The sequence below is a fragment of the Deltaproteobacteria bacterium HGW-Deltaproteobacteria-4 genome, assembly GCA_002841765.1.
GTDB lineage: Bacteria > Desulfobacterota > Desulfuromonadia > Desulfuromonadales > UBA2197 > UBA2197.
In genome coordinates this window covers 1-57,671 of the sequence record PHAV01000013.1, presented here as the reverse complement: position 1 = coordinate 57,671, position 57,671 = coordinate 1, and the positions used below count along the sequence as shown (strand labels likewise).

Genomic DNA, 57,671 nt, shown 5'->3' with positions numbered 1-57,671 from the left:
TTCAGCTTTGACAACCACTTTACTGTTGACCGTCTCTTCCGCATCAGTAAAGAAGCTGCCAATAAAAAGGATATTCTCCATCTTTTCGCCGGAGATCCGGCCCAGGAGTTGACTGAACTTGGTCAGTTCGGTGTTCAGTTTGTCCCTTCTTCGCGCCGCTTACCTGAAGTGCGAGAATTACTGACTGACGCCGCCTCCTTTGCCCGCCTCCTTGCGGCATCGCAACTTAGTGGTATTGTTATCATCGACACCCGTCCCGACCTTGATCCCTTTACCCTCAATGCCCTCTTTACTTCTGATCGTGTCATTGTGCCGGTCAAGGACCTCCCCTCCCTGGAAAACTGCAAATACCTTTACGATTTTTTTGATCGTGCCAAGCTTTCGCGTCGCGCTGTGCGCCTCCTCCCCTGCCTGATCGATGCCCGCATCCGTTTCGAAGGTCCGTTTCGTGACATGCGCCAGCTTTTACGCGCTTATGCCATCAACCGTGGCTATCGCTGTATGGAGGTTTGCATCACCCGCAGTCCCAAAGTCGACTCGCTGCAGACCAACCCTGACGGCAAGGTCTACCCGATTATCAGCTACGGGCAAAATTCCGATGTACACAACCAGTTTACACAACTGGCCCGACAGGTTTTACAAGACTATCGCAATGAACCGGCGCGGCGTCTCGGCCAGATCGCTGGTGATGCCGACCCTTTGGAGCTTTAGCACGACTAACGGACCAGCGCTGATACGCCGACCATATGTACCCCGGCGGCAGCAATGCTCGGGGCTTCCTGTTTAAGGGCGGCAACAGTCGCGCTATGAGGGTGACAAATGCCGATGGCACTCCCCGTCTCTTTGGCGATTTTGATTAATTTGCGAATTTGCCGGCGGATGGCTTCTTCATTCAAGTCATTATCAAGAAAGAGATCGCGCTCGTTATGGGCAATTTCGATCCTCTTCGCCTCGGCAATCGCAACAGAATCGGCAGTGGTAACACTATCAACAAAAAACATTCCTTGATCTTTGAGGAATTGCAAAACCCCCTGCATCCCTTCATGACTCTCGGTAAAACGGGAACCCATATGATTGTTAGCCCCCACGACCCAAGGTACTGTCTGCAGATAGCCGCGCAAACGATGCTGCACTTCTTCTCTGGATAGATCGACCATGAGGGCTTGCTCCCCGGGATCAACGGCCGGATAATCTCTTGGTTCCATCGGTATATGCAGGAGAACTTCCCGCCCGGCCGCATGCGCTAATTCGGCGACAGCACGGGCATGGGGGACATTCGGCAAAACAGCAACGGTGAGATTGAGCTGCAGGTCCAGAAATTCCTGCATCATTCCCAGATCTCCACCGAGATCATCGACGATAATAGCAACGAGCGCCGTCCCCTGCTCACGAAGCAGCGGATCGTAACTATCACGTTGCGTCAGGGGCAGGTTGTTATACTCTGCAGCCGGCACAGAAACCTTTTTCGATGCTGAACTTTTTTCCTCTTTTTGAACCGGTGTCACCGTCGTTGAAGACTTACTATCTATCGGTGGAGAAAACCACTGCTGAACACGGGCCAGATAAAGGATTCCCAGCACCAGCAAGAGGGTCGTCAAAAAAAACAGAATTATCGTGGCAGGCTTGAAAAAGAAGGATCGCTTTGTTGGCGATCCCTTTTTGGACTTCTTCCCTTTAGCTGAACCTTTTTTTTTATTCTGTGTCTCCTCCATCCGTTCAGCCTGGCCCCTTCTTTACAGACTGTAAAATATGTCTTCCTTTGAGGATATCCAGAGCATATTGCAATTGATTATCTTCTTCACCTGTCTCTACTTTTTTCAGGCCGATGCTCTTTTTTAAAGGTTCTTGATTCCCCGTTGCGGCGATGTGATGCGGGAGATCTTTTTCACTAAAATGGTCGGATCGAACCAACTTCCCTTGTCTGGCAGCAACGACTATATCAGGAGTTATTCCGAGAGCTTGAATGGACGTCCCCAGAGGAGTAAAGTAACGCGCCGTGGTCAGCCTCAGCCCATAATCATCGCGCAGAGGGAGAATCGTTTGCACAGAACCCTTGCCAAAGCTTTTCGTACCGAGAAGTAAAGCGCGGCCGTGATCTTGCAAGGCCCCCGCCACAATTTCAGCCGCACTGGCACTGCCGTTATTAATCAGGATAATCAACGGATAATAAGGTTCGGTTCCGCGTTGTTGAGCACTGTATTGCAATTGACTTCCCGGCTCTCTCCCCTCGGTATAAACAATCAGACCTTTCTCCAGAAAGAAATTAGCCACATTCACGGCTTGATCAAGGAGACCGCCGCTATTATTGCGCAAGTCGAGAATCAGACCATTCAAGCCGGCTGGACTTTCCTGATGGAGTTGGGTCAGTTCCCTGGCGACCTCAGCGGCGGTTGTCGCCTGAAACTGGGCAATTCGCAAATAACCATAACCAGGTTCAAGGGACCTGGAGTGAACACTGATAATTTTGATAATATCTCGCTGCAAAGTAAATTCTTTGGGACTTTCAAACCCCTCACGCATGATTGTCAGCGTTACTGAGCTCCCCTTAACCCCGCGCAACAAACGGAGTGCATCCATGACGTTTTCGATATCCCGGGTATTGCGAGTGTCAATTCTCACCACCCGGTCTCCGGCAATAATACCGGCCTTTTCGGCGGGACTTCCTTCCAGCGGCGCTATCACCACAAGCTCTTCATCCCGGATGGTTACATCCAGACCCAAGCCGATAAACTCTCCGGACATATCGGTCTGCATTTCTTTATAATCTTCGGGAGCAAGGAAAGAGGAATGAGGATCAAGAGATGCCAGCATGCCGCGAATTGCACCGTCGACCAACGTCTTTAAGGGCACTTCGTCAACGTAATTACGGCGGATAATAGCCATAACGTCCGTCAATTGTTGCAATTCCTGATAGGGGTTGACTTCTTCTGCCCAGGAAAGTCGAGCAAAAGGGACAACAACCACGGGACAAAGAACGAACAAAAAGAGGGTAAAGAAGATTTGTTGCAAACGCTTCATCAAAAAATTCCCTGTTGGTATCGCTAAAACACCCAAAGCGGCAATGAATTATTGCAGCCAGTTTTTGGGGTCGAGGGGGGTTCCCCCTTTGCGTATTTCAAAATAAAAACGTCCCGCACTGCCGTCGGTCTGCGCGACAACCTGTCCTTGACTGATTTTGTCCCCTACTTTACAGGTTAGTGAAGCCGTTTGTGCATACAGCGTATAATAACTGTCCCCATGATCGATAATCAAAAGATTGTTGTAGCCCTTGAACGCATTGGCAAAAACAACCTTCCCCGACCAGACTGATTTGACCGGCAAATCACCGGAGACCTCAATTTCAATCCCGTGACTTTGGTAGGGTGTCCCCAAATCCGGATGACGGCTATTACCAAAGGGGATCCGTACGCGTCCATTAACCGGCCAGGACAGTCGTCCTTTCTGCCCGGAGAACAATGTCCCCGGAGTCGATGGCTGACGATTTCTCGTGGCTTCAAAATTACGGATAAGGCCATCAATGCGTTTAGCCCGGCCCTGTAGTTCCGTCAATTGTCGAGACAGTGAATTCTTGTCCTTGCGTACTTTCTGGAGAAGAGCTTCTTTCATTTTCGTGAGCTGCAGCATTTCCTGCTGCTCTTTTTCCATCTCTTTTTTTAATCGCAACTGGTTCTGACGCAGAGAGGCAAGTTGCTGAAGGTTCTGATTCTGGTGATTAAGTCTGAGCTGGTAACCGCCCAGCAATTCTCGATCATGTTGTACAATTTTCTGTAAATATGCAAAATCATTTGAAACTTCTGCAGCCGGACCGGGAGTGAGGATGGACTGAGCCAGCGTACTATCTCCCCCCTTGTACAAGGCTACCAATCGCTGTTTGACCAGACTGCTCAAATCGTCAATCTGCGCACCCGTCTGCCCCAGGTCACTCTCGGCACGACGAATCTTGACGGTTAATTGATTAAGCTCGGAACTGATTGCTGTGACCCGGGCCGTCATCCTCTCCAGTGACTTTTCAACCTTCTTCAGATCAGAGTTAGCAATTTTTTCTGCTCGCTTCTTCTCTTCGAGAGTGCGGCTTGTTTTACCAATCCTTTGACGTATTTCCTCCAGTTCTTTACGGCTTGCATCGAGATCCTCGCCAGCGGCGAAAGCACTCTGTTGCAGACAGAAAAATAATATCAACAGGAGAGTAGTCCCGAAAATAATATGAGAAAAACGGAAGTCTCCCCGTTCTGCCACCATTAAGCTTCTCGATTTCACATGTGTCAAAGCTTTCACCACTGGAAAAACAGCTGGACTTGAATTGCTACCGGAAAAAAGTTACATGCTAAATTTCTTTTTTCAGGGCCGCGTTTCCTTCTTTGATGATTTTGAAGTGACTTTCAGTTTCACTGTAGAACCAAACTGCGCCACAGGTTAAGCACTCACGGGTATCGTTGTCAGTAAATCCATCACCAATTTCTACGTCAATGTGCGTGCGATCGTGACAATTCGGGCACTTCATGAAAAGAATCCTTTCGTCCATAAGTTGTGAAAAGGAGTATGACCACCAAAAAGGGGCAGTACCAATTTACTTATTTTTTATTATACTTTCGACAGGCGCCGCATCGCAACAAAACTTGCGAAAAAACCCAGAGCGGCACCACCGATAATCAAGGAAATCTGCCAAAGGGGCGGGAGAAAGACGATACGTTCGACTCCGAGTAACTGCAGTAAAGAAAGGAGTCCCTGCTGCAACCCGACTTGATAAAAAAGATAAACCAGAGAAAGGGCAATTGTCCCTCCCAAAATACCGAGAACTCCCCCTTCGAGCAAAAAGGGGAGTCCGATATAAAGAGGAGTGGCGCCGAGTAAGCGAAACACCTCTATCTCGCTCTTTCGCGTCAGCAAAATAAGCCGGATGGTCGTGGCAACGATTAAAAAAGCGGATAAAAAAAGGAATACTCCAAGGATTGTACCACTTATGCGCATAAGCCGCCGCGCAGCATCGAAACGCTCTATCCACTCTGAACCATAGTGAATGTCCCGCCACTCGTTTTTTTGCGCGATCCGGGCAACGAGAAGTTTTACTGCATCGCGCTGACGAAACTCCGGTCGCAGTTTTAACGTAAATGATGCCGGCAGGACATCGTTGCCAATGCCACTGAGAAGTGAGGCATCATTGCCAAGACGTGCGCTGAAGCGCTGCAACGCCTCCGCAGATGAGACGTAGGTCACTTCTTCCGTCTCGGCCATGCTGCCCAGGGCCGTCTGCCACTGACGAGCAAGTATTTCATCCGGGGGAGGATCAAGATAGATAATAACCTGAAAATCACGACTCCAGTCCCCAACAGCCCTTTGCATATTAAGGCTGATGAGGGCAAAGAGGGCAATCAGTGTCAGGGCGACGGCCACCGAGGTGACCCCCATCAAGGTGAACCATGGATGTTGACGTAATGGGGTGAGACCCCGTTTGAACAGGTCAATTCCCGACATGTGCCCTCTCTGTTTGCAAAATTGTTTCTAGAGAGATGTCGTTATCAAGTTGTCCATTGACCAGATGCAGGGTGCGCCTCGGAGAGCGTCGAAGAATACTGTAATCGTGTGTTGCCATCAATATGGTCGTACCGCGAGCATTAGCCCCTTTGAAAAGTTCGAGAATTCCGGCCATATGTTCTGGATCGATATTCCCGGTCGGTTCATCTGCCAAAAGAACTACGGGATCGACAATCAAGGCGCGGGCAATTGCCACCCGCTGCTGCTCACCCGCAGACAGTTGTTGCGGCAGGGTACGCATTTTATGTTCAAGGCCTACGTAGTTCAGTGATTGCAATACTCGTTTATTGATTTCTCCTTGTCCCTTTCCCTGAATTTCCAGGGGAAGAGCCACATTTTCAAAGATATTTCGCTCGGGGAGCAATTTGAAATCCTGAAAGACCAGTCCCAGCTTCCGCCGTAACTGTGCAAGCGCAAAGGAATTGCATCGACAGACATTAATGCCGTTAATGGCAATCTTTCCAGTAACGGGGCGTTCAGCACCATAAAGAAGACGGAGAAGTGTCGACTTTCCGGAACCGGAAGTCCCCGTCACATACACAAACTCCCCCTTGACCAAGGTAAAAGAGATATTTGTCAGTACAGAGCGGTCACGGCCATAATTCTTGCCAAGATTGCTGACTTGAATCATCTGCAGGCTACCATTCCTGATACGGTCGCCCGTCAAGGCCAATAAGGTCACTGCCGCTATGAACATCAAAGACGGAGCCGGGAGGAATACGCCCCTCATCATCCGCTTCCGGGCCGACAACTTGCCAGCTGTCCCGCGTGCGGGTAAACGGATCGACAGGAATATCGTAGAGATATTTGTCCTGCACCAGATTCTCCAGGGCATCGGGATAAGTCAGCCGATCGGCATAATAGGCGTCAATTGCCCGTCGCATCTGGTAAAGATTTTCACTTAAGATCGTTTCGCGGGCCTTAATGACACTCTGCTTGTAACTCGGCACCGCAATTGATGCGAGGATCCCCAGAATCAGCATCACTGCCAGAAGCTCAATCAGGGTAAAGCCGCGTTTTGATGTAAATTTTCTAAATGAAATCATTAGGTTATCACCAGATATTATAGGGTGTGCCATCAAGTCCAATCTCTGTGCTTTGTGTAAAGACATCAAAGACATCTTCCCCCCCCCAACTCAGCGATTCAGGATCGTCCGCCATTGATCGCATGCCCCACCCATCATCATTTTCATCAAAGGGGTCGCGGGGAATCCGCCGTAAATATTTCCTTTTAAAAGGGTACAGATCTCCCCATTGTTCGCCGGTGACTAACTCTTCAAGCTCCTTGGGGTAGCCGGTATCACCAAGGGTAGGGATAATCTTCTGCGCTTTAACCGCCCGATCATAGTCGCTTTTGTACTGATCGATCGCAGTACGCATTTCACGAAGTGAGCGCCTTAACTCGATCTCGCGCGTCCGCCTGACCGTTGTAGCGGCAAGAGGGATCACAGCCGAAGCGAGGATAGCCAGGATCGTCATGGCAATGATCACTTCGATCAGAGTCAATCCTGCTTTTCCGCGCCGGTTCCCCACTTTCAGAAGAATATTTATTCCCCCTCGCAAACTACTTAACCTCAACTGTCAAAGGAGTGACAAGAACCTTTAAACGTTGGCCAGATGTATTGCGCAAATTCAGGCGATCAACAGAAAACTGCCCGACCCCGGGAGCCTTGGCTTTAAAGACTACGCTAAGGAGTGTGCCATCGCCAGAGACACCGCTACCGCCGGCTTCCTGTTTATAGCCGACCATCAACTCTCCCTTACCTTGCACCGGGTTGCTGCTAAAGACGGTCGCAATTCCGTCACGATTGAGTAAATCTCCTTCAATTACAGTCACCAACTCAAAAAGATTTTGATCAAAGGTAACAAAGAGCGGGGCGCTGAAGAGGCTGTTCATCTCAAGTCCGGTGATAATAACTTCAATTTCATCCCCTACGCTCATTTGACCAGGGCCGATCAGAAGGAGAGAACCATCTGTAGCGGCGAGAGGGCCGTCATCCGGTTGCACTGCCGCTGGCCCAACTGACGGAATAACGACTGGATCATCATTCTTCGGGGAGGAAAGAACAGGCGCCTCCACCGGTTGACTTTGTGGCGGGGTTATAGCTGCTTCATCCTCATAAGAGGTAAAAGCACCAAAGACCGGCCCGGACTTTAGATCATCCTCTCTCCCCGACCATAAGGTCCCGACTCCGGCGGAGGGAACAACAATATTCTGAACGATATGTGGGGTAATCGAGAGAAGAAGCTCCCGTTTATTCTTGGAATTATTGTGATTCGTAAAGAGTGTGCCAATAAACGGCAGGTCACTGAGTAAAACGATGCCGCTGCGACTTTTGCTGGTGTCATCACGAATCAGACCGCCGATAATTGTCCGCTCACCATCTTTGAGCGTCAAGACCGTGTTGGCATTGGTGCTGGTCAGGGTGAGAACCTGTGTCCCGCGACTCGTGGTTTGACGGCCTGAAACACTGCTCACCTCCAGCTCCACCTTGGTGACAACTGAATTATCCAGCTGTATGGTCGGCTCAATGTTGAGTTTGACCCCGACATCGACGTAGGCAACGCTGTCAGTAAAGACGTCGCCGTTGGCGGTGACCGTAATGACCGGTTCCTTACTGCCGATATGAACCTTGGCCTTCTCCTTGTTCTTCACCCGAATTTTCGGATTCGCCAAAATCTCGGCATCAGTCCGCGTTTTGAGAAAATCAAAGGTCAGTGTCGGTAATGAATAATAAGAGCTAAGTCCACTCAAACCATTGATCCCGCCGCTCACCAGATTTTTTGTTGAGCCGCCGGAAGATAATGACGAACCGACGATAACATCTGCCGAGGTTGTCGTTGTTGTCCCCGATGTTCCGGTGGTCACAATCTCTCCGGGCTTACCGAGACCGAAACTGATCGAGGCCGGACTGAGCAAGGGACCGAGCTTTAGGGCACTACTGTCATTCACTTCGATCATTTCCAGATCAAACATGACCTCAGCATCAGCACGATCAGCGGCTTCAAGCATCTGACCGGCCAACTTGATCACATCGGCAGTATCACGAATAATAATTGCGTTCAATTCTTCGTGAACATAAACCTTGCGTAATTGTAACATGGTCCGCAGCAGATTGACCGCCTTCTTGGCGTCAATATTGGAAAGATAAAAAGTCTGGATCAAATGATCTGTAAATTGTTTGTCACCATCTTTCGAGCGCGAATAGATGATAATTGTACGGGAATTGAGGACTTTTTTCCCAAGTTTGTTCATTTGCATGATCAACTCGAGAGCCTGCGGAAAGGAAACTTCCGCAAGATCAAAGGTGAAACTCTGTCTCTTCAGACTTTCGTCGAGGATAAAATTCACTCCGGAAAGTTTGGAGAGAATATTGAAAGCATCTTTAATGTCGGTATTTTTAAACTTGAGTGAAATCGGTTTGGTGGAGGTGACATCGAGTTCCACACCATCGATGATGGTCTTGGGCGTGTTTTGAACTTTCGCCCGAAGCCCTAATGCCGCTACATTTTCCGGATCGATGAGTAATGCTTGATCGATACTGTTTTTGGCCTGCGGCAAACGCCGATTTTTCAGCAAATCGTCCGCTTGCTGAACTAATCTGTCGACTTTAAGGATCTCTTCTGCTATCGCAAGCTCATTCGTGGCAGCAACAAGGGTTTTGTCATATTCAAGGGCGCGACGAAATTCCGTCGCCGCCTCCGCTGCCTGCCGTTCCTTTAGCAATCGCCGCCCTTCTTCAAGATGTTGCCAAGCGGCCTTGTTAAGGGCTTCGCTCAGTCGCAGGCGATATTCCTGTCGATCCGGAGCAGTCTCTACCGCCTCCATATAGTTGAGGACCGACTTATCATAATTGCCTTGTGCATAAAAATCCTGTCCTCGTGAATAAGCCCGTGACCCGGCACATCCGGATAACTGCAGCGCCAGAAGCATAATTGACAGGAGGAGAAGGAGCGATCTAGTTTTGGGTTTCATTAGTTATCCTCTTCAGGTTGAATCTGATCTTCAGTTGGTAATACATCATCAGGAATAGGGAGTGATTCGGTCTGATCCTGCTGGTAGCTTTCCGGCGCCGCCTCTGGCGGTTCTTGCCAGGAATTAGACGGTGAAATAGACGGTCCGGACTGAAAAGGAATAGCTGAAAACGGCTCTTGATCGATTAATTTGATCGAAAAATCGCCCACACCGTCCTTGCGTAACTCCAAGGTCGTATCAGTGATATTAACAACGTAATATTTGCGATCACGTCCTAAATATTCACCCTTGCGCACCAGGAGAATCTCCCCGTCCACTGATAAAAATATGGTCTTCTTTTCTCCCTTTTTAAAAAAACCGACAAACTTGTAACGGGCAAGCTCTTTCTGTGCAATCTCCTGCGGCGACGGCTGTCGTGGTGGAGGAGGTGGTGGAGCAACAAAGACCGGGGGAACAATCACTGCCGGCGGCTTCTCAATAATTATTTCTATCTCCTCTTCGAGCTGACTTCCAACAATGTCAGCAGAGAAGAGGTTACGCCGCACCCCGGGATAAGGCTGGGATTTCCGCTCAAGCAAATCGGTACGTAAACGCGGAAAATTTTTCTCACCGGGGGGAGTTGTCTTTTTTCCTGGCTGTTGCTTCTTCGCCTGAGGTTGCTGAAAGGATTTTTCATCACTGGTCGTGACCCTTTCCTGTTTCGGCATCTGCAGATAGCCATAGATCAAGGCAGCGATAAAGGCTGCAATCAGGAAGCCGAGAAAGCGTTTTGACTTCATTCTTTCCCCTCCATCCCGAAATAGGTCGTAAGACTCAAACTCAACGAAACCAACGCTGCACCTTCTTCTCCTCTAGCGGCGTTAAGGGTCATCTGCTCAATCACGACCAGACGCTTTGACTCCTCAAGACCATAAATAAATCGTTTCAGTTCGTCATAGGTTCCAGTCAGGGAAAATTTAAGAGCGTAGGCTAGGAGACCGGAGTCAGGGAGTTCTTTTTGAGTATAACCGATCTGGCTGATTTCGAGATTACTTTGCTCAGCCAACACATAAAGATCACCAATCAACTCACTGAAGTCACGAAGAGACGGTAGCAGGGCGCTGAAACTGGCATAATCCTTTACACCTTGTTCATATGCCTGCTGTGGGGCAAGAGCTTCACTTGTACGCAATTGCTGCTGTAAAAGAGCAAGGCTTCTTTCAGTCTTTTCAAGTTTCGGGGCCACCCCAAAATTAAGGAGTGAAAAAAGAAGAATATTCAACCCCAATAAGCCAGCAAGGCCCATAAGCAGAAAACGATGCGCCGACCAGACAGCGACCAGGACCGGTTTACGATTCATCACCGCCCCTTTTCTTCAGTTCAATTGAGAACTCAATCCCGCCGTCAAGATCATCTTTCGTCTTTTCGGTCCGTTGTTGCTTTAAATACACCTGCGTGAAGACCTCGGAGCGGGTCAAATTGTCGATAAAGTGGCGCAGGTCGGTAACAGAGGCAGCGACCCCATTCAACTTCAATATCCCGGTTTTGTAATCCGGTTGCAGACCGCGAATACTGATGCCCTCAGCCAAATGGGCTTCAAGATGGTCAAGGAGAGCCGTCCAGCGATAGTTGTCACGAAGCAACAGTTCATTGGCGACCTCGATCCGTTGCGCCATCTGGGCAAGAGCAGCACCACTGATTTCAAGCTGTTGGCCGGCGCCCTGCTTCTGATCGCGCAAATCGTCCAGACGTAATTCAATTTGCCGCGTTCGGCTGCTATCTCTAATGACGCTCGTGGTATTGACAATCAACAAGCCGAGCAAAAAAAGGCCCAGGAGTAGAAAGACCACTTTGAGTCGACGGTGATTGACATAGGTACCGGTGGCAAGATTCAGTGAGTAATTCATTGGTTCAAGTCCTAAATCATCTGCTCGGCAGCACCGATTGCGGCAGTCAAACCGCGCAGGCGCCAGTTCGGCCAGTCCGATGGTTGTGAAACGATCCGATCGATATGAGGGTCAAGAAGAACAACATCGCGTTGAAAAGCCGCCCGAAAGATATTGAGAACCCCTTCCGTTTCAGCCAGATCGCTTTGGAGGAAAACCTCTGCCCGTTTCAAACCGGGATAATCCTCTTGTGCACCGACCAGGGCACGGGAAACTTCCTGAAAAATTGCCGTTCTATCATCGCCGACCTTGCGAAATCGATGGTAAAGCGGTACCCGTGCCTGGCTATATTCAAAGCTGAGCAGGCCGGATTCAAGGATCAGAAGGACACTCTCATCCGGTTGTTCAAGGCGAGTGCGGTAGTAATTATGCAAAAAGGTGGAATGAAAACCGACTAGGACCGGGAAATATCCGGCGGCAGTTATGACAGATTCATACTCCTCCAGAACATTCCGGGCAATCGCCGCTACGAGAAGGCGTTTACGCCCGTCTTCACGTTGATCAAGGACTTGAAAATCAAGAACCGTTGCCTCCGGATCTGCCGGAAGATGGGACTTAAGCTGCCACTTGATAATCTTTTCCCCTTCGGATTTATTGGCAAATGGGGTTTCAACCTCGACTGTAAATAAACGACCGACGGTCTCTGGAAGAAGTAGGGCCAAACGCTCTTCTCCGCCGGCAATCGGGTCGAGAAGTTCCTTGACTGCTGCTTTCAAGCGGTTTGGATCACTGATATTTTTTGTCCGTGGTGACGGTAGTAAAAGACCGGGCTCAAGTGCCATCAACCGAGCCCCTTCAAGGATCGGATGTTTGCGTTTACCTGTCAGGGAAACAGCCCGTAAATCCTCTTGGCGCAGATCAAGAGCAAGATGACGTCTGGGGAAGATCATGCGATCTCCTCTTCGGCAAAGGTGATACGATTAATTTCACGTAGACTGGAAATGCCTTCTACGACCTTCTCGATTGCGGACTGCCGCAAAAAAATCGTTCCGGCAGCTCGGGCTGCTGCTTTTAACTGGGTTGCCGGTGCGCGCGTGACGATTAATTCACGCAGATCATCATTGAGATCGAGAAGTTCGACAACAGCAGCGCGACCATGGTAACCGGTTCCGTTGCATGATGAGCACCCTCTCCCTTCATAAAAGGAGTGATGACGATGAAGTTCCGGATTCAGACCGTTTTCGCGTAATTCGTCATCCGTGTAAAAGACTTCAGTTTTGCATTTGGTGCAAATCTTCCGCACCAAACGCTGAGCCAGGACACAATTAAGACAAGAAACAAAATTATGCGGTTCGATCCCCATGTGCAAAAAACGACCAAGAACGTCAAAAGTATTATTGGCATGGACGGTTGTAAAGACGAGATGTCCGGTCAAAGCTGATTGTACCGCAATTTGTGCGGTTTCCGGATCACGAATTTCGCCGACCAGAATCTTGTCAGGATCATGTCTTAAGATTGAACGCAAACCTCGGGCAAAGGTCAGCCCTTTCTTTTCATTAACTGGAATTTGCACCACACCTTTCAGTTGATATTCGACAGGATCCTCGATGGTAATAACCTTCTCCTCTTCACTGTTAATCTCGGAAAGGGCCGCATACAGAGTCGTAGTCTTGCCGCTACCGGTCGGTCCCGTCACCAGAATCATGCCGTAAGGCTCACGAATCATCCGCCGCAGTCGATCTTTCTCCCGAACGGAAATTCCCAGAGAATCGAGTGTAAGACCTTTGAGGTCCTCAGCAATACTTTCCTTGTCGAGAATACGGATAACCGCATCCTCACCAAAGACACTTGGCATGATCGAGACACGAAAATCGATAGATTTAGCCCCGAGACGCACTTTGAAGCGACCATCCTGTGGAATGCGTCGTTCAGAAATATCAAGTTCACTCATGACCTTGATACGAGAGATAATCGGACCCTGAAAACGTCCATCAAGAGGCTCAGTGGCACGAAAGAGTACACCGTCTACACGATATTTAATAATAACGCCATCAAGACTTGACTCGATATGGATATCACTGGCCCGCTTGTTGAGGGCGTCGAAGAGAGTTGAATCGATCAGACGAATGATCGGACTGGTATCGGCCGTCATCTTTTCAATCGACAGAACTTCATCACCCTTGTCTGTCTCTTTAATCAGATGCAACTTAAAATCTTCGGAAACCTCTTTAAGAACTCGATTGGAACCCTCTGATCTTTCGATCAATTTCTGTATGCGACTCTGTGTTGCGACCAAGAGGATCAAGGGAGTGCCAAGTTGCAATTCCAATTCATCAAGACGTTTGACATCGACAGGATCGGCAACAGCAACAATTAAACTCCCCATCCGCCGGCGCACTGGAATAAACTGATAGCGGGCGAGCAGGCCTGACGGTAAAGAGGCGACAAGATCGGTGTCTATGACGAAGCCATCCAGACTGAGAAACCCCAGATGAAACTGACGCGCCAGAGCCTGGGCAACCTGATCCTCAACAAGAAAACCTTCACGCAGAGCCACTTCCCCGAAGCGCCCGCCTAAAAGGGCCGCCTGCTCCAGAATGCGCTCAACCTCTGCAGGAGCAAGCGCACCCATCTCAACCAGAACTTCGCCAATCTTGCGTCGTTGCGGAAAGTCCTCTGTCAAGGACAAGAAAGATTCATTGAGGCCCCGTTCGGTAATGGCGCGATGTAAAAGATCCGCATCATAAAAACCCAAAGAATGACCGGCTTCGCCAAAGTACTCACTAGTCTCTGCCATGCGCCGTTGGATTTCCGGAATTTGTTCCGAGGTCAATCCTCCCAGGTCAATGAGGATACGGCCAATATTTTTTTTCTGATTCGCCATGCGAATAATAACCTTTATGACAAAGAAATTCTAACGGACCGTACCGGCCAACTGAAAAATGGGGATATACATGGCAACAACAATGGCACCGATAACAATACCCATGGTCATCATCATCAACGGCTCAACCATAGTTGTCAATCGATCAAGGCGGCGTTCAACTTCAGATTCGTAATAATCGGCCACGTCCCAAAGCATTTCAGCCAAGGCTCCCGTCGATTCACCAACCCCGATCATACGTAATGCCAATCCCGGAAAAAAATCGCCTTCAGAAATCGCTTGCGAAATCGAAGCACCCTCTTCTATGCGCCGGATAGCAACCGTCATTTTGCCTTCGAGGAGACGATTGTTGAGTGTTCCTCGCGCCATGCTCATTGCTTGCACAATCGGAATACCACTTAACAGCGTCGTCCCGAAAGTTCGGCAAAAACCGAGGGTCGCATAGTCGATTACCAACTTGCCAAGAAACGGGATACGAAGAAAGAGCTTATCCTTCCAAAGTATTCCCGAAGCACTGCGCAAATAACTCTTCAACAGCAAGAAGGTGACAACGACCATAGGAAGAAGTATCGGCAAACCGGAAATCAGGGAGTTGGATAAGGTGATCAGGATTCGTGTCGCTAACGGCAGGACGGCATTGGCATCTGCGTAGATCTGGCTAAAGCTGGGGATAACATAAAAGAGTAAAAAAAGGACTACAGTTATGACTGCAATACTTAAAAGGATAGGATAGAAGATGGCGCTTTTGACCTTGGCACGAATCGCCTCGACCCTTTTTTGATAAACGATAAAGCGACCAAGGGTGACCGGCAGATCGCCGGACTTTTCACCGGCCTTGATTGATGCAATGTACAGATGAGGAAAGAGGTGGGAATGCTTACTGAAAGATTCGGAAAGGACAGCACCGCCACGAATTTCTTCCCGGATATCACGTAATGCGTCACGGAACAAGCCAGGTTCCATCCGCTCCGTAACCGCATCGAGAACTTGAAGAATTGGCAGACCGGATCGCAGCAGAACAAGCAATTCCTGGTTAAACGTTAAGAAATCCCTGCCTGAAGGGCGACCGCTATCGATAAGTCTGCTACCAACATTCTGCCACCACAATTTCTTGCGAATGTCAAAAACGTAAAAACCCTGCTCTTCAAGGCTTTCACGCAAAGTTAAAGCACTGACAGCTTCAAATTCTTTTTCCAGCACGCGACCGTCACTACACCCGATTTTACATTTAAATAATGGCATAAAATAAATGTACCACTTAATTGATAGGTTTATATAAACAAGCAGGGAGGATACGACTGCCTGTTTATAAAATGACGGTATCTTCCTGCTATTCTGACTAGTTTTCCTGGGGGGTTGTTTCGTAAGCGCGAATTTCAAGGTGATCTATGATCTCCTTGATTCCTTCGACTGTGCGTAAAATCTTGTGAACCTCTGCCCGCTGTTGACTGCTATGAACATGCCCACCTAATGCGGCGACGCCATCGACAACATCAAGATGGAAATGATAATAGTGTAAACCATGCAACAATCCACTGGATAACAGTTTGACTTCTCCCCGCTTGGCAAGAATTCTATCGCGCAGAATCTTTTTGGCGCCCTCCTTCATCTCAAGAAGATTCTGGTCTCGCACCCCTTCACAGATCAACTTGACTGCTGTCTCTTCCGTGATCCGTGAAGTATTAATAACGAGATCATACTCTAACGGATCAGTCCAATCCCGATTGAAATAATACTTGATGAACCCGGCGCGTTGCTGATCACTTCTGCGCACAAGAATTCTCGCAAGTTCCGGATCGAGCCATTCCCGCTCCGCCCAGCGCTCAACCCTTTCCTCGAAAGGTGCTGTAATCCGCACCCGCAAAATATTGTCGACTCCCTTGAGTAAATCCTGACCGCCCCGGCCGTAAACAATAATATTCCCCTTCAGCGCATACTCAAGGATAATCAGTTCAATTTGTCGCTGAGCAACTTCAAGATTTTTATCGGCCTCATCAAGGAATGCCAAGGGTTTTTCGTCAACCGCTGCAAACGATTCCAAGGTCAGACCGTAATTCATCGCAACGCTGGCAATTGTATCGCCGTCAACCAGGGTATAACCTAATTCTTCGGCCGTGGCTTGGACGATGGGGATGCCGGCGCTCCCCATCTCACGGGAAATGGTAATAATCGCCATAATTCTCCTCGATTAGATGAATGGTAAGTGAAGTTCGCGGATAATAGCACCACGTTCGGGAGTTGGCAAGCCGTCCTTTAATAGAGGGGCTTATAATCAAAATAGTGCAGACTACTGACAAATCGGACCGTACGACTTTTGGAGCGCATAACCACCGAATGGGTCTCGGCCCCGCCGGAAAAATAGCGCACCCCCTTTAAAAGATCGCCGGTGGTGACACCCGTGGCGGCAAAAAAGACATTCCCCCGAGCCATATCCTCGGCATTATAAACCCGATCAAAATCAGTAATCCCCATCGTCACCGCCCGTTCCCGTTCATGATCATCCATAAAAACGAGACGTCCTTGCATGTCGCCACCCATACATTTAAGCGCTGCAGCGGCCAGAACCCCTTCCGGAGCGCCGCCAATCCCCATCAACATATCAACGCCGCTACCGGCAACCGCCGCAGCAATAGCCGGGGCGACATCGCCATCTGAAATCAAATGGATCCTTGCCCCGGCCTTGCGAATCTCCGCAACCATCTTGTCGTGCCGGGGACGATCAATGATAACCACCGTCAGGTCCTCAACATAACACTTCTTGGCATCAGCAACCCGTTGCAAATTTTCCGTAGGGGAAGCATCAAGGTCAATGACACCGCAGGCATCCGGTCCAACGACGATCTTCTCCATATACATATCCGGCGCATTTAAAAAACCGCCTTTCGGAGCCATGGCAATCGTCGTAATCGCCCCACTCGTCCCCTTGGCGCAGATATTTGTTCCTTCCAGCGGATCAACGGCAATATCGACGCAGGGAGAAGAACCGTCTCCGACTTTTTCACCGATATAGAGCATCGGCGCTTCATCCATCTCGCCCTCGCCAATCACTACGGTGCCGTCAATAGCCATCGAATCGAGAGTGCGACGCATGGCGTTGGTCGCGGCTTCGTCGGCGGCGTTCTTATCCCCCTTTCCGACCCAACGGCCGGAAGCCAGGGCTGCGGCCTCGGTGACTCGTATCAATTCAAGTGCGAGATTACGATCCATGTAAAGCTGCTCTCCTTCTCTGGTTACAACCTGAAATTTTGCCGCATCATGTCATAAGACGATGAAGATCTCAAGACACCTCCCCACCCCTTCAATCTGTTATAAAAATTGTAACTGGACAATATTCCGCAAATTGAATATTTTAAAAAGTCATTTTTATCTGCAAGGAGATCATCCCATGCTCCGGTCCCTATTCAAAAGTTTCTTCCTTGCTGTTTTGTCAATGAGTGTACTGACAACAGCTGCCATAGCATCTTTGCAAAACATCAATGCGGCTGAAATGCAGAAAATCACGAAACAGAGTCCGGATATCTATCTTCTGGATGTCCGTACTCTCGGCGAATATCAGCAAAAACGCATCAAGGGCGCGCGCTTGATCCCGATCGATCAGGTACAAAACCGCATCAAAGATATCCCAAAAAATCGCCCGATTATTGTTTACTGTGAAACCGGCGTACGTAGCGCCCTGGTTGGCCGCTACCTCGACAGCCTCGGTTACCAAGGCGTTTACAACCTCAGTCAAGGGATCATGGGATGGCAGGTGCGCGGTTATCCGATCGAAACCGGCATGCCGTAATCTCTCTTCCCAATTCTTGACCGCTCTTCACTTTGCGTGGTAATTTATCCCACTTTTTCATAAAGCAGGGATGACCTTATGACTTTCGCACCTGAACTCAATCGCTTCATAGAACTTTCCGCTCAAGGCAACCTCATTCCCGTCTGGCGTGAAATTCTTGCGGATATGGAGACACCGGTCTCGGCCTTCCGTAAAATAGATCGAGGATCTGCCTCCTTTTTGCTGGAGAGTATCGAGGGGGGCGAAAAATGGGCGCGCTACTCCTTTCTTGGCAGTGGTGAACGGATCTTCCGCTGCCGCGGCGAATTAGTCGAACTGCTCGAAGGCGAGCGCGTCGTCCACAGTTTTACGGCTGCCGATCCTCTCGCTGCCCTCCGCGACTTTATGCTCCCGTTTCAACCGGTTCAACTTGATGAACTCCCCCGCTTCTGTGGCGGCGCCGTCGGATACCTCGGTTACGACATGGTCCGCTTCATCGAGAAACTGCCCGATGGCAACCCGCGTGAAATCGAAAGTTATGACGCCTGCTTCCTGTTGACAGAAAAACTCCTGATTTTCGACAATATGCGCCAGAAGATCAAAGTCGTTTGTAATGTACACATCCAGGCGAATGAAGACCCGAGGGATGCTTATGCCCGCGGTACCCGTGAAATTGATGCTCTGATTGCCATTCTACGCACCCCTCTGCCGGCTCCGCCGGAGCCGGTCGTCGCCAAAGAGACAGACCTGGTCCCCAACTTTACTGGTCCGTCCTTCCACGCGGCTGTCGAGAAGTGTAAAGAATATATTCGCGCCGGCGACATCTTTCAGGTCGTTTTATCGCAACGCTTTTCCGGTGACCTGACCGTCGATCCCTTTGACATCTATCGGGCGCTGCGCACCATCAATCCCTCCCCGTACATGTTTTATCTCCGTTTTGGCGAAACTCTCGTCATCGGTGCCTCACCGGAAGTTCTGGTGCGCAAAGAAGGATCACTCGTCGAAGTCCGGCCGATCGCCGGGACACGACCACGGGGCATGACTCCGGATGAAGATCGCCAATTTGAGACCGATCTCCTGGCTGACCCCAAAGAACGGGCTGAACACATTATGCTTGTCGATCTCGGCCGCAATGATATCGGCCGGGTGGCCCTGCCAGGGACGGTGGAAGTCAGCGAACTCATGGTCGTGGAGCGCTACTCCCACGTCATGCACATCGTCTCGAATGTCCGCGGTGAACTTCGCCCCGAACTCGATGCTTTCGATGTTTTCCGCGCCGCCTTCCCGGCCGGCACCCTCTCCGGTTCACCAAAAATCCGCGCCATGGAGATTATCGACGAACTCGAGCCCTGTCGGCGCGAAATCTACGGTGGTGCGGTCGGTTACTTCTCCTTCTCCGGCAACATGGATATGGCGATTGCCATCAGGACATTAGTCGTGCAGGATGGCCGCGTTCATCTTCAGGCCGGGGCAGGGATCGTTGCCGACTCCGATCCGGAAGCCGAATATCAGGAAACGATCAATAAAGCCCGTGCGGTGGTGCGGGCGATTGAAATGGCACAAAACGGCCTTAATTAATTCACAAGTGCCACCCTCAGCCCCTCCTCAAGCAAGGAGGGGCTGAGGGTGGCAAGGTATCTTATCAAAATAATCGGAATTTAATTATGCGATCGATTTTCTCGGCTTTTTTACTGCTGCTCATTCTCCTTCCCGCCCCGCTCCTGGCCGGCGAGATTAATGTGCCGATCCTTCTATATCATCGCTTTGGCCCCACTGTCGCCGACAGCATGACGATCACCACTCCGGTATTTATTGAGCATTTAGAGTACCTGAAAAAGAACGGTTACACCGTCATCCCTTTACGGCGACTGGTCAACTATCTCAACAAGAGCGATCTCAAACCCTTACCAAAAAAACCGGTGGTGATTGTTGCCGACGATGCCCACAAATCCGCCTATACAGTCATGTATCCACTGGCAAAAAAATATCAGACTCCGGTGACCCTCTTCACCTACCCTTCGGCCATTTCCAATGCCAATTACGCCATGACCTGGGAGGAATTACGCGAGGTCGACAAGAGTGGTCTTTTCGACATTCAATCCCATACCTTCTGGCACCCGAACTTCAAACAGGAAAAGAAGCGCCTGAGCAAGGTTGAATATGAAAAACTCGTCGATGTGCAGTTGATCAAGGCGAAGAAGAAGCTGGAAAAGGAGATCGGCAAGAGCGTCGATACCTTGGCTTGGCCCTTCGGTATTTACGACGAGGAGTTGATTAAAAGAGCTACGACTGCCGGCTATACTGCGCTCTTAACGATTGAGGCCCGCCCGGTGAAGAATGGTGAACGCCTCGCTGCCCTCCCCCGCTTTCTCCTCTCCAACCAGGATCGTGGAAGCCGTTTTGTCAGAATTGTCGAGAAGGCGTCAGGCGGCTGACGGCTTGTTGTTTTATTAGCCACAAAGTTCTAAATCTGGCGCGCTTCGTTACGAGGCCGCCAGATTTTTTCGTTCAGTCTCTGTTAATCCGTCGACATATTCGATCATTCCCCGCAATGAATTCCCGAGGAAGTAGCGTTCGCGAACCAGGATGTCTTCCGGCAACTGGTCGACATTGCGATAATAGTCATCGTGCGTCCGCAACCAGGCAATGATCATTTCTTCGCGATCTTCCGGCACTGCCGTCGCCGTCGCTGCCACCCCGCGTACCCAGAGATTGAGCTGTGCACTGGCGATCCGTAGATATTTCCCAGCCTCGTTGACCAGACCATAGTGGGCAAAGACTAAGCGCTGCGGTTCCAGAGCGATCATCTTTGCCAGAGACTTTTGCGCGACAACAGGGATAAAGCGCGGCGGCGTCGCCGGGCGCATGAAGATTCCCGATTCGAGCGGATAGTGGACACCGGCGACTTCACCGGCAAAGAGAAGATCACCAACCTGAAAGGAGAGATGGTGCGGGGCATGGCCCGGGGTTATCCACACCCGACAGGGACCGACCTCCTTACGAAACGAAATACGTTCAGCGGGAACAGCAACAATCTCACCATACGCTTCAGCCAGTGAGCCGAGAACCTTCAGTGTCCCCTGCCAGAGTTTCTCCGGCGCAATGAGATGACGGATCCCTTCGGGATGGCAGATCACCTGAGCTTTCGGAAAGGCGGCAAGGAGCGCACCTGTCCCTCCGGCATGATCGATATGAATATGAGTAAGAAGGATATAGTCGAGATCTTTGACGCCGTTTTTACGCAGTTCTGCCAGTAGGTGTGGAATCGTCGCAAGCGGACCGGGATCAACGACAAAAGTCAGGCCGTTGTCGCGATAAAGCCATGCACTGATAAATTGACGGAAGCCTCGCTGCGAGGGCAGGTCGAGGTCAATACAGATCGGTTCCTGAACACGCATATATTTCTCCTTACGTGAAAAACATCGAGGTAATGTGGCGGAATTGTCTCCGGAGAGCAACCGTTTGTCAATCCTGCCGCTTTATAGCGAATATTTTCTATCAATTGAAGACCTTGGCACTGTTCAATGGCCATTTTCTCTGTTATAGTTCCGCGGCAAAAATCGTTTTAAGAATCATCACACCATAACGCAACGGGCTTTTTTAGTCCTGGCGATAGAATGATTTTGTGGCGCACTGCACGACTGACGGTGATAAAGCCTTTCCCGACACGGTCGTGATACACGCGCTGACCGGGGTTCTTCCCCGCAACACCTATTCAAGGCCGGCGTCCCCGTCGTCCGAAAGGATTTCCATGAGTAAGAAGATGCTGGTGAACGCCACCCAGCCCGAAGAGAATCGGGTGGCGATTGTCGAGGACGGTATTTTGACCGAACTCGACATCGAAGTTGTTGGCCGGGAACAGACCCGGGGGAATATTTACAAGGCGACTGTTGTCCGTGTTGAAAGCGGATTACAGGCCGCCTTTGTCGATTATGGCGGACTGCGCCTCGGTTTTTTGCAGATGGGAGAGATCCATCCTGATCTTTTCAAGGCTGCCGATCCGAATGAAGAGCGCAAGGGGCGATTGCGCATCACCGATGTCCTCCGTCGCGGCCAGGAGATTCTTGTCCAGGTCGTCAAAGGGGAACGCGGCAACAAGGGGGCAGCCCTCACCACCTACCTTTCTCTTGCCGGTCGCTATATGGTGTTGATGCCGGAGAGCGACAGCACCGGTGTTTCACGCAAGATTGAAGAGGATTCTGTACGCAAAAAGCTTAAAGCGACGATGAACTCCCTTGATCTGCCAAAGAACATGGGCTACATCGTCCGCACTGCCGGCGTCGACCAGACCAAAGAAGAGCTGAAACGCGACTTCGACTATCTGGTGCGCGTTTATGAAAACATCCTCGCCCTGGCAAAAAAAGCCAAAACACCGGCTTTGATCTACAAGGAATCGAATCTGGTGATCCGCTCCATTCGCGACTACTTCACTCCCGATATCGATGAAGTCCTCGTCGATGATCCCAAAGTGGCGCAGGAAGCGAAAGATTTCCTCCAGCAGGTCATGCCGGAATGCGTCAAACTCGTCAAACTTCACCAGGAAAAACGTCCGATCTTCTCCCGCTATCAGATCGAAGAACAAATCGAAATCATCTCCCGCAATAAAGTCCTGCTCCCTTCCGGCGGTTCCATCGTCATCGACCGCACTGAAGCTTTGGTGGCGATCGATGTCAACTCCGGTAAGATGGCGGGCGAACAGGGCGTCGAGGCCACCGCCTATAAAACCAACCTTGAAGCCGCCGTTGAAGTTGGTCGACAACTCCGCCTGCGCGATCTCGGCGGCCTGATCGTCATCGACTTTATCGACATGCGCGAACGGAAGAACAATCGTGATGTCGAAAAGGCCATCAAGGAATCGATGAAGACCGATAAAGCCAAAGTCTCTTTCGGCAAGATCAGCTCCTTTGGCCTGCTGGAGATGAGCCGGCAACGGATCAAGGATGCTCTCGCCGAAGGGACTTTTCTTGTCTGCCCCCATTGTGAGGGGAGCGGCCGGCTCAAAAGCCCGGAAGCCCAGGCGGTGGCAGCACTCCGTAAGATTCAGGGGGGTCTCGCCAAGGGGCACATTGCCCGTATCGAAGTCGATATCCCTCTCGATGCGGCCAACTATCTCCTCAATGCCATGCGTGATGAGCTCTTTGAGCTTGAACAACGCAATCAACTCGAAATCATAGTGCGCGGCCGCGCCGACATGATCGCCAGCCAGATCGAGATCGTCTGCATCCGTCGTGAAAAAGAGGACGAGCTTTACCTGCAACCGGTAACAGCCAGCAATGACGAAGAACAGGCTCCCCGCTCCGAAGTCGTTGTCGCCGAAAAACCGGCCGAGCAGACATCGGCTACAGTTGCAGTAGCTGAGAAAAGGAAACGTGGTGGACGTGGCAAGAAAGCAGCTCAAAGCGAAGAAATTATTGCGGATGTTGCGGCGCTAGAAGTAGAAGCCCTGCCCGCCCGTGCTGAAGCAACTGACGTATTAGAAGTAGCAGACTCAAACGAGGTCCCCGAAAGCACTGAGGCTGAAGGCGACAAGAAAAAGCGCAAACGGCGGCGGAAGAAGAAAAAAAGCACAACTCCGCTGACGGATGAAGCGCTGACGGATGAGGAACAAGAAGTCTCCCCGGACAAAGAAGATGAGGAAGAACAGGGTGTTGACGAGGAGACCGCGGCCGCTACGACTGAAGACAGCGAAGCACCGGCTAAAAAGAAACGCCGGCGCAAACGGAAGAAGAAGGTGACGGTTGTCAGCAATGAGATCATTCCGGGTCTCCTGGCTGAAGAGATTGTCTCTGCTCCGACGGAACAGTCCGAAGCGACAGAGAAGCCCGTGACTGAGCAGGAAGCCGAAGCCAAAAAGAAACGTAAGCGTCGCCGCAAAAAGCGGACCCCGGCAACGGCTGGGGATGTGAACATTGCTGAAGACGATGAGACGACCCCGACTCCTCCCGCCACAGTGGCAGTCGAAGTCGTTGCTGCCCCGGCGGAAGCTGCCGAGAGCAACGAAGAGGACAAGACACGAAGAAAAGTAGCAAGGAGACCGCGCCAGCCAAAGGCATCCGCAGAGATTGCTACTGAACTCCCTCCGACCCTGATGGTCGAAGTTCCTGCTGAAGAGAAACCGAAGCGGACACCTGCGAAAAAAGCAGCCAAGTTACCGGCACCGAATGTGGAGACTCCCGCCGTGGAGAGCAAACCGGTTCCGGTCAAGGCGAAAGCGCCAAGAGCCGTCAAGACCAAGACGGTGAAAGTAGCGGTGACGCCTGAAATTACGGAAAACACCGCGCCAAAGAAGACACGGACACCGCGCAAAAAGAAGAGCAATGATTCTGAAGACGCCCCCGCAACCGGGGAATAATATCAGCGAATAAGGAGAGTAATCAGACATGGCCCAGACGTATAAAGTTGCAGTTCTTTCCGGTGACGGTATCGGTCCGGAAGTAATGAATGAAGCCCTGCGCGTCCTTGACGCTATCGAGAAGAAGTACAACGTCGCCTTCACCCGCACCCCCGCCAATGTCGGCGGCGCCGGGATCGACAAGGAAGGCAAAGCGCTGCCGCAGACGACCATCGATATCTGCAAGGCTTCCGACGCCATCCTCTTCGGCTCGGTCGGCGGCCCGAAGTGGGAGTCCCTCCCCCCCGATGAACAACCCGAGCGCGGTGCCCTCCTCCCCCTGCGCAAGATTTTCGGCCTCTACGCCAACCTCCGCCCGGCGATCATCTTCCCCTCTCTGACCGGCGCTTCCAGTCTCAAGGAAGAAGTCATTAGCGGCGGCTTTAACATCCTCGTCATCCGTGAGCTCACCGGCGGCATCTACTTTTCCCAGCCCAAAGGGATCGAAGGGGTCGGCCGTGAGCGTGTCGGCGTCGACACTATGCGCTACAGCGTTGCCGAGATCGAACGCATCACCCATGTCGCCTTCCAGGCCGCCCGCAAGCGTGGCAAGAAGGTCTGCTCCATCGACAAAGCCAACGTCCTTTCCACCTCGGTCCTGTGGCGTGAAGTCGTTATCGGCATCGCCAAGGATTATCCCGATGTCGAGCTAACCCATATGTACGTCGACAACGCCGCCATGCAGCTGGTCAAGTGGCCGAAGCAGTTCGATGTCATCCTCTGTGAAAACATGTTCGGCGACATCCTCTCCGACGAAGCGGCGATGCTCACCGGCTCCCTCGGCATGCTCCCATCTGCCTCCCTGGCAGAAGGGACCTTCGGTATGTACGAGCCTTCTGGCGGCAGCGCCCCGGATATCGCCGGCCAAGGGATTGCCAACCCCATCGCCCAGATCCTCTCGGCCGGGATGATGCTCAAGTTCTCCTTCGGGATGCTCGAGGCTGCCGATGCCATCGACAACGCCGTCGCCAAAGTCCTCGATCAGGGGATCCGCACCCGCGACATCTTCTCTAAGTTGCCGGGCGAGAAGCTCGTCAATACCAGAGAGATGGGCGACGCGATCATCGCTGCCTTGTAGGGGCGAGGCGGTGCCTCGACCAGGGCGACCCACCGGGTCGCCCCTACCAACAGAATGATTACCCGTGAGGGGCGCAGCGTGCTGCGCCCCTCACGCATTCAGGAGTGAACGATATGTCGAAAAAATACAACGTCGCCATCGTCGGCGCCACCGGCGCCGTCGGCAACGAGATCATCCGCGTCCTCGAAGAGCGGGACTTCCCGGTCGACGAACTCCGCCTCATCGCATCGGAGCGCTCCGATGGCGACTTCCTGGAATTCCGCGACGAATCGATCATGGTTCAGGCCCTCAATCAAGGTTCCTTTGACGGGATCGATCTGGTTTTCTTTACCGCCGGTGCCGAGCGCTCCAAGGACTTCTGCCCGATCGCCGCCACTGCCGGAGCAATCTGTATCGACCTCTCCAGTGCCTGGCGCAGCGACGACGACATCCCTCTGGTTGTTCCTGAAGTGAATGGAGCCAGTATCGCGAATTTCCGCAACAAAGGGATCATCGCCAGTCCCAACGCGGCCACCACCCAGTTGACCATCGCCCTCAAACCGATTCATGACGCCGTCGGCCTCAAGCGGGTCGTCGTCTCCACCTACCAGGCGGTCTCGGCGACGGGCCAGAAGTCGATCGACGCCCTGCGCCTTGAAGTCGGTGAACTCCTCAACGGCCGCCCGGTGCAGCCGAAGATCTATCCGCACCAGATCGCCTTCAACTGCCTGCCGCAGATCGATGCCTTTCTCGAGGACGGTTCAACCAAAGAAGAAGAGAAGATCGTCGAGGAGACCCGCAAGGTCCTCGGATTGCCGGATCTGGCGATCAGCGCCACCGCCGTGCGGGTCCCGGTCTTCTACGGCCACAGCGAGTCGGTCAATGTCGAGACGAACGAAAAGCTGACCGCCGCTGCCGCCCACACCCTCCTCACCGTCGCTCCCGGCTGCGAAGTCATCGACGATCCGAGCCAGCTCTCCTACCCGATGCCGGTTGATGCGGCCGGTCAGGATGCCGTCCTCATCGGCCGCATCCGTGAAGATCACAGCGTCGCCAATGGTCTCAATCTCTGGACCTCCGCCGACAATCTGCGCAAAGGAGCGGCGACCAATGCCGTACAGATCGCGGAAGTGCTGATTGCGAAGCATCTGTAAACATCAACACTTCTCGCTCGAATAAATAACAAAAGCCCCCCTACGCAGCTGCGTAGGGGGGCTTTTTATGAAAAATCGACCACACCTAGCCCCTCCTTAAAAAAGGAGGGGGATTATGATCTTTAAGCTCCCCTCCTTATTCAAGGAGGGGCTGGGCGTGGTGAATGACCTTTATCCCCACAACTGCTCCCGCAGTCCAGAACTCCGCACCACCCGCTCCTGAGCCGCCTCAACGAACGTCTCGGCATCGCCGAAGATCTGCAACGAATCGCGCGCCCGGCTGACGGCGGTGTAGAGGAGTTCTCGGGTCAGGATGGCTGAGCACTGTCCCGGCAGAATCAGCAGGACACGGTCAAACTCCGACCCCTGGCTCTTATGGACGGTCATGGCAAAGGCAGTTTCATGCGCCGGCAGGGTCAGGGGAGCGAGTCCCCGCGCTTCCCCGGCAGCGGTGGTGAAGAAGACCCGCAGCGCCCCGTCCGCGGCCGGATCCGGGAGACAGAGACCGATATCGCCGTTGAAGAGATCCTGGCCAAGGGCATTGCGGGTGATCATCACCGGACGGCCGGCGTACCAGAGCTTGCCACCGGCGATCCGCTGGCGGCGGATAAGGAGCTCCTCGATCCGCTGGTTCAGGGAGATACTCCCGGTCGGTCCCTGCCGCAGGGCGGTCAGGAGCATGAAGTTACCGAAACGGCGCAACGACTCCTGCGGATTCTCCGCTGCCAGATAGTCAGCCACCCAGTGATCGACCTCATCGACGATGGCCGCTGTCAGCGCAGCCTGGTCCATAAGATCGGACCAGATTGCAGACTTGTCACCAGAGTGCAACAGACGCAGCGCTGCCTCCCCGTCGCCGGCATTGAGGAGGCGACAGAGGGTACCGATCGCCCCCTGCGCATCGAAGCGACGGCTCTGCTGCAAGGTCACAATCGCATCGGCGAGCCCGCTCACCATAGGGGAGCATTGAGTGCGCCCGCCCTGTCCAAAGAGCCCTGCCAGCAATGCCGTAAATCCCGCCGACCGTCCAACCTCCCCGCCCCCGCAGAGATCGGCCAGGACCTCCCCGGCTTCGACCGAAGCGAGCTGGTCGCGGTCGCCAAGGATGATCAGCTGTGCTGTCCGCGGTAGGGCGCTGACCAGTTGCCGCATCAGGGAGAGATTGACCATCGACGCTTCGTCGAGGACGACGACATCGACGCGAAGTTGCCGTTCAGCACCGTAACGGAAGGCCGTCCCGCTGGCATTGGCGCCGAGGAGGCGGTGGAGCGTCGCCGTCTCGACCGGAATCGCCTCCCGAACCTCCGGCGCACAGGGGAGCGCGGCCCGGGCGCGACTGATCGACTCACGCAGGCGCGCGGCGGCCTTGCCGGTCGGCGCGGTCAGGGCGATACGCAGCGGCTCCTTCGCTTGCTCGATCAGAAGGGCGAGGACCTTGACGACGGTCGTCGTCTTCCCCGTCCCTGGCCCGCCGGTGATGACGCTGAAGTTCTTGAGGATGGCGGTCGCGGCGGCCACCGCCTGTTCGTCCGGTGTCCCGTCAGCACGCAAGGGGAAGAGACGCTGCAGACCGTCGCTAAGGACGACCGTATCGATATTCTCCCGCAGCCCCTCCCCGCGCGCTATCAATTCGGCGGCGAGGTGATGCTCCGCTTCCCACTGTCGGTAAAGGTAGAGGCGGCCGGTGGCATCGAGGATCAGGGGTTTCCATTCTCCCGGCGCCCCGACGACCGATGCCTGTTGCAGGATCGCAAGGAGCGTTTCCGACTCGGCATCCTGCCGCAGGTCGAGACAAACATCACCGTTCTCCCCGGCATCGACCAGGGATGCTCCCAGATTAGAAACCAGAGGATTATCTTCAGGCGCCAACCGCTGGAGGAGAGCAGCAAAGTGCCGGGCCGCAGGGCTGACTGTCGGCTGCGTATCGCTCATAGGACATCCTTGCCGGCAAAGAGTTCATCCAGATCCTCAATCAATGCCAAGCTCGGCCGATCACGGTAGATGCCGGTCCTGCCGCCGGCATCTACGCCGCGCAGAAAGAGGTAGAAGACGCCGCCGAAGTGGCTCTCGTAGTCGTAATCATCAAGGGTGCGGCGGAGATGACGATGGAGGGCGACGCAGTAAAGGTGATACTGGAGGATGTAACCGGAGGATAGCATCTCGCCCAGCATCCGCTCATGGGTGTAGGCGGCGCTGTTGCTGCCGAGATGGTTCGATTTCCAATCGATGAGATAGTAGCGGCCATCAAGGGTGAAGACGAGGTCGATGAAACCGCGGAGCATGCCGGAGGCGGTCTCGAAGTTGAGAGCGGCGATCATCGACACCAGACGCGGATCCGGGAGGTCACTTTGATGGCGGCGGAAGAGACCGGTCAGACCAGCGGCGCGAAGCTCCGTCAGCGGCAGGAAGAAACCCATCTCGCTGCAGCGCTCCTTCCTGCTGACGCGGCAGAGCTGCAGCTCCGCTCTCTCCGGCGACAGCGGGGCTTGCAGGACATCCGCAACCATCGCTGCGACGACCGGCGCCCATTCGAGATCGATGGCATAGGCGGCGAGGCTCTTGGCAATGACGCCCGGATCAACCCCGGCAGCAGCAAAGTCGATGACCTCGAAGATGTCGTGCAGGGCGCTGCCGGGATCGGCGCCGCGCGGGAAGGTGTGAATGGTCGGGCCGCTGCTGACGCTCTCCGCAAGTGCAGCAACTCCTTCTTCAGCGCCGACCCGTTCGCTCGTCTTCCAAGCTTCGCCGTCGGCGAGATGATGACTGCCGGCGACCAGAGCCGAATAGCTGGAGAGGCGCCAGTCGCTGCGGATGGCGGTCGGCACAAGCAGGGGGGCGAGTTCGCTCCTGCCAGCGCCGCTGATATTCAACCGCTCGACCTGCGGATATTGTGGCAGATCGACAATCTCGCCGCTGTCGGCAGCAAGGAGAGGGGAGAGACGGGCGCGGATCGCTTCATCGTCAAGGGTTTTAAAGATTTTCTCCGTCTCTTCCACTTCGGCCCCAAGCGGGACCGCCTCCGGGCCGTGCAGCAGCCAGGCCGGGGCAGACGACTCGGCGTCCTTCAGTCCTCCCCAGACAAGATAAAGACGGGCCTGCGCGCGGGTGAGAGCGACATAAAGGAGACGGAGATTCTCGGCTAGTCCTTCACGGATATTACTGGCACGATACTCTTCGCGCTCCTCGGCCGGGCTGCCAAGATCGAGGGTGAGCTCCCCCCGCCCTGTCGCCGTCGTCGCATGGAAGGTAAAGGGATCATTCTTGAATTTGCTCGCAGGTCGGCTGCCGTTCCAACAGAAGGGGACAAAGCAGACCGGATATTCTAGCCCCTTGCTGCGGTGAATGGTGACGACCTGCACCGCCCGCTCGTCGGTCTCAAGGCGCAGCTGGTACTCCTCCCCTTCCGGCGGGTCGGCGATCTGCCGCGAGAACCAGGCAAGGAGGCCGGCCATCCCCAGCCCTTCGCGGCTCTCAGCGCAGTGCAGCACCTCGAAGGCGTGGCGCAGGTTGGTCAGGCGCCGTTCGCCGTCTCCCCGCGCCAGGATCCGCACCCCCAGCCCTTCGCGCTCAAATATCGCCCCGCTCAGGGCGGTGATCCCCCGCCGCGCCCAGAGTTCGTGATAGTCGCGCAGGCGCTGTAGCCACTCTTCGAGAGTGGCGGGGTCATCGACACTGGATAAGAGCTGCTCCGGGGCAAAGTCAAGGAGGCCGCAGGCCAGCGCCCCCCGTGCGAGATAGGTATCAGACGGATCGGCGATCGCCGCCAGCGTACGCAGGAGGAGTTCGACCTCAGGCGCGGCAAAGAGCGATTCCGTCCCCTGGCGGATCGCCGGGACACCGCAGGACAGGAGCTGCTCCTGCATCGCCGCCGCCTGGCGGTTGCTGCGCACCAGGACGGCGATGTCGCCGGCCGTGACGCTGCGTTCCCCCTCTCCCGTCCGTAGGCGCGCCCCGGAGTTGAGGAGACGGACGATCTCGGCCGTAACTCCGGTAATAATCCGCTCGGTCGTAATCTCCTTGTTGGCGGCTTTACCGTCCGGGCGATGAACGAACCAGAGCTGCAGCGGCGGGCGTTCTTTCTCACCCTCTTCCAATAACGCGACAGAGCGATTCCGCTCACTCCCGGCCACCGGTGGATACGGAATCTCGTCAAAGAGGAAGGGGTTCTCCCGCGCAAAGAGAGAGCTGACCGCGTCGACCAGGGCCGGAGCGGAGCGGTAGTTGACGCCGAGGGTAAAGTGGTGCTCGACCTGGCGGGCGGCGGAAAGATAGGTGAAGATATCGGCGCCGCGGAAGGAGTAGATCGCCTGCTTCGGGTCACCGATGAGAAAGAGGGTGCGGCTGGCATCGGGGCAGAGGGTGCCGAAGATGGCGTACTGCACCGGGTCGGTATCCTGGAATTCGTCGATGAGGATGGCGCGGTAGCTTCCCTGCAGCGCCTGCAGCAGTCCGGCGCCGCTCGATCTCTGCACCGCAGTGGCGACTTCGCTGAGGAGATCGTCGAAGGTGCGCACATTCAGTTGCGCCTTGCGCCGCTGCGCCTCACCTTCCCGCCAGAAGAGGAAGTCGCGCTGCAGGGCGAGGAGCCCGGCGCGGCAGAGGCCCTGCAGCTCCTCCCGCGCTTCGGCAAAGGCGGCGCAGTCGGCAAAGAAGGGGTGTGACGGTGACGGCTTTCCCTTGTTGGCCTGGGGTGACGAGAACTTCTTGATCCCTTCATCCCCTCCCCAGAGGGAGCCGGCAGCCAAGAAGCGGTCGAGTTCCTGCGCCCAGCTCTGAATCTTCTCCGGCGTATAGGAGCCTTTGCGCATCCCCGGCGCACAGGCGAGGTAGTCGGCAAGGATGGTGGCGCGCTCCGCACTCCATGTATCGGCGAGATGGAGGAAGAGCGCCGTGCAGCTCCGCTCGTTAGCGGCCAGATCGGGGGCCGGCGCCTCGGGGAGGATGCGCTCCGCCCGCCGCGCTGCCCGTTGCAGCTTGTAAAGCTTGTCAGGACAGTAGTTGCAGGCGAGAAGGTAATCGGCAAGGGTCGACGTGAAGGCCGGGCTGCGCAACCGCCAGAAGTCGTCGGCGAGCTGCTGTTCGAAGCTGGAAAGGTCGGTGACGAGCTCGGTATCGAAGAGGGCGCGGGCCTCGAAGGCGCGATCCTGGAGGACGCGCTGGCAGAAGCCGTGGATGGTGTAGATCGCCGCCTGGTCGAAGTTGATCAGCGCCCGCTGCAGACGGCGGCGAGCATCGTCATGGTCGTCGGTCCGCTGGTGCAGGTTGGTGAGAAAATCGTCGCTACCGCCGCGCGTGAAGAAGTCGACCGCTTCGACCAGACGTCGGCGGATGCGGTCGCGCAGTTCGGCGGTTGCCGCTTCGGTGAAGGTGACGACGAGGATCTGCTCGATCTCCCGCTGCTGCTCGATGATCAGGCGCACCACCAGGGCGGCGATGGTGTAAGTCTTGCCGGTCCCGGCGCTCGCCTCGACGAGGATGCGGCCGGTGATCGGACTTTGTAGGAGATCAAAGGTCGGATGACTCATGCCTCCTCCTCCCCTTCACTCCCGGCCTGCAGGAGGGGAACAAAGATCGCCAGCGCCAGGGTCGTGAAGGCGGCGTTTAAGGGATCGTCAGGGAAGGCGAGGCGGTAGTAGGGATCGTTCTCTTCGCCGCTCGCCGGATTGAACTCATCCCGGGCCCAGACCTTGCGCGCCGCAGCCAGCGCCTTGTCGGTATCACCGTCCTTGTGCAGCGCCTGCGCATAGGTGTAGGACGACTGCGGAAAGAAGGGGAGCGTCTCCTGCCACCCCTGCCGGTAAAGGGTGACGAGGTCACCGAGGCAGCTCTGCGCCGCCGCTGCGGCCAGAGGGGCGAAGGTCATGGCGCCGTCCTTGCCGATCAAGGTCGTCGCCAGCAGCCGGCCAGAGGCATTAAGGGCGAGGTGGCGGAGCCAGCCGGCAAGGCAGTCCTTCCCCTTGAGGGAGGCATAACGCCAGAAGAGGGAGGATTCGACGCCGACCCCTTCGACCTCGCCGCTCAAGCGCAGCCCGGCAACGGGGAGATCGATCTCGACTACCTCCGCATCTTCGGGGAGTTGCGCGCGCACCGTTAAGGTAAATTCCTGCACCGAAGAAAGGAGCTGGCGCCAGCTCCCGGCGCCGATGCTGCCGTCCGGGAGGAGGCCGGCGGCGCGGGCGCGCGCCTCTTCCTTGCCGGCATCGCCGTCGTGGAGGAGCCGGGTCGCCAGCGGCTGACCGAGGTTGTAACGCTCCAGGCCGTCGAGGAGGAAGGGTTCCCGTTCCGCCAGCGCCTCGCTGGCGGTGAGGAGGCGCAGCTGCAGGCGATTCTGCAGGAAGAATTTGGCGGGGTTCCTGAGGAAACGTTCGAGCTCGTCGATCGTCACCGTCGTCAGGGGCGGATCGAGGGGGGGCAGCGGCGCGTTGAAGAGCGGTACCATCGCAGCGTCGCCCCGCTGCAGCCGCGCCTGCACCGCCGCATGCCAAAGGGGATCGTAAGAGCGGAGCCGGCTCCCGACCGCAAAGTAAGCGGGGCTGAAGGGCTGGAGATGGTGGCGGGTAACGAGGACGTCACGAAGGATGCCGGTCTCACAGCTAAAACTCGCCTCCAGGGCATCAAGGAGTTCGCCGACGACGACCGAAGGGGGCGCAGAGCTGCCGTCCAGCGGGTCCTCCCCTTGCCAGGTGATGAAGAGGCGCTGCCGTGCCGAGAGGAGTGCTTCGAGAAAGAGGTAACGGTCTTCGTCGCGGCGCGCCGGGTCGCAGGGTTGGGCCTTGATCGGCATGAGGTCGAAGCCGGTCGGGTGGCTGCTGCGGGGGAAGTCGCGATCGTTCATGCCGATCAGGGCGATGACCTGAAAGGGGACGCTGCGCATCGGCTGCAGGGTGCAGAAGGTGATCGGGCCGCTGAGAAAGCCGTGCGTCGAGCTCTCGGCGAGGCCGGCCAGCAGCCGCGAGCGGATCACCGCAAAGGAGACCGAGCCGCTGAAGGCACCGGAGTTCGCTTCCTCGGAAAGGGTGACACAGAGGCGGCGCAGGCGCAGGTAGGCGTCGTTCTCCTCGCCGGGATCGAAGAAGGTGTCGATCAGTTCGAGGAGGGTGGTGCTCCACTCCGACGGCGTCTGCGCTGTGCGGGTGATCTCTATCCAGGAGCGCAGGGCGGCGATGAAGTCGCAGAGCGAGCCGAGGAGAATGGCGTTGCTCCCCTCCCCGCCGGATGCCGGGAGGATGCCGCCAAAGAGGTCGCTGTCCTCCGGCAGGGCGATGCCGAGGAGGAGGCGGTCGAGGCCGGCCTGCCAGGTACAGGCTGGGTTGGCCGGCAGTCCTTCCTGCGCGCGGAAGTCGGCGTCGAGTCCCCAGCGGATATTGACCCGCTCGATCCAGCCCTGGACGATCTCGCCATCCCCCGGATTGAGACCGAAGCGCCGCCCTACCGGCGCCAGCTGCAGGAGATCGAGGAGTTCGGCGGCGGTGCAGCGGCTGCCGGGGAGAGAGCAGAGGCGCTCGAAGGAGATGAGGAGTTCGCCGCCACTGCTGCGCTGGCCGCGATCGGCGATGGTATAGGGGAGCGATGAGGCGCTCCGCTCCCGCCCGGCGCGGCTGAAGACCGCGTCGATGTAGGGGGCGTAGATCTCGATATCCGGGGCCATGACCAGCACATCGCGGGGGGTAAGGCCGGGGAGTTCGCTGAAGGCGGTGAGGAGGAGATCGTGCAGCACCTCGACTTCCCGCAGCGGCCCGTGGCAGGCGTGTATCTGCAGGGAGTGATCGTCCGTCCTCACCTCCTTCTTCTCCGCTGGCGGCCAGTCGAGGGGCCAGTCGGTCCCGAGGATATCGCGATGCAGCGCCGCCAAAAGGGTCTCAGCGCTGGCCGGGACAAAGACCGAATCGTCGTTGGCGTTGAGTTCGAGGAGGCGGCTCAAAAAGTTGCGGCCGCTGCGGCCGAGGGAGCCGAGGAGGGGGTGGCCGTTCTCGATGTAGACCTCTTCGGCATCGAGCCCCTTCTCGGCGGCGCGGCGCAGCAGGCGGGCGGCTTCGCGCGGCGAGCGGATCTCCAGCCAGTAGCCTTCGCAGGGGTTGAGGAAGAAGAGGTGGACCGGGATCAGCGTTGCCAGAGCGTCGAGGAGTTCAAGATGGAGGGGGGGCAAGGTCGAGACGCCAAAGAGGATGATGCGCTCGGGGAGGAGGGCGCGCAGTTGTTCCGGGTCACCCGCCAGCTTGGCGCGAAAGAGTTCGGTCAATTTGGCGCGATGGATCGGCGCATCAACGCCGCTGACCAGCGTCCGCCAGAGGTCGGCCTGCCAGGCTTCGTGCGGCCCGAGCTGCTGCAACCGTCCCTCTTCCCAGTCGTTGATCAGCTGATGGCGGTAGACGAGATACTGGTCCAACAGTCCGGCGATGCGGCCGCAGAGCTGCCAAAGGCGGAGATCATCGCCGGCATGGTCGTGGAGATAGGGAGCAAGGGGCTGATAGGTCGGATCCTGCAGCTTCTCCGGCAGGATCTCCATCAGCCGCCAGGCAAGGTTCTCGGGGACGAGGAGGGGCGATTCGGTGATCGGGCCGAGGAGATTACCTAGGAGTTCACGGATCATGGCGGTCGGAAAGGGGAAGCGGTAGTTCGCCCAGATGCCGTCAATGCTCGCCAGCTGCAGGGAGAGCCAGCGCTCCATCCCCTTGCTCTGCACGGCGATGATCTCCGGCGCCAGCGGCGAAGAGAGGGGCGTATGCAGGACCTTGGCGAGTTCAGCGGCGAGCACTTCGAGGCGGTTGGAGCTATGGAGAAAGAGTCCGGACATTAAGTGCCCCTCTGGGGTTGAGTGAGTGGGCATGGTAGCGGTTTGCGGCGTTTCCTTCAATAGAAAAGCCGGTTAAGATCCAATGAAATTGAAACCTTTTCCCAACCGTAGGGGCGACCCGGTGGGTCGCCCGGGTCTTAGTGTAGGGGCGCAATGCTTGCGCCCGCCTGGTCCAGAAGTTCCGGGGGTTGCGCCCCCGACGACGCCTTACTCTTTTTGCTTGCCCAAAATGAGTAAGCAGCAAAAGGGCACCCCATCATCTGGCCCGCTGCGCGGGTGACCTTACCCCATTAACTGGACCAGTTTGAGGTTAGTGATTTCAGCCTTTTCCTGCTGATTGAAGTGTAATGCAAACTCATTCGGCGTCTGTTGTTTCAGAGAACGATGGGGCCGATTTTCGTTGTAATCCTGTCGCCAGCTTTCGATCTTCACCTGTGCATCATGCAAGCTGGTAAACACATGTTCATTGAGACATTCGTCACGGAATTTGCCATTGAAGCTTTCGATGTAAGCATTCTGTGTCGGCTTCCCAGGTTGTATAAAGTGGAGCTTGACGCCATTTGCGTGTGCCCAGGCATCGAGCGCCTTGCTGATAAATTCCGGCCCATTGTCGACCGTGATCAGATCTGGAAGGCCTCGGGTCAATGCAGCTCGCTCCAGAACCCATGCAACTCGTTGTCCGGTCAGTGAATGATCGACTTCTAAAACTGGACATTCCTTGCTGAGATCATCGACCACCGTAAGAGTGCGAAACCGGCGGCCGTTGTACAGGCTGTCCGAGACAAAATCCATAGACCAGTGCTGATTGATCCGTTCCGGTTTGTCCAGAACAACCCGAAGGTGACTGCACCGCTTTCTCCGTCGTTTAAGTCGAAGAGAGAGCCCTTCTTCTCGATACAGCCTTTCAGTTCGCTTGTGATTGATCAGGTATCCCTCGCGCAGCAGTATGGTGTGTAAGCGGGGGGAGCCATACTTTCGCCGTTGTTCAGCCAGTTGCCGCAAGCGGAGTCTAATCTCTGTATTGTTTGATGGCTTCGCCTGATACCGACAACTACTGCGGCACAGCCTGACGATCTTGCAGGCCCGACGTTCGCTGATGTGATGATGCTCCTGAAGGAAGATCACCACACTGCGACGAGCGGCAGGCGTTACCACTTTTTTGAGAGGACGTCCTTGATTGCCTGATTCTCAAGCATGGTGTCGGCCAGCATCTGTTTAAGCCGACGGTTCTCCGATTCAAGATCCTTCAGGCGCTTGGCGTCAGACACTTCCATACCGCCATACTTGGAGCGCCAATTGTAAAAGGTGGCATCGCTGATGCCGTGCATGCGGCAAAGGTCGACGATTTTCATGCCGGACTATGCTTGCTTCAAAATGCCGATGATCTGTTCTTCCGTGAACCGTTTCGATTTCATGCCTATCTCCCTTTCAAGGATGGATAGACCGAAATCACTAACTTTGCAATGGCTCAGTTTTCAGGGGTAACGTCAGCGCTTCTACGTGCGCCTCGAACGGCGCGGCCTGAAAGGACGGATCATCTCCCTGGAGATCGAACGCGCCCTCGACGCCTTCCTCCTCGACCTGATCCAGACCGGCGGCGGGACGGCGCAGATCGACTTTGCAGAGCCCGATACCATCATTGCCATCGAGACCTTCGGCGAGCGCGGCGGCATCGGCCTCCTCACCCGGCCACTGCGGGAGCGCTACCCCTTTGTCCATGTCCCCTGAGTCCTGAGGGGCGTTGATCCGTGCGGCCACTTGTCACATAAAATTCAATTTCCAAAGCAGGTGCAGCTGTGGTAAATCCTCGGCTGCGCTTCTCCGTTGCAAATACCTTTACGACTCCGGACGCCGATGACCTCCACAACCACCCTCACCCTCCCCGTCCTCAAACTCTTCCTCCTCCCGGTCGGCGGCGGTATCCCGGCCGGAGTCATGCTTGCCCGCGCCAACGGCCTCGCCTGGCCGATCACCACCGGCATCTACCTGATCTCCGATATCATCCTCGCCATTGCCTTTGAGCCGATCCTGCGCCTTCTTTCCCTGCTCTGCGGCAGAGTCCCCTTTCTTGCCCGCTTCCGCGTTGCCATGAAGGAGGCGACCGCCCGCAGTGTCGCCCATATCAGCCCCGGCGCCGGCCCTCTCGCCCTGGTGATGGTCGCCTTCGGCGTCGACCCGATGACCGGGCGCGCCACCGCCATGGCGGCCGGTCACGGCTTTATCGCCGGATGGGCCTTTGCCATCGCCGGCGACATGCTCTACTTCGCCGTCATTGCCATCTCCACCCTGCGACTCAACGCCTGGATCCAGAATCCGAACATCACCATGGCCATCGTCCTTGCCGCCATGTTCCTCGGGCCGATGCTGGTTCGCAAGCTCCGGAAGAAATCGAAATCGCTGTGGAGAGCGGAGTAGTCATGGAAGAGAAACGGGCCGGATTGTCAAAAGACAACCCGGCCCGTTTTATCTTTTCCTCCACCAATATTAAGACGTCGCAATCAGCAAAGCAGCTTCTGCTGCGAAGTGCTTGTTAAAAGGTCTTTCAGCGTTTGTGATAGGTGAGACAATCTACAGATTATACCATCCTGTCGTCTTGACATCGCCATCGCGCGGGGCGCCGAAAACCTCTGGCTAATGGGTCGTTTTCTCCCCCCACAGCTCTTTTAATCGCTTGTCACGACCGCAATTCCAGCGATACGCATTGTAGCGTATGGGATTCTTTTTATAGTAATCCTGATGGTAACTTTCCTCCCCTTTGATCGGATAGAAAGTCGAAATATCTAAAATCGGCGTCACAATTTTCTTGCCGGGAAACTTTGCGGCGACCGCCCTTTTACTCTCTTCGGCCATCGCCTTTTCTGTTTCATTGGCAACGAAAATTGCACTCAAATAACTCGGGCCTTTATCACAAAACTGTCCACTGGCATCAAAGGGGTCGATGTTGACCCAGAAATATGCCAGCAACTCTTTGTAACTCACCTTGTCGGGATCATAGGTTATTTCAACGGCTTCAAAGTGTCCTGCATGGTTGCCGTTGTAGGTTGGATTTTTTACGGTACCGCCGGTAAAACCCGAGACGACGTCCATGACGCCCGGAAGTTTTTCGAAATCTGCCTCCATGCACCAGAAACAGCCGCCTGCCAATATGGCCTTGGCAGCAAAGGAATGAGAGACTAAAGAGAGCAGGATGATTAACAGGAGCAAGATCCGTTTGTATTTCATAAAACTCCTCTTTTCTCTGTAGCTTAAAATCTAGCCGAACGTGACGGCATATACAAATCAATTACGTTACAAATCAATTACGTTCTTCCAGGTCGCCTTTGCCATTCCTTCTGCCCCTCGCCCAGAGTTGAAGCGTACATGGCAGCCAGTTGTCGCAAGGCCCGCGCTCCATCACCGCGATATGATGAACCGTGCATGATAGCAAGGAGCTTCGGACTGAGACTTGCCAGCATCTGCAGGGTGTCATCGGTCCAGGCAGCATAGGGATAGGCATGCGGAAGTGGCCCGGCTTCGTAGTCCAGGAGTGACTGACGGGCCGCTTTGACCACCTCTTCCTCTGTCACCGGACAGAGTTCGCCGTTCTGGAGAAAGAGATCCGAACAGAAAAGGGTGGCGCCGCTCTCTTCAAAAAGGAGGCTGGCATCCCAGCCGTGCGGAACCTGTGGCGTCTGAAGAAATTGAAAGCGGTGCCGGCCGGTAACGAGAACTTCTCCGGTGGACATGATATGTACCCGACCGCCGGTGTAGTCATTGATATTCACCAGCGCCCCGATCTGGCCGCAGACCGGTTTCGCCTGCGGCGCCAGGGCCAGCCATTCGTTCAACGAACCACATTCATCGGCCTCAAAATGACTGAAGCCGATCCAGCGGATGCGGGTTGGGTCGACAACGGTCGCCACCGCATCGCGGACCATCGGGAACAGTCCCCGCAGTCCGGTGTGATAAAGAAGCGGCTCGTCGTCAGCAACGAGGAACTGGTTAAACTGGAGGTTGATCTTGGCAATGTAAGTCGACAAGCGATAGAGGTCCGGCGCAATTTCGTCAATACGGGTCTCCATGCTGTACCTCCGTGGTGCGAGTGACTAGGAGAAATGATAACAGAGATAACGGGCAAGTCAAAATTCTGGACCGACAAGTACTCTGTACATTGAAAGCACGTTCACCTTTCTACCCGACCTTGAGAATGACTTCCAAAACCCGATTTTTTGGGTATACTAAGAAAAAATAATATTGTCTTTTATTAGCTGAACCAATCCAAACCTGTACGCAAAAGGAGAGCGAAGATGAGTCATGAGAGCAGATGTCCGGTCACAGGCCGAACTGACAAACCGACCGCCAGCCGGGGCACATCGAACCGGGACTGGTGGCCAAACCAGCTGAACCTCAAGATGCTGCACCAGAATTCTCCCTTGGGCAACCCGATGGGGGAGGAGTTCAACTACGCAGAGGAATTCAAAAAACTCGACCTGCAGGCTCTGAAGCAGGATCTTTATGCGCTGATGACCAACTCGCAGGAGTGGTGGCCGGCGGACTGGGGGCATTACGGTGGGCTCTTTATCCGTATGGCGTGGCACAGCGCCGGCACCTACCGCACCGGCGACGGTCGTGGCGGCGCGTCGTCGGGTTCGCAGCGTTTCGCACCGCTCAACAGCTGGCCGGATAACGTCAACCTCGACAAGGCGCGCCGCCTCCTCTGGCCGATCAAACAGAAGTACGGTCGGCAAATTTCCTGGGCCGACCTGATGATCCTCGCCGGCAACTGCGCGCTGGAGTCGATGGGCTTCAAGACCTTCGGATTTGGCGGCGGACGCGAAGATATATGGGAACCGGAAGAGGATATTTACTGGGGAAAGGAAGAGACCTGGCTGGGTGACAAGCGCTACAGCGGTGACCGTGATCTCGAGAATCCACTCGCGGCCGTGCAGATGGGACTGATCTACGTCAACCCGGAAGGGCCGAACGGTGAACCCGATCCGGTCGGCTCCGGCCGGGATGTGCGCGAGACCTTTGCCCGCATGGCGATGAACGACGAAGAGACCGTCGCCCTGGTTGCCGGCGGCCACACTTTCGGCAAATGCCATGGCGCCGGCCCGGCATCGTATGTCGGTCCGGAACCGGAAGCTGCCCCGATCGAAGAGCAGGGTCTCGGTTGGAGAAGCAGTTTCGGTATCGGCAAAGGCGGCGATACCATCAGTAGCGGCATCGAGGGCGCCTGGAAACCGAACCCGACCACATGGGACATGGGTTATCTGAAGGTGCTGTTCAAGTACGAATGGGAGCTGGTCAAGAGTCCGGCCGGCGCCAATCAGTGGCTGGCCAAGGATGTCGCCGAAGAGGACATGGTGGTTGACGCCCACGACCCGACGCAGATGCGGCGGCCGATGATGACGACGGCGGACCTGTCCCTGCGCTTTGACCCGATCTATGAACCGATCGCGCGAAGCTATCTGAAAAACCCGGAGAAATTCGCCGATGCGTTCGCAAGGGCGTGGTTCAAGCTGACCCACCGCGACATGGGACCGCGCGCCCGTTATCTCGGCGCTGAAGTGCCGGCAGAGGAACTGATCTGGCAGGACCCGGTCCCGGCAGTCAACCAGCCCTTGATTAACGCACCGGAGATCGTCGCCCTCAAGGGGAAGATCATCGCCTCTGGACTCCCGATCTCGCAACTCGTCGCGACCGCCTGGGCAGCGGCCTCCACCTTCCGCGGCTCTGACAAGCGCGGCGGAGCAAACGGCGCGCGGATCCGTTTAGCACCGCAGAAGGATTGGGAAGTGAATCAGCCGGCGCAACTGCAGAGCGTTCTGCAGGTCCTGGAGGGAATTCGGAAAGAGTTCAACAGTGCCCAATCCGGTGGAAAATCGGTCTCCCTTGCTGATCTGATTGTACTGGCGGGTTGCGCCGGAATCGAGCAAGCCGCACAGAGAGCCGGACAAAATGTGATTGTCCCCTTCACGCCGGGACGCACCGATGCGACGCAGGAGCAGACCGACGTGGAGGCATTCGCTGTCCTCGAACCGGCGGCCGACGGCTTCCGCAACTACCTCAAAACCAGATACACTGTACCGGCCGAAGAACTGCTGATCGATCGGGCGCAACTACTGACGTTGACCGCCCCGGAGATGACGGTCCTCCTGGGCGGTCTGCGCGTCCTCAATGCCAACGTTGGAGCAACCCCCCACGGCGTCTTCACCAAGCGGCCGGAGATCCTCACTAATGATTTCTTTGTCAATCTCCTCGACATGGGGACCACCTGGAAGCCGACTGTGGAAAGTGACGATGTTTTTGAGGGGCGGGATCGTACCAGCGGTGAGCTAAAGTGGACCGCTACCCGGGTCGACCTTATCTTCGGTTCAAACTCCCAGCTCCGGGCCCTGGCGGAAGTCTACGGCTGCCAAGACTCTCAGGAGAAGTTCCTGAATGATTTTATCGCGGCCTGGAACAAGGTCATGAACCTTGACCGTTTTGACCTTGCCTGATCGATCAAGCTCTGACAACCCACAAAAAAGCCCAACCTTCAGGTTGGGCTTTTTTGTGGGTAAATCAGGCGACAGGGGGCTTGGAAAAAAGCGCCTCATGCAGATTGACTGTGTGATTCTTGATCCGTCGCAGGGCGACCGCCATGTCGCTGAAGGTCAGGGCGGGGAGTGCGCCACAGGAACCTGCCTTCATCCGTTTGAGGTGGTTATCGCGGATGGCATCGGCAAGATCGTTGAGACGATGGGCTTCGTCATAGATCTTGCGGCTACTGACGACATCTTCGTTTTTGAAGTCATTGCAAACCTGATTGAAGAAGGCAAAGACCTCACGATGGTAATCAAGGAGATCCTTCCAGGCTTCCTGGCTGAAGTCGAGTTCGTGTTTGTCGAGGCGCTTCATGTACGAGCAGAGTGAAGCAGCGTAATCGGCTATCGATTCAAGTTCATCGGCGGCCCGCACATAGCTGTAGGCACGATCTGACTGGCTATTACTGGCGTTTCCTGACTGCATCAGAGTGACGACAAAGGTGGTGATTTCATGCTGCATGATATCCGTTTCGTCTTCGAGCGAAGTCACCTTGCGGTAGAAACGGTCGCGCCCTTTCAGATCGCGTTGCAGATAGCTGCCGGCGTGACGCAAAGCCTTATGTACCCGGGTCTGCATGCGCTTTAGCTCTTCAAAGACCATGGAAATGCCCATGGAGACCGGGATCGTACCGGGCGCGCCGATATACTTGAAGGCACCCTTGGCCGCCCCTTCTCGCTCCGGCACCATTTTGGTCACCAGCTTTGCCAACTGACCGAGAAACGGGAGCATCACCAGGGTGGCCGTGACGTTGAAGAAGGTATGCGCCATGGCAATGTGGGCAGCGATATAAGGGTAAGTCCCCTCGCTATCAGTAAAGCTGGAGATCCCTGGAACGAATTTTTCGATCAGCTCGACGTAGGTCGAAAAGAAGGAAATAATGATGATGACCCCCAGAACATTAAAGACGGTGTGGGCCATGGCGGCGCGACGGGAGGTTATGGTTCCGCCGATGGCGGCGAACTGGGCGGTGATGGTGGTACCGATATTTTCACCCATGACCAGGGCAATAGCAGTGTAGAGAGGGATGGCGCCGGTTACCGCCAGAGCAATGGTGATACCGAGCATCGCCGAACTGCTCTGGATGACCATGGTCATCAGGCAGCCGATTGCAACGCAGCCGAGAACACTCAGCAGTGTGCGCCCATCCAGAGTCAGCATCAGGTTCATGAAGCCTTCGTCTTTACGCAGGGGCTTGAAGGCATCGCTCATGATTTCAAGGCCGAAAAAGATCAGGCCGAGGGCGACCAGAATCTTGGCACTGGCGGAAATCGAATCATTTTTCGAAAAGAGCATCGGAAAGACGCCGAGGGCGATGAGCAGCAGGCCGTACTTGCCGACCTGAATCGCCAAAATCCAGCCGGTAATTGTGGTGCCGATGTTGGCGCCGAGAATGACGCCGATCGCCTGAGTCAACTGCATCAGTCCGGCGTTGGTCAAACCGACGACCATCACCGTGGTGATCGAGGAGGATTGAACGAAACAGGTGACAAAAAGACCGACCAGGACAGCGAGGAAACGATTGGTCGTCATCGACGAAATCGCTTTGCGGATCAGTCCTCCCGAGAGCATCTGCAGGCTGTCGGAGAGGTACTTCATCCCGAGGATAAAGACCCCGAGTCCGCCGATGGCGGTATAACCCATTTTGAACGGTTCGATCATTGCTTCACCCTTGAATGATTCTATTTTGTGATTTATTTAAAGACTTGATGATACCGACGCGGTGGGCAATCTAGACACCTTTGGTTTTGCTGTCAAGTATAGAAGCAACCGACTTAAATGTAGCCTGACCTTCCTGCTTACGCTAGAATGACGACTATGAACTATTCTTCAAAAGTCCCTGAATCCTGTAGCGAAATGAGCGTGACAGCCTATTTGGCGGCCCGCTTCACCTATTTATCCGAAAGCGCCTGGTCCGGGTTGGTGCAGGAAGGACGAATTTCCTGTAATGGCTGCATCTGCGACACAGCAACGACAGTGAGCAAAGGCGACAGCATCAGTTGTGATTTACCTGAGTTTGAAGCGCCTGTAGTCAACTTCGACTATGACATTATTTACGAAGATGAGTGGCTGCTCGCGGTCAATAAACCGCCGGGACTGCGTGTTCACAGTTCCGGAAAATTTGTCCACGCCAATCTGATATACCATCTCCGTCACCTTCACCAGCCACCTTATCCGGAGGCCAATCTGGTCAACCGACTCGATGCCGACACCTCGGGACTGGTACTGCTGGCGCGCGATAAAGTGGTGTTGAGCCAGTTAATGCGCCAGTTTGCCGAGCGCCTGGTGCTCAAAGAGTACCTCGCTGTGGTTATTGGTCGACCTTGTCCCGCTTACGGCACTATCAATCTGTCGATTGGAGCGGTGAAGGATGCCCGGGTCCCCCGCTTTGGCATAAACAGTCTGGAGGGGAAACCGGCCGTGACCCACTACCGGACCATCCGCCCTCTCTCCAAACATTTCACCCTGCTGGAGTTAAAACCGGAAACCGGCCGCACCCATCAACTGCGCGTCCATATGGCGGCCATCGGTCATCCCATCGCCGGCGATGACCTTTACACCATGAATGACTACGACTATCTCAATACACGTCTCAATACTGTCAAGCCGACACCCCTGCAGGGTCATGCCCTGCACAGCCACCGCCTGCACTTTTCCCATCCGGTTAAACAGACCCTCTGCACCCTGACTGCCCCCTTAGCCCCTGACATTGTGCAGTTCATCAAGGATGTGACATAAATCGCTTCATCTGCCCCGCTAAATCCTAAACATCGGGGTGAATTTCGCCCCTCTTCTGCCACGGAAACTCCTCTGTAAATCATGGCCCAGAGCCAAGAACTTTCCTGCGAAATATTCTAATTTTCAGGCACTTGCCAAAAGATCTTTGCCAGCTATACTCCAAAAAACAAGGCCAGATTGACAAGAAATTGTCGGGGAGGCGTTTATGATGAACTATCGAAAGGGCTGGTTTGTCGAGTTGGCAGCAACCGTCGTCTTTTTGACTGCTTGTGGCGGTGGGGGAGGCGGAGGAGGCAGTGATACAGATCATGCCGCGTCAAATTATAGCGGTGCTAGAACCCAGGCCTACCTCGACGCAAATAATGCCGAAGCTCTGGTGCTGGGGGCTTATGGCGGCATGGGTTATCGAAACATCATCCCTTTGACAGCTGAAAGTCTAACTCTGAGTGACACTTCAGCGGCCGTAATCATCAACCCTTTTAACCTTTCAACCCTTACCCAAAAAACCGTAGAAATGGTGAAGCAGAACTTTGAGATCAAACCTCAGTCACTGCTTGATCCAGCTGAAATTTGCAGCAACTACCCTTCTGGAACAACGAGCGACACCCTCGTTGAATCATTCAGCGCCACTGCCGTTTCCATGAATGGCAACATCACTTTCAGTAACTGCGACATGGAGGGCGTCATCTACGACGGGATGGTCACTATGGCGATGAGCCTCGATCTACAGACTTTTCTTGTAGACAAATTGTCTATGACGATGAATTCACTTTCCATCAATGACGGCGTGACCAGCTATGTTATGTACGGGAATATTTCCGGCACTGAATCGATAGATAACGCCGGCTTTCTGGTCAGCCATCTCACACTCAACGTGACCCTTGAAGGACTTTCAGGAAAAACATACTGGCTTAATCAATATAAGATTGATGGTACTGAGGAAAACACTGGAACACGAAGTTCGATCAGTGGCCGCTACTACGACAATGATTATGGTTATGTGGATTTCGGCACCCTGGAGACGATCTTTATCCCTTACAATCCCTTTGAAGCGACATATGATGGACTTATAAAATTCATCGGTAGTAACAATTCGTATGCAAATCTCTGGTTAGGTGTGAACCAGAATGACTACTGCATCAATGTATTCAATGCGTCAGGTGTTGTTAATCTCGGAACCTGTGCCCCGTAAAATCCCTCTAACCCGACACAAAAATGGTGATGATGAGCAGCAACTGATGGAGGGCGATCATGAATATTCAAAAGCTAAAGGGCGTGACAGGACCATCCTTCTTACTGGTGGCTATTTCCCTGATCGTGTGTTTATCGGCCTGTGGCGGAGGGGGAGGTAGTTCATCTTCTGACCTTGCCGAAGATCCGGCCATCCCCGGCCAGACCGGTCCCGGGGACACCGGTAATTACTTCCCCTTTGCGGTCGGCAACACCTGGCAATTCCGAGGAGTCTCAACGGCAACGGATATTGCTCAACCGTTGAACTATACCAACACCGTGACGATTAGCTGTATTGGATCGAAGAGGGCATCGGCCCGATCACCCTCCCCGACGGCTTGGAAGGGAGTGCGGTGCGGCGCATCGCCAGGAAAGGCGGCACCCCGGAGACGCTGGTTAATGGCGCCCTGAATGGACTGATCACCGCCCCGCCGGAACCGTTGATCCCGGGATCCAGGTTTCCCCGGGGAGGGCTGGTCGTTGACGGCTCCGAGGTCTTCTTTGGCGATAGCAACTTCTTCGATTCCTACCGGATTATGAAGGTCGCCGTGACCGGTGGCGCGATCACCGTCCTCGCAACCATGGCGGAAGATGATTCGCCCGTCGCCATGACCGTCGATGCCGACAACGTCTTCTGGGTCGATGGCAATGCACTGAACCAGGTCGCACGTAGCGGTGGGGCTGTTTCTAAATTGTCTGACACAGAAGATACTCCTCTTGACCTGACCTTTGCCTCCGGGCAGCTCTTCTGGTCAGAAACAACCGGTCCGGCGCATGGTGAGACCGGTCGAATCAAAACGCTCCCGAGCACAGGGGGAACCGCGACAATCCTCCACCAGGGCGGGGATGCGCCCCGGGAACTGGTCATCGCGAATCATCTGCTTTACTGGAATGAAGGGGGGATATTGGCGTTATCGAAGACTTTGGCCGGATTGCCGCCATTCCACAGGAAGGGGGATCAGTGACCGCAGTCGTCGATGGACTTCGCACTGATGCTCCGGAGATCGCCGTGGGAGGTGGCTTTGTCTTCATTGCCGACGGCTGGCGGGTCAAAAAGGTTTCGACCGACGGAAGCGGACTTGAAACCGTGGTGTACGGCGGTGAAGAGATTTCCGTCATTGCCAGTGATGGCACCTATCTCTACTGGATCCAGAGAACCGGCGGGCTCTATCGGGTTCCCGTCACAGGTGGTGCCTCATTACTCCTGTCTGGTACGCCCATGTTCTCGGAGATTGGGCCCATCCGGGTGGCGGGCGGTTTTGTCTTCTGGCTGGAAAATGGACCAACGATTAAAAAAGTGCCGATAGCCGGTGGTATGCCGATACTTGTCACTTTTGGTGCCACGTTAAGCGACTTTGTCACGGATGGAGGTCATCTCTACCTTGCCCAGCTTGACGGCGCAATTTCGCGCGTGCCTGCTACCGGCGGCGCAGGGACGACACTTATTCAAAGAAATTACTCAACAGGTCGTCAGCTCTTCCTCAGCGAAGGGTATCTTTACTGGATTGATGAATTCGATGTCGGGAGGATAGCCAGTAATGGCACGGATACCCCGGTTTTCTTCAGGGTTATCCTCTTTCCCGTAAGTATGCCCGGAAGTCTATGGGTTGATACCCGGAATATTGTCTGGACAGAGCCTGATTCAGATGCAGTCAAAAAAGCCGTGATGTTTTCTGCTGTTGTTGACAACTGATAATTATTATTTATCTTTTTAAAAGGTTATTGACTTTGACATCGAGAGGAGATCAAACATGGCAGGTAAATTCGAATTGAAAAAAGCAAAAGACGGGCAATTCATGTTTAACCTCAAGGCAACTAATGGCCAGGTCATCTTGACGAGTGAACTCTACAAGCAGAAATCCAGTGCAGAGAACGGAATTGAGTCCGTGCGAAAGAACGCGCTCCGTGAAGGTGCATTTGAAAGCAGGGTGAACGCTAAGGGTGAGCCATATTTTGTTTTGAATGCGACAAACGGTCAGGAAATTGGACGAAGTGAGTATTATTCCTCCAAAGCTTCCATGGACAATGGCATTGCGTCGGTAAAAAAGAACGCACCTGATGCCACGGTCGAAGACCTGATCGCTTAAGATCAGAAATGATTTCAAAAAACGATCTACAGACATAAAAGGGATCGGCTACGCCGGTCCCTTTTATGTGCCTATTAGTAAAAAACCCGTTACGAAAACAGGACGTGGTAAGCGGCACCCCTCCTAGCTGTGATACTCTTTTACAAGTGAATAAAAAGGAGGATGTGACATGGAACTTTTTTGGCAGAGCGACGATCAACCACAGCGACTGGCGGAACTGTGTGGTAATCAAGAAGCGGAACGCGATCGGCCGTTGCGGCGTGATGTGCGTTCTCTCGGCATGCTCCTCGGTATGGTCATCCGTGAACAGGCGGGCGAAGCGACCTTTGCTCTGGAAGAGACGTTGCGGGAACTGGTCATCGCCGACCGGCGGACAGTCGCTGCCGACACAGTCCCCCGTCCCTTACAGGAGCGCGCCCGCGCCACGGTCAGCTGCCTCTCGCTGGAAGAGACCCACAACATCGTCAAGGCCTTTGCCAACTTCTTTGAACTGACCAATCTTGCCGAAAGCAACGAACGCAAACGCCGGCTGCGCGCCGGCGGTCTCGGTACTGTACCGCCCAAAGGGGGGAGCATGCGCGGAACGCTGTTGCGGCTGCGCGATGCCGGGATCAGCGCCGATGCGGTGCTGGCCGCTCTGGCGCAGCTTGAGCTGGTACCGGTCTTTACCGCCCATCCGACCGAGGTGGCGCGCCGGGTAGTGTTGCGTAAGCGCCGCCGCATCGCTGCCGTCCTGGCGGGCCTCGACCACCTTCCCCTCACGGATACCGAAGTCGCGGCGGCGCAGGAAACGATCCTGGCCGAGATTACCGCTCTTTGGCAGTCGGACGAAGTGCGCAGGCGCAAGCCGACGGTCAAGGATGAAATCATCATGGGGCTCGACCATTACCCGGTGGCCCTCCTCCCCGCCCTCCCCCCCTTTTACGTCGAACTGGCCAGCGATCTCGAAGCGGTCTATGGCCTGTCAGTGACAGCTTCTGACCTGCCGACGATGATTCGCTTCGGCTCGTGGATCGGCGGCGACCGTGACGGCAACCCCTTTGTTTCTCCGGAGATGACCCGCGCGGCACTGCAGGGTGCCCGCGAACTGATCCTCGGTGATTATCTACGGCAGACAGAAGAACTGCGCGACCTCCTCACCTCTTCGACCTTCCGTCTCGGCGTTGATCCGGAGTTTAGTGAAACCCTGTCCCGCCAGTTGCAGCGCTTCCCTGCAGTCCACAGTGAGGTCGAGAATCTCCCTGAGGGCGAACTACACCGGCGCTTCGTCAGTATCATTCGCTACCGCCTGCGTCAGACCCTGCTGGCTCCAACCGTAGAGGGGGCTTATGCCGATGCAAACGAACTGATCAATGAACTGCAAGAACTGCGGCGCTCCCTCCTTGCCCGCAAAGGCGCCAGGCTTGGCGCCGCCCTGATAGCACCACTGCTCCGTCAGGTGCAGAGTTGCGGCCTGCACCTGCATACTCTTGATATCCGCCAACACGCCAAGGTTCATAATCAAGCCATGGCTGAACTCTCCGCCGCTAAATCGGCAGGAAAACATCTCCCCCCGGTGTCAAGCGCTACGACCGAACTTCTTGAAACAATCCGCTCCCTGGCCCGGCTCAAAGCTGACTATCCACCCGCCGCGCTGCGCAGCTATGTCATCAGCGGCGCGAGTTCGGCAGCGGATGTTCTGCAGCTGATTTGGCTCCTCGAACTCGGCGGCATCAAAGTCGTTGGCACGCCTCAAGGATCCGACCCCGGACTGATGCCCGTTCCCCTCTTTGAATCGATCGATGATCTCCGCCATGCACCGGCCATCTGCCGAACCCTTTGGAGTGACCCCGAGTACCAACCTTATCTGCAGAGTTGGGGATGGCGCCAAGAGGTGATGATCGGTTATTCGGACTCGAACAAGGACGGAGGCATGCTCACCAGTTTATGGGAGCTTTATCGCTGCCAGCGCGTTCTGCATGAGGTCGCCGGCGAATGCGGCGTGACCCTGACCATTTTCCACGGCCGCGGCGGCACGGTCGGCCGGGGCGGCGGTCCAACCCACCGCGCCCTCCTCGCCCAACCCTGCGGCGCCTTCAGCGGCAGCTTCAAGCTCACCGAGCAAGGGGAGGTCATCAGCTTCAAATACCCGGATCCAACCCTCGCCTGCCGCAACCTCGAATTGATGGCAGCGGCGGCACTAGAGGCCCTCTTGACCGGACCGGGGTGCGGCACGTCTCCCCTTCCGGCCTGGGAAGAAGCCCTCGATGCTCTTTCAGCAACCGCTTACGACTGTTATCATCGTGACATCGCCAACAACACTGATATCCCGTTCTATTTCGAAGCGGCAACGCCTGTGCGCGAATTCGATCTCGCCCGTATTGGCTCGCGCCCTGCCCGACGCGTGAGCAGCAGCGCCATCGCCGACCTGCGCGCCATCCCCTGGGTCTTCGGTTGGATCCAGAGCCGCCACGGCCTGCCGGGTTGGTACGGCGTTGGCAGCGCCTTGCAGTCCTTTGCCGGGCGCGGCACGGCCGAAGCGAAGCTCTTGCCCGAGATGATGCAGGCCTTCCCCTTCTTCTCCGATCTCATCCGCAACGTTGAGCTGACGTTGGCTAAGGTCGATCTCCCCCTCGCCCGCCTCTACAGTGAACTCGTCCCCGACATCGCTCTGCGCGAGCGGGTTTTTGCTTTGATCACCGACGAATTCGAACGGACCAAAGGCATGATTCTGCAAATCACCGGACAGAACCACCTTCTCGAAAACAATCCCGCCCAGGCACGCTCGCTGCAGTTACGCGCCCCTTACGTCGACCCGCTCTGCTATATCCAGATCGAGCTGTTGCGCCGCAAACGCGCCGGCAAAGAGAGTGCTGAACTTGACTACGTCCTTGCTGCGACCATCAGCGGAATTGCAGCGGGATTACGCAACACCGGATAATTATTTACCCCGTTCCTGCGCAGAGGGCAAAGAACCTCTAACCATTTGAATTGACTGTAGCAGAACCCGACATCGACCAGACATCTGACAGCATTGCTATGTATGTCTGTATTCAAAAGGAAATCAGCGTGGTAATTCTTGTCGCAACTGCTGTAAAAAATTCAGCGCCAGCGAAAGGAGAAAAGCCATGAACGCACGCCTGATCATCTCTATCATCTCTATCGTCGCTATCGCCGCAATCTTCGGAGGAATCTCCGCAGAGGCCGGCAACGTCAAGGTCAACCTCAACATCAACCTTGACCCCTTCCGTCCGGTTATCATTCGCGAGGAAATCTATCGTCCACCAACTCCGGTCCGCCATGTTCCGGCACCGGTCTATTACCAGCGCGAAGACGTCCGTTTCATCTATCCGGACGAACTCGGTTTCTATGTGGCAGTCGGGGTCCCCTATGAACTTTGTTATATCGATAGGAACTATTATCTCTTCAACGATGGGCGCTGGCTCAGGGCCAACAGTCGTCGCGGCCCCTGGATTGCAATAAGCTACCGGGAGCTGCCGGTTGGGTTGCGTCAGCACCGGATTGAACGGATCCGGGACTATCGCCAGCACGATTATGTGTCGCACCTCGATCGCGAGTACTCCCGTGACCTCTATGAATACAATGCTCGAAACGGGAAGAGAGTAAGGTCAAGGGGAAAGGATCATGCACGGTAAGAAAAACGCTCATGTCTGGATAAATAATCATATCTGTCTCAAGACAAAAGCAAAAAGGGTTTACAGCCCAAGCTGTAAACCCTTAATTTTATTGGTGCGCGGTGCGAGATTCGAACTCACGACCCTCGGCTTCGGAGGCCGATACTCTATCCAGCTGAGCTAACCGCGCGGAAAGTTGTTTTTTATAGCTTATCCCGAAGGGGATGGCAATCGAAATTTTTCATTTTCAACAATAGGGGTGCAAACAAATCTTTACAAAATATTACTGAATTAGCCTTGCATGAACTGTCAAATTGATTTCACTACAAAAGAAGTGAAAAATTGACAGGACAGCTTCACTTTGCTATTTAATATCCTTCTGTATTTTAACGAAATGGATTTTCTTTGCAATGAGTGAGGCTAAGCTCTCCCTCCTGTATTCACAGGAAATGATTGCCAGCGAAGTGTCGCGTCTGGCGGATGAAATTAATCGTGATTATGCTGGCTGCGAAATCCTTGTCGTCGGCATCTTGAAAGGTTCCTTTGTCTTTATTGCAGACATTGTAAGACAACTGACCGTACCAGTGACCATCGATTTCATGCGTTTGGCGAGCTATGGTACCGAGACGCAGTCCTCAGGCATCGTTGAACTTCGCAAGGACATCGAACTACCTGTACAGGGTAAGGATCTATTGATTATTGAAGATATTGTCGACAGCGGCTTGACCCTTGATACACTTTACACCAAGTTGATGCTGAAGAATCCACGTTCTTTAAAGATCTGTACCTTGATTGAAAAGACTTGTCAGAGAGAAGGATCGATCCAACCGGATTATGTCGGAATTTCCATGTCATCCGGTTTTATTGTCGGCTATGGACTCGATTTCAATGAGCAATATCGACAATTACCGGATATCTATCTGTTGGGTTAATGCCATTTAAAAACAGCCAAGGAGACCCCCTGTGGTCATAGAGTGCTCCAGTTGCCACGCACGCTTCAAACTGGCAGATGACAAGGTCAAAGAGAGCGGTACCAAAGTTCGTTGTACCAAATGCCGGGAAGTCTTCACCGTCTTTCCGGAAAGTCCTCCCACCTTGGCCTTGCCGGTTATGACTGTCTCCCATTCTGAACCGGTCCCCTCTGTTGTCGCCAAGCACCAGGAAGAGGTTGATGACGCCTTATTTTCAGGGACAGACGCCACTCCTTTCGCGGCAGGAATGCCCTCCTTTGCTGTAGACGTCCCTGCGGACGAAGATGATGATTGGAATCAGGCTGCTGTGGACAACATCTTTTCAGATGGATTCACTGACGAAACCGGCGCGTCAGACCTTGATGCTATCAATTTCGACGATATTGAGGCCCCGGTCTTTACGGTAGATAGCGGAGAAGAAAACAAAAGCGGATTAGCCGGTGAGACAGCAATCTCTTTTACTGATGCATTCGCTGAAAGCGGGTCAGATCAAACTTATCAAATTGCCGAAGCGACCGATGATCAATCTTTGTCGAGAGAGAGTCATAACGATTTTGCAGCTGACTTCTTCTCGACGACTCCCACCGCATCTCAAGATCTGAACCCGTTCAACGCCGTTGCAACGGATGGTGATTTCACTTTTTCCGGGGAAGATAATCTTGCTGATATGTCCTGGGATGAGCCGGATAAATCCCCTCTCACTACCACTGCACCTGAACAATTCGAGAATAAAGAGTCTGCGCCACAGGACACTGACTTTGATTTCAGCAGTTTCTCTTTCGATGACGTCACTCCATCCGTCAACACAGAGGAAAACAAGAGTACAGAGACTGCTGAAAGTGACGCAACGATTGAACTCTCAACAGGAAACGTGACGGCACCGGCGCCTGTTGAGGCGATACTCCCTCCCCGAGAAGAAGATGCCTCGTCTCCTTCTCTCGCGAAGGACCGCCAGGAGAAGCCTCAACGCCAAAGCAGGCCATTACGTCCCCGTATACACCCGAAGAAGAAAGGTACCAACCGTCTCGCAGTGAAGTTTATCACCTTTATACTTCTCGGCTTGGCAGTAACCTACGGCATCATGAATCGTGAACAGATCCAGAAAACATATAGTAATATCGTTAACAGGTTTATAGAAAATCAAACACGGGTAGAAACAAGTGGTCAAATTGACCTGACCAAGTTAAGTGGCAGTTATATAGTCAATAGTCAAGAGGGTGATTTGTTCGTCATTCGCGGCGAAGCCGTCAACGAATTTAAAGGATTAAGATCTTCCGTTCTGGTTAAAGGAACGATTTTCGGTGCCAACGGGGAGATACTGCAAAGTCAATCCGCTTATTGTGGTAACCCCATAAAAGATAGCAGTCTCAAGAAGTTAAGCTTCAAAGAAATTCGCGATGTCATGAGTAACGAACTGGGAGAAAATCTTGTCAATTTAAATATTGCCGCAGGGAAAGGCATACCTTTTACCATCGTCTTTAACAAGGTTCCTAAAGACATTAAAGAGTTTTCCGTTGAAGTAAAAGAATCCAAGCCAGGATCAAAATAAAAAACCCGCAGCAGCAGAGCTTTTCCCGAAAAAAAGGCCGTTCTCTTAAGAGAACGGCCTTTTTTTCGGGAAACTCAAACAATAGAACTATTTGGTCTCATCTGATTTTTGTTTTTCTGATTCTTGTTGCGTTGAGGGGGGATCATGACTCACTTCTTTTTTGAAGCTGCGAATCCCGCGTCCAAGTGCTCCGCCAATTTCCGGCAATTTTCCGGCGCCAAAGATGACGAGAACGATAGCAAGTATCAAAAAAAGTTCACCAGTACCAAGTCCAAACACGATGGCCTCCCGCGGCTAAAACTACATTTTTGGTTGATCAGGCTGCGGCAATTGCACTAACAGGGCAAGAGTCGACACAAGCCCCACAGTCAATGCAGGTTGCCGCGTCGATCACGCGCTTGTCGCCTACTTCGCTGATGGAACTCACGGGGCAAGTTTCATCGCAAGCACCGCAGTTAATGCAAGCTGCACTATCAATTATATGAGCCATTCGATACACCTCCTTTCGTCATTTTTAAAACTTCAGAACTATAAAACAAGTCAGGTTTACTGTCCAGACTTTCCTTCTACTCTTCAAATTTACTTGTAAAATTCTTGCAATTACACCCCCTTTGTTATATTCTTTATAACGTTATTTCATAAATGAATAATTTTGCCAAGAAAATTTAGCCCCATTGAAAAGCAGGAAATCCCGGACATAATCTGGCAATTCATTTGACCATTTTGTACAGATAAATATTTAAGGAGATTTAGCAGGATGGATATTTTGGCCCTGAATTGTGGCAGCTCTTCGGTTAAATACCAACTCTTCAGTTGGTCGCGTAAAGAAATCATTGCCAAAGGAATGGTCGAAAGAGTGACTGTCGGCGACTCATTCATAATACATGAGGTTCCCAATCGCGAGACCTATCGGGAAGAGTATGAATGCCCGGATCATCGCGTTGCCATTCACCTGATCATCAAAACCCTGACTGATAAGCTGCATGGTGTCGTGACCAGTATGGAAGAAATCTCAGCGGTAGGTCACCGTGTTGTTCATGGCGGCGAAAAATTCACCTGTTCCGTCCTGATTGACAACGACGTCCTTGCGGCCATTAAAGAAGTACAACACCTTGCTCCGCTGCACAATCCCCCTAATATTGCCGGCATCGAAGCGGCTCAATCCGTCCTGCCGGACGCTCCGCATATTGCCATCTTTGATACCGCTTTTCATCAAACAATGCCCCGTCACGCTTATACCTATCCCCTCCCCTATGAATGGTATGAGAAACACGGCGTCCGGCGTTACGGCTTTCACGGCACCAGCCATCTTTATGTCTCCAAACGTGCGTCCGTCCTCCTCTGCAAGGATCCGAAGGATTGCAATATTATCACGATGCACATCGGCAACGGTGTCTCCCATTCGGCGATACAAGGCGGGATTTCGATCGACACATCCATGGGTCTGACCCCCCTTGAAGGCGCAGTTATGGGGACTCGTTGCGGCGATATCGATCCGGCCATTCCCTTGTTCATTCAGCAGCAGGAGAACCTTTCGGCGAAAGAAGTCGATTCAATTCTCAATAAAAAGTCGGGAATTTACGGAATAACCGGACGTTTTACCGATCGTCGCGATGTCATTGAAGAGGCGGAAAAAGGGGATGATCTCTGTATTCTCGCCCTGGAGATCGAAGGTTACCGGTTGAAAAAGTACATCGGTTCGTATTGTGCGGTCCTTGGTCGCCTTGATGCCGTCGTCTTTACGGCTGGTGTCGGCGAAATGGGCTGGAGGATTCGGGAGCTTGCCCTCGAAGGACTGGAACACATCGGCATTATTCTCAATAAAGAGGTCAACAAGAATACCATGACCCGCAAAAGAGAAACGATGATCAGCACCCCTGATTCACCGGTCAAGGTCTTTGTTATTCCGACTGACGAGGAACTTGTCTTCACTGAAGATGTTGTTGCTATCCTCGAAGGAACTTATGCCGACCACATGCACTTTGATTACTCTTTTGCCGGGAAAGAATTTCAGAAGTAAGAAAATTTTTCACAACTATAACAGAAAAGGTCGACGGAATTTCCGCCGACCTTTTCTGTTACTTTCTTTCTCGCCCGGACTAGCCTTGCGCCTGAACAGCGGTGATGGCAGCGACTGAGACGATATCATCGACAGAACAACCGCGCGAGAGATCGTTCACCGGCTTGGCCAGACCCTGAATGATCGGTCCGACCGCTTCAGCACCAGCAAGACGCTCAACCAGCTTGTAACCGATATTTCCGGCATCAAGATCAGGGAAGATCAAGGTATTTGCCATGCCGGCAACATTGGAGCCAGGGGCCTTCTTTTGCCCGACCTTAGCGACCAACGCCGCGTCGGCCTGCATTTCACCATCAATTTGCAGCGCGGGATCGATCGCTTTGGCGATGGCCAGTGCCTTGAGAACTTTGTCGGCGTCTTCGTGGCTGGCACTTCCTTTAGTAGAGAAAGAGAGCATCGCTACGCGCGCCTCAACTCCAAGAAAACTCTTGCAACTTTGAGCAGTTGCAACGGCAATCTCAGCCAAAGCTTGAGCATCGGGATTTGGGTTGACGGCGCAGTCGGCAAAACAGAGAACTCCATTTTCGCCGAATTCAGGGTTTTTGGTGACCATCAAAAAGACAGAAGAGACCGTCTTGATTCCCGGCGCCGTACCAATACACTGAAAAGCGGCGCGCAAGACATCGCCGGTGGTGTTTGCAGCACCGGCCACGGCTCCGCCGGCGTCACCACGACGCACCATCATCGATGCAAAGTAAAGATTATCTTCCTGGGTCAGCAGTCCTCGCGCTTCATCGCGCGTCAAACACTTCTTCTTACGTAACTCGACAAGCTCGTCCACATAGGTGTCAAGTTGGGGCGCAGACTTGGGGTCGAGGAGTTGCACACCGTCAAGGGAAACTCCCAACTCTTTGGCCTTATCCTGCAGAATCCCCGGATCTCCGAGAAGCACAACATTGGCAAGACGATCATTGACGATCAATCCGGCCGCCTGTACCATCCTGTCATCATAACCTTCAGGAAGAACAACGGTCTGCGCTTGCGTACGAGCTTTGGCTTTGATCTGGTCGACTAGATGCACGGGACAGCCTCCTTTAAAACGTAGTTATTAAGTTTTGCTTTTTATATCTGAAGGAATCAGGGGGGTCAACCCATTTTTCTTCCCCGTCATATCCCTCCGGGGACTCTCCAGAACCTGAAATTAACTTTATTTTACAATATCTCTTCGTGATTAACTCCCTCTAAATGGATTGACAGCAACAGCGATGAGTGATATTGAATGGCGTCATTTCTATAACCTCTATATATAACAATTCACACCCTAAGCCGCGGACCTTCTGTTCGCGGATTTCATTCACATTTGGTAAAGGAGAGTTGGCATGCGGTGGTTAAGTAGTTCATTGGGCAAGAAGTATGTGATGGCTTTGACCGGATTTTTTCTGGTCTTCTTTGCGCTGGCGCACATGCTGGGGAACCTG

General features: G+C 54.1%; 47 protein-coding genes, 1 tRNA gene and 2 pseudogenes (1 of these 50 running past the window's edge). 21 read left to right on the top strand and 29 right to left on the bottom strand.

The features are described from left to right. A protein-coding gene (locus tag CVU69_10045) for a hypothetical protein (protein PKN11942.1) crosses the window boundary here: on the top strand, positions 1-711 show its 3' portion. 123 nt of this gene lie to the left of the window's left edge; 711 of the gene's 834 nt are visible here — the last part of the coding sequence; its start codon lies off the left edge, out of view; it ends in the stop codon at positions 709-711. Positions 712-716: 5 nt separating this feature from the next. On the opposite strand, the gene CVU69_10040 is transcribed toward CVU69_10045, so the two are convergent. The 17 genes and pseudogenes from CVU69_10040 to glpX all read right to left on the bottom strand — a co-directional run bounded on the left by CVU69_10040 (position 717) and on the right by glpX (position 17,464). After that, positions 717-1,712, bottom strand: a complete 996-nt coding sequence (locus CVU69_10040) for a hypothetical protein (GenBank protein PKN11941.1) — start codon at positions 1,710-1,712, stop codon at positions 717-719. 4 nt (positions 1,713-1,716) lie between these two features. Beyond that, complete coding sequence (locus CVU69_10035; protein ID PKN11940.1) at positions 1,717-3,018, bottom strand: peptidase S41; 1,302 nt, start codon at positions 3,016-3,018, stop codon at positions 1,717-1,719. 48 nt (positions 3,019-3,066) lie between these two features. After that, positions 3,067-4,239 (bottom strand): hypothetical protein, encoded by a 1,173-nt coding sequence (locus CVU69_10030; GenBank protein PKN11939.1) that lies wholly within the window; start codon positions 4,237-4,239, stop codon positions 3,067-3,069. Between the two features lie 157 nt (positions 4,240-4,396). Continuing rightward, a pseudogene (locus CVU69_10025) lies at positions 4,397-4,501 on the bottom strand (hypothetical protein). 80 nt (positions 4,502-4,581) lie between these two features. Next, a complete protein-coding gene (locus CVU69_10020) occupies positions 4,582-5,472 on the bottom strand; it encodes a hypothetical protein (GenBank protein ID PKN11938.1) in 891 nt (296 codons plus the stop codon). Continuing rightward, positions 5,459-6,163, bottom strand: a complete 705-nt coding sequence (gene ftsE / locus CVU69_10015) for a cell division ATP-binding protein FtsE (GenBank protein PKN11937.1) — start codon at positions 6,161-6,163, stop codon at positions 5,459-5,461. The genes CVU69_10020 and ftsE overlap by 14 nt, the downstream gene beginning before the upstream one ends. 7 nt (positions 6,164-6,170) lie before the next feature. Further along, a complete protein-coding gene (locus tag CVU69_10010; GenBank protein PKN11936.1) occupies positions 6,171-6,578 on the bottom strand; it encodes a general secretion pathway protein GspG in 408 nt (135 codons plus the stop codon). A 7-nt stretch (positions 6,579-6,585) separates the two neighbouring features. Next, positions 6,586-7,071 carry a general secretion pathway protein GspG gene (locus tag CVU69_10005; protein ID PKN11958.1) on the bottom strand — a complete coding sequence of 162 codons (486 nt, stop codon included), beginning with the start codon at positions 7,069-7,071 and terminating at the stop codon, positions 6,586-6,588. A 25-nt stretch (positions 7,072-7,096) separates the two neighbouring features. Continuing rightward, on the bottom strand, positions 7,097-9,508 hold the full coding sequence (locus CVU69_10000; protein ID PKN11935.1) for a type II secretion system protein: 2,412 nt from the start codon (positions 9,506-9,508) through the stop codon (positions 7,097-7,099). Then, complete coding sequence (locus CVU69_09995; GenBank protein PKN11934.1) at positions 9,508-10,287, bottom strand: hypothetical protein; 780 nt, start codon at positions 10,285-10,287, stop codon at positions 9,508-9,510. The genes CVU69_10000 and CVU69_09995 overlap by 1 nt, the downstream gene beginning before the upstream one ends. After that, positions 10,284-10,847: a hypothetical protein gene (locus CVU69_09990; protein ID PKN11933.1), complete on the bottom strand. Its 564-nt coding sequence runs from the start codon at positions 10,845-10,847 to the stop codon at positions 10,284-10,286. The genes CVU69_09995 and CVU69_09990 overlap by 4 nt, the downstream gene beginning before the upstream one ends. After that, positions 10,837-11,394, bottom strand: a complete 558-nt coding sequence (locus CVU69_09985) for a hypothetical protein (protein ID PKN11932.1) — start codon at positions 11,392-11,394, stop codon at positions 10,837-10,839. Before CVU69_09985 ends, CVU69_09990 begins: the two co-directional genes overlap by 11 nt. An 11-nt stretch (positions 11,395-11,405) precedes the next feature. Then, positions 11,406-12,323 carry a hypothetical protein gene (locus CVU69_09980; GenBank protein PKN11931.1) on the bottom strand — a complete coding sequence of 306 codons (918 nt, stop codon included), beginning with the start codon at positions 12,321-12,323 and terminating at the stop codon, positions 11,406-11,408. After that, positions 12,320-14,170, bottom strand: coding sequence for a pilus assembly protein PilB (locus CVU69_09975; protein ID PKN11957.1), 1,851 nt, complete (start codon positions 14,168-14,170; stop codon positions 12,320-12,322). Before CVU69_09975 ends, CVU69_09980 begins: the two co-directional genes overlap by 4 nt. Positions 14,171-14,287: 117 nt before the next feature. After that, positions 14,288-15,499, bottom strand: coding sequence for a type II secretion system F family protein (locus tag CVU69_09970; GenBank protein ID PKN11930.1), 1,212 nt, complete (start codon positions 15,497-15,499; stop codon positions 14,288-14,290). Between the two features lie 97 nt (positions 15,500-15,596). Continuing rightward, positions 15,597-16,433, bottom strand: coding sequence for a transport-associated protein (locus CVU69_09965; GenBank protein ID PKN11929.1), 837 nt, complete (start codon positions 16,431-16,433; stop codon positions 15,597-15,599). A gap of 77 nt (positions 16,434-16,510) precedes the next feature. After that, positions 16,511-17,464 (bottom strand): fructose-bisphosphatase class II, encoded by a 954-nt coding sequence (gene glpX / locus CVU69_09960; protein PKN11928.1) that lies wholly within the window; start codon positions 17,462-17,464, stop codon positions 16,511-16,513. 61 nt (positions 17,465-17,525) lie between these two features. Between glpX and CVU69_09955 the strand changes: the two genes are divergently transcribed. The 3 genes from CVU69_09955 to CVU69_09945 all read left to right on the top strand — a co-directional run bounded on the left by CVU69_09955 (position 17,526) and on the right by CVU69_09945 (position 20,455). Then, a complete protein-coding gene (locus CVU69_09955) occupies positions 17,526-18,041 on the top strand; it encodes a rhodanese-like domain-containing protein (GenBank protein PKN11927.1) in 516 nt (171 codons plus the stop codon). A gap of 78 nt (positions 18,042-18,119) precedes the next feature. Further along, positions 18,120-19,598 carry an anthranilate synthase component I gene (trpE, locus tag CVU69_09950; GenBank protein ID PKN11926.1) on the top strand — a complete coding sequence of 493 codons (1,479 nt, stop codon included), beginning with the start codon at positions 18,120-18,122 and terminating at the stop codon, positions 19,596-19,598. 86 nt (positions 19,599-19,684) lie between these two features. Further along, the gene (locus tag CVU69_09945) at positions 19,685-20,455 is read left to right on the top strand and encodes a polysaccharide deacetylase (GenBank protein ID PKN11925.1); all 771 of its coding nucleotides are present in this window, start codon (positions 19,685-19,687) and stop codon (positions 20,453-20,455) included. Positions 20,456-20,503: 48 nt separating this feature from the next. Here the strand turns inward: CVU69_09945 and CVU69_09940 are convergent, their stop codons facing one another. Beyond that, positions 20,504-21,418, bottom strand: a complete 915-nt coding sequence (locus tag CVU69_09940; protein ID PKN11924.1) for an MBL fold metallo-hydrolase — start codon at positions 21,416-21,418, stop codon at positions 20,504-20,506. Between the two features lie 353 nt (positions 21,419-21,771). Here CVU69_09940 and CVU69_09935 point away from each other — a divergent pair, with 353 nt between their 5' ends. The 3 genes from CVU69_09935 (at position 21,772) to CVU69_09925 (ending at position 26,622) form a co-directional block, all read left to right on the top strand. Further along, positions 21,772-24,372: a ribonuclease E gene (locus CVU69_09935; GenBank protein ID PKN11923.1), complete on the top strand. Its 2,601-nt coding sequence runs from the start codon at positions 21,772-21,774 to the stop codon at positions 24,370-24,372. Positions 24,373-24,400: 28 nt separating this feature from the next. Further along, positions 24,401-25,489, top strand: a complete 1,089-nt coding sequence (leuB, locus tag CVU69_09930; GenBank protein PKN11922.1) for a 3-isopropylmalate dehydrogenase — start codon at positions 24,401-24,403, stop codon at positions 25,487-25,489. Between the two features lie 113 nt (positions 25,490-25,602). After that, positions 25,603-26,622, top strand: coding sequence for an aspartate-semialdehyde dehydrogenase (locus CVU69_09925; GenBank protein PKN11921.1), 1,020 nt, complete (start codon positions 25,603-25,605; stop codon positions 26,620-26,622). Between the two features lie 171 nt (positions 26,623-26,793). Here the strand turns inward: CVU69_09925 and recD are convergent, their stop codons facing one another. From recD to CVU69_09905, 4 genes and pseudogenes are all read right to left on the bottom strand, one after another. Then, on the bottom strand, positions 26,794-28,554 hold the full coding sequence (gene recD, locus CVU69_09920; protein PKN11920.1) for an exodeoxyribonuclease V subunit alpha: 1,761 nt from the start codon (positions 28,552-28,554) through the stop codon (positions 26,794-26,796). Then, a complete protein-coding gene (gene recB / locus CVU69_09915) occupies positions 28,551-32,147 on the bottom strand; it encodes an exodeoxyribonuclease V subunit beta (GenBank protein PKN11919.1) in 3,597 nt (1,198 codons plus the stop codon). Before recB ends, recD begins: the two co-directional genes overlap by 4 nt. Then, positions 32,144-35,449, bottom strand: coding sequence for an exodeoxyribonuclease V subunit gamma (gene recC / locus CVU69_09910; protein PKN11918.1), 3,306 nt, complete (start codon positions 35,447-35,449; stop codon positions 32,144-32,146). Before recC ends, recB begins: the two co-directional genes overlap by 4 nt. A 249-nt stretch (positions 35,450-35,698) precedes the next feature. After that, positions 35,699-36,831: pseudogene (locus CVU69_09905) on the bottom strand (IS3 family transposase). Between the two features lie 85 nt (positions 36,832-36,916). On the opposite strand from CVU69_09905, the gene CVU69_09900 reads away from it, so the two are divergent. Both CVU69_09900 and CVU69_09895 read left to right on the top strand, forming a co-directional pair. Further along, positions 36,917-37,144 carry a hypothetical protein gene (locus tag CVU69_09900; protein PKN11917.1) on the top strand — a complete coding sequence of 76 codons (228 nt, stop codon included), beginning with the start codon at positions 36,917-36,919 and terminating at the stop codon, positions 37,142-37,144. A gap of 126 nt (positions 37,145-37,270) precedes the next feature. Then, entirely contained in the window at positions 37,271-37,831 is a 561-nt protein-coding gene (locus CVU69_09895; GenBank protein PKN11916.1) for a hypothetical protein, read from the top strand. Positions 37,832-38,047: 216 nt separating this feature from the next. Here the strand turns inward: CVU69_09895 and msrA are convergent, their stop codons facing one another. Together msrA and CVU69_09885 are read right to left on the bottom strand one after the other, a co-directional pair. Further along, positions 38,048-38,638: a peptide-methionine (S)-S-oxide reductase gene (gene msrA / locus CVU69_09890; protein ID PKN11915.1), complete on the bottom strand. Its 591-nt coding sequence runs from the start codon at positions 38,636-38,638 to the stop codon at positions 38,048-38,050. Positions 38,639-38,715: 77 nt separating this feature from the next. Beyond that, a complete protein-coding gene (locus tag CVU69_09885; GenBank protein ID PKN11914.1) occupies positions 38,716-39,477 on the bottom strand; it encodes an MBL fold metallo-hydrolase in 762 nt (253 codons plus the stop codon). A 225-nt stretch (positions 39,478-39,702) separates the two neighbouring features. Here CVU69_09885 and katG point away from each other — a divergent pair, with 225 nt between their 5' ends. Continuing rightward, positions 39,703-41,898, top strand: a complete 2,196-nt coding sequence (katG, locus tag CVU69_09880; GenBank protein PKN11913.1) for a catalase/peroxidase HPI — start codon at positions 39,703-39,705, stop codon at positions 41,896-41,898. Positions 41,899-41,962: 64 nt separating this feature from the next. Here the strand turns inward: katG and CVU69_09875 are convergent, their stop codons facing one another. Continuing rightward, complete coding sequence (locus CVU69_09875; protein PKN11912.1) at positions 41,963-43,645, bottom strand: hypothetical protein; 1,683 nt, start codon at positions 43,643-43,645, stop codon at positions 41,963-41,965. A gap of 147 nt (positions 43,646-43,792) precedes the next feature. Between CVU69_09875 and CVU69_09870 the strand changes: the two genes are divergently transcribed. The 7 genes from CVU69_09870 to CVU69_09840 all read left to right on the top strand — a co-directional run bounded on the left by CVU69_09870 (position 43,793) and on the right by CVU69_09840 (position 51,674). After that, positions 43,793-44,722: a hypothetical protein gene (locus tag CVU69_09870; GenBank protein PKN11911.1), complete on the top strand. Its 930-nt coding sequence runs from the start codon at positions 43,793-43,795 to the stop codon at positions 44,720-44,722. A gap of 205 nt (positions 44,723-44,927) precedes the next feature. Then, positions 44,928-45,914, top strand: coding sequence for a hypothetical protein (locus CVU69_09865; GenBank protein PKN11910.1), 987 nt, complete (start codon positions 44,928-44,930; stop codon positions 45,912-45,914). A gap of 391 nt (positions 45,915-46,305) precedes the next feature. Then, a complete protein-coding gene (locus tag CVU69_09860) occupies positions 46,306-46,917 on the top strand; it encodes a hypothetical protein (GenBank protein ID PKN11909.1) in 612 nt (203 codons plus the stop codon). Then, on the top strand, positions 46,914-47,645 hold the full coding sequence (locus CVU69_09855) for a hypothetical protein (GenBank protein ID PKN11908.1): 732 nt from the start codon (positions 46,914-46,916) through the stop codon (positions 47,643-47,645). The genes CVU69_09860 and CVU69_09855 overlap by 4 nt, the downstream gene beginning before the upstream one ends. A gap of 58 nt (positions 47,646-47,703) precedes the next feature. Further along, on the top strand, positions 47,704-48,039 hold the full coding sequence (locus tag CVU69_09850) for a hypothetical protein (protein PKN11907.1): 336 nt from the start codon (positions 47,704-47,706) through the stop codon (positions 48,037-48,039). A gap of 169 nt (positions 48,040-48,208) precedes the next feature. Beyond that, positions 48,209-50,959 (top strand): phosphoenolpyruvate carboxylase, encoded by a 2,751-nt coding sequence (locus CVU69_09845; protein ID PKN11906.1) that lies wholly within the window; start codon positions 48,209-48,211, stop codon positions 50,957-50,959. A gap of 187 nt (positions 50,960-51,146) precedes the next feature. Then, the gene (locus CVU69_09840; GenBank protein PKN11905.1) at positions 51,147-51,674 is read left to right on the top strand and encodes a hypothetical protein; all 528 of its coding nucleotides are present in this window, start codon (positions 51,147-51,149) and stop codon (positions 51,672-51,674) included. Between the two features lie 92 nt (positions 51,675-51,766). Here the strand turns inward: CVU69_09840 and CVU69_09835 are convergent. After that, positions 51,767-51,843: transfer RNA gene (locus tag CVU69_09835), tRNA-Arg, on the bottom strand. Positions 51,844-52,063: 220 nt separating this feature from the next. Here CVU69_09835 and hpt point away from each other — a divergent pair. Further along, complete coding sequence (hpt, locus tag CVU69_09830; protein PKN11904.1) at positions 52,064-52,585, top strand: hypoxanthine phosphoribosyltransferase; 522 nt, start codon at positions 52,064-52,066, stop codon at positions 52,583-52,585. 31 nt (positions 52,586-52,616) lie between these two features. Continuing rightward, positions 52,617-54,173: a hypothetical protein gene (locus tag CVU69_09825; protein PKN11903.1), complete on the top strand. Its 1,557-nt coding sequence runs from the start codon at positions 52,617-52,619 to the stop codon at positions 54,171-54,173. Between the two features lie 87 nt (positions 54,174-54,260). Here the strand turns inward: CVU69_09825 and tatA are convergent, their stop codons facing one another. Together tatA and CVU69_09815 are read right to left on the bottom strand one after the other, a co-directional pair. Continuing rightward, complete coding sequence (tatA, locus tag CVU69_09820) at positions 54,261-54,452, bottom strand: twin-arginine translocase TatA/TatE family subunit (protein ID PKN11902.1); 192 nt, start codon at positions 54,450-54,452, stop codon at positions 54,261-54,263. Positions 54,453-54,489: 37 nt separating this feature from the next. Then, entirely contained in the window at positions 54,490-54,663 is a 174-nt protein-coding gene (locus CVU69_09815; GenBank protein ID PKN11901.1) for a ferredoxin, read from the bottom strand. Between the two features lie 267 nt (positions 54,664-54,930). On the opposite strand from CVU69_09815, the gene CVU69_09810 reads away from it, so the two are divergent. Beyond that, positions 54,931-56,193 (top strand): propionate kinase, encoded by a 1,263-nt coding sequence (locus tag CVU69_09810; protein ID PKN11900.1) that lies wholly within the window; start codon positions 54,931-54,933, stop codon positions 56,191-56,193. A 79-nt stretch (positions 56,194-56,272) separates the two neighbouring features. On the opposite strand, the gene pta is transcribed toward CVU69_09810, so the two are convergent. Beyond that, a complete protein-coding gene (gene pta / locus CVU69_09805) occupies positions 56,273-57,274 on the bottom strand; it encodes a phosphate acetyltransferase (GenBank protein ID PKN11899.1) in 1,002 nt (333 codons plus the stop codon). A 319-nt stretch (positions 57,275-57,593) separates the two neighbouring features. On the opposite strand from pta, the gene CVU69_09800 reads away from it, so the two are divergent. Continuing rightward, the coding region (locus CVU69_09800; GenBank protein PKN11898.1) for a succinate dehydrogenase at positions 57,594-57,671 on the top strand (78 nt) is incomplete at its 3' end.

Excerpts from the sequence above, each read along its gene's own strand:
- CVU69_09840 (PKN11905.1), top strand. The coding sequence starts at position 51,147 with ATGAACGCACGCCTGATCATCTCTATCATCTCTATCGTCGCTATCGCC.
- CVU69_09815 (PKN11901.1), bottom strand. The coding sequence starts at position 54,663 with ATGGCTCATATAATTGATAGTGCAGCTTGCATTAACTGCGGTGCTTGC.
- CVU69_09990 (PKN11933.1), bottom strand. The coding sequence starts at position 10,847 with ATGAATCGTAAACCGGTCCTGGTCGCTGTCTGGTCGGCGCATCGTTTT.
- CVU69_10040 (PKN11941.1), bottom strand. The coding sequence starts at position 1,712 with ATGGAGGAGACACAGAATAAAAAAAAAGGTTCAGCTAAAGGGAAGAAG.
- CVU69_09970 (PKN11930.1), bottom strand. The coding sequence starts at position 15,499 with ATGCCATTATTTAAATGTAAAATCGGGTGTAGTGACGGTCGCGTGCTG.
- CVU69_10030 (PKN11939.1), bottom strand. The coding sequence starts at position 4,239 with ATGGTGGCAGAACGGGGAGACTTCCGTTTTTCTCATATTATTTTCGGG.
- CVU69_09940 (PKN11924.1), bottom strand. The coding sequence starts at position 21,418 with ATGCGTGTTCAGGAACCGATCTGTATTGACCTCGACCTGCCCTCGCAG.
- CVU69_09810 (PKN11900.1), top strand. The coding sequence starts at position 54,931 with ATGGATATTTTGGCCCTGAATTGTGGCAGCTCTTCGGTTAAATACCAA.
- CVU69_09865 (PKN11910.1), top strand. The coding sequence starts at position 44,928 with ATGATGAACTATCGAAAGGGCTGGTTTGTCGAGTTGGCAGCAACCGTC.
- CVU69_09935 (PKN11923.1), top strand. The coding sequence starts at position 21,772 with ATGAGTAAGAAGATGCTGGTGAACGCCACCCAGCCCGAAGAGAATCGG.
- CVU69_09975 (PKN11957.1), bottom strand. The coding sequence starts at position 14,170 with ATGGCAGAGACTAGTGAGTACTTTGGCGAAGCCGGTCATTCTTTGGGT.
- recD (PKN11920.1), bottom strand. The coding sequence starts at position 28,554 with ATGAGCGATACGCAGCCGACAGTCAGCCCTGCGGCCCGGCACTTTGCT.
- CVU69_09980 (PKN11931.1), bottom strand. The coding sequence starts at position 12,323 with ATGATCTTCCCCAGACGTCATCTTGCTCTTGATCTGCGCCAAGAGGAT.
- CVU69_09965 (PKN11929.1), bottom strand. The coding sequence starts at position 16,433 with ATGGCGATTATTACCATTTCCCGTGAGATGGGGAGCGCCGGCATCCCC.
- CVU69_09895 (PKN11916.1), top strand. The coding sequence starts at position 37,271 with ATGACCTCCACAACCACCCTCACCCTCCCCGTCCTCAAACTCTTCCTC.
- hpt (PKN11904.1), top strand. The coding sequence starts at position 52,064 with ATGAGTGAGGCTAAGCTCTCCCTCCTGTATTCACAGGAAATGATTGCC.
- CVU69_10000 (PKN11935.1), bottom strand. The coding sequence starts at position 9,508 with ATGAAACCCAAAACTAGATCGCTCCTTCTCCTCCTGTCAATTATGCTT.
- CVU69_09945 (PKN11925.1), top strand. The coding sequence starts at position 19,685 with ATGCGATCGATTTTCTCGGCTTTTTTACTGCTGCTCATTCTCCTTCCC.
- trpE (PKN11926.1), top strand. The coding sequence starts at position 18,120 with ATGACTTTCGCACCTGAACTCAATCGCTTCATAGAACTTTCCGCTCAA.
- msrA (PKN11915.1), bottom strand. The coding sequence starts at position 38,638 with ATGAAATACAAACGGATCTTGCTCCTGTTAATCATCCTGCTCTCTTTA.
- CVU69_09875 (PKN11912.1), bottom strand. The coding sequence starts at position 43,645 with ATGATCGAACCGTTCAAAATGGGTTATACCGCCATCGGCGGACTCGGG.
- CVU69_09850 (PKN11907.1), top strand. The coding sequence starts at position 47,704 with ATGGCAGGTAAATTCGAATTGAAAAAAGCAAAAGACGGGCAATTCATG.
- CVU69_09870 (PKN11911.1), top strand. The coding sequence starts at position 43,793 with ATGACGACTATGAACTATTCTTCAAAAGTCCCTGAATCCTGTAGCGAA.
- leuB (PKN11922.1), top strand. The coding sequence starts at position 24,401 with ATGGCCCAGACGTATAAAGTTGCAGTTCTTTCCGGTGACGGTATCGGT.
- CVU69_09985 (PKN11932.1), bottom strand. The coding sequence starts at position 11,394 with ATGAATTACTCACTGAATCTTGCCACCGGTACCTATGTCAATCACCGT.
- recB (PKN11919.1), bottom strand. The coding sequence starts at position 32,147 with ATGAGTCATCCGACCTTTGATCTCCTACAAAGTCCGATCACCGGCCGC.
- CVU69_10010 (PKN11936.1), bottom strand. The coding sequence starts at position 6,578 with ATGATTTCATTTAGAAAATTTACATCAAAACGCGGCTTTACCCTGATT.
- CVU69_09995 (PKN11934.1), bottom strand. The coding sequence starts at position 10,287 with ATGAAGTCAAAACGCTTTCTCGGCTTCCTGATTGCAGCCTTTATCGCT.
- CVU69_10035 (PKN11940.1), bottom strand. The coding sequence starts at position 3,018 with ATGAAGCGTTTGCAACAAATCTTCTTTACCCTCTTTTTGTTCGTTCTT.
- CVU69_10020 (PKN11938.1), bottom strand. The coding sequence starts at position 5,472 with ATGTCGGGAATTGACCTGTTCAAACGGGGTCTCACCCCATTACGTCAA.
- CVU69_09845 (PKN11906.1), top strand. The coding sequence starts at position 48,209 with ATGGAACTTTTTTGGCAGAGCGACGATCAACCACAGCGACTGGCGGAA.
- ftsE (PKN11937.1), bottom strand. The coding sequence starts at position 6,163 with ATGATTCAAGTCAGCAATCTTGGCAAGAATTATGGCCGTGACCGCTCT.
- CVU69_09925 (PKN11921.1), top strand. The coding sequence starts at position 25,603 with ATGTCGAAAAAATACAACGTCGCCATCGTCGGCGCCACCGGCGCCGTC.
- CVU69_09955 (PKN11927.1), top strand. The coding sequence starts at position 17,526 with ATGAAGATCTCAAGACACCTCCCCACCCCTTCAATCTGTTATAAAAAT.
- CVU69_09885 (PKN11914.1), bottom strand. The coding sequence starts at position 39,477 with ATGGAGACCCGTATTGACGAAATTGCGCCGGACCTCTATCGCTTGTCG.
- katG (PKN11913.1), top strand. The coding sequence starts at position 39,703 with ATGAGTCATGAGAGCAGATGTCCGGTCACAGGCCGAACTGACAAACCG.
- recC (PKN11918.1), bottom strand. The coding sequence starts at position 35,449 with ATGCCCACTCACTCAACCCCAGAGGGGCACTTAATGTCCGGACTCTTT.
- glpX (PKN11928.1), bottom strand. The coding sequence starts at position 17,464 with ATGGATCGTAATCTCGCACTTGAATTGATACGAGTCACCGAGGCCGCA.